General features: G+C 52.2%; 46 protein-coding genes and 1 tRNA gene (2 of these 47 only partly in view). 21 read left to right on the forward strand and 26 right to left on the reverse strand.

Annotation, left to right across the window (positions count from 1 at the left end):
* Window positions 1–938 carry the 3' portion of a YHYH protein gene (locus tag ACJJI3_RS17675; RefSeq protein WP_444940429.1) on the forward strand. The gene continues 76 nt to the left of window position 1, outside the view, so only the last 938 of its 1,014 coding nucleotides appear in the window; its start codon lies beyond the left edge, outside the window; the stop codon is at window positions 936–938.
* A 189-nt stretch (window positions 939–1,127) separates the two neighbouring features.
* On the forward strand, window positions 1,128–2,465 hold the full coding sequence (locus tag ACJJI3_RS17680) for a dicarboxylate/amino acid:cation symporter (RefSeq protein ID WP_444940430.1): 1,338 nt from the start codon (window positions 1,128–1,130) through the stop codon (window positions 2,463–2,465).
* Window positions 2,466–2,502: 37 nt separating this feature from the next.
* On the opposite strand, the gene ACJJI3_RS17685 is transcribed toward ACJJI3_RS17680, so the two are convergent.
* The 12 genes from ACJJI3_RS17685 to ACJJI3_RS17740 form a co-directional block, all read right to left on the reverse strand.
* On the reverse strand, window positions 2,503–2,631 hold the full coding sequence (locus ACJJI3_RS17685; RefSeq protein WP_444940431.1) for a DUF1810 family protein: 129 nt from the start codon (window positions 2,629–2,631) through the stop codon (window positions 2,503–2,505).
* A 172-nt stretch (window positions 2,632–2,803) separates the two neighbouring features.
* Window positions 2,804–3,427, reverse strand: a complete 624-nt coding sequence (locus ACJJI3_RS17690; RefSeq protein WP_444940432.1) for a GDSL-type esterase/lipase family protein — start codon at window positions 3,425–3,427, stop codon at window positions 2,804–2,806.
* 380 nt (window positions 3,428–3,807) lie between these two features.
* Window positions 3,808–4,245 (reverse strand): DUF1810 domain-containing protein, encoded by a 438-nt coding sequence (locus ACJJI3_RS17695; RefSeq protein ID WP_444940433.1) that lies wholly within the window; start codon window positions 4,243–4,245, stop codon window positions 3,808–3,810.
* 101 nt (window positions 4,246–4,346) lie between these two features.
* Window positions 4,347–5,144 carry a hypothetical protein gene (locus ACJJI3_RS17700; RefSeq protein WP_444940434.1) on the reverse strand — a complete coding sequence of 266 codons (798 nt, stop codon included), beginning with the start codon at window positions 5,142–5,144 and terminating at the stop codon, window positions 4,347–4,349.
* A 216-nt stretch (window positions 5,145–5,360) separates the two neighbouring features.
* Window positions 5,361–5,786: a hypothetical protein gene (locus ACJJI3_RS17705; RefSeq protein WP_444940435.1), complete on the reverse strand. Its 426-nt coding sequence runs from the start codon at window positions 5,784–5,786 to the stop codon at window positions 5,361–5,363.
* A 17-nt stretch (window positions 5,787–5,803) separates the two neighbouring features.
* The gene (locus ACJJI3_RS17710; protein WP_444940436.1) at window positions 5,804–6,289 is read right to left on the reverse strand and encodes a hypothetical protein; all 486 of its coding nucleotides are present in this window, start codon (window positions 6,287–6,289) and stop codon (window positions 5,804–5,806) included.
* A gap of 619 nt (window positions 6,290–6,908) precedes the next feature.
* A tRNA-Phe gene (locus ACJJI3_RS17715) sits at window positions 6,909–6,984 on the reverse strand.
* A 126-nt stretch (window positions 6,985–7,110) separates the two neighbouring features.
* Complete coding sequence (locus ACJJI3_RS17720; protein WP_282930759.1) at window positions 7,111–7,386, reverse strand: oxidative damage protection protein; 276 nt, start codon at window positions 7,384–7,386, stop codon at window positions 7,111–7,113.
* A 15-nt stretch (window positions 7,387–7,401) separates the two neighbouring features.
* The gene (gene mutY, locus ACJJI3_RS17725) at window positions 7,402–8,487 is read right to left on the reverse strand and encodes an A/G-specific adenine glycosylase (RefSeq protein ID WP_444942574.1); all 1,086 of its coding nucleotides are present in this window, start codon (window positions 8,485–8,487) and stop codon (window positions 7,402–7,404) included.
* Between the two features lie 79 nt (window positions 8,488–8,566).
* Window positions 8,567–10,726 (reverse strand): AsmA family protein, encoded by a 2,160-nt coding sequence (locus ACJJI3_RS17730; RefSeq protein WP_444940437.1) that lies wholly within the window; start codon window positions 10,724–10,726, stop codon window positions 8,567–8,569.
* A gap of 165 nt (window positions 10,727–10,891) precedes the next feature.
* Window positions 10,892–12,994, reverse strand: coding sequence for a TonB-dependent receptor (locus ACJJI3_RS17735; RefSeq protein ID WP_444940438.1), 2,103 nt, complete (start codon window positions 12,992–12,994; stop codon window positions 10,892–10,894).
* An 83-nt stretch (window positions 12,995–13,077) separates the two neighbouring features.
* On the reverse strand, window positions 13,078–13,368 hold the full coding sequence (locus tag ACJJI3_RS17740; protein ID WP_444940439.1) for a hypothetical protein: 291 nt from the start codon (window positions 13,366–13,368) through the stop codon (window positions 13,078–13,080).
* Window positions 13,369–13,493: 125 nt separating this feature from the next.
* Between ACJJI3_RS17740 and hisB the strand changes: the two genes are divergently transcribed.
* The 4 genes from hisB to hisF are packed head-to-tail and all read left to right on the forward strand — an operon-like array spanning window position 13,494 to window position 16,275.
* Complete coding sequence (hisB, locus tag ACJJI3_RS17745) at window positions 13,494–14,081, forward strand: imidazoleglycerol-phosphate dehydratase HisB (protein WP_282930763.1); 588 nt, start codon at window positions 13,494–13,496, stop codon at window positions 14,079–14,081.
* Window positions 14,081–14,734, forward strand: a complete 654-nt coding sequence (hisH, locus tag ACJJI3_RS17750) for an imidazole glycerol phosphate synthase subunit HisH (RefSeq protein ID WP_444940440.1) — start codon at window positions 14,081–14,083, stop codon at window positions 14,732–14,734. Before hisB ends, hisH begins: the two co-directional genes overlap by 1 nt.
* Before the next feature lie 48 nt (window positions 14,735–14,782).
* Window positions 14,783–15,514, forward strand: coding sequence for a 1-(5-phosphoribosyl)-5-[(5-phosphoribosylamino)methylideneamino]imidazole-4-carboxamide isomerase (gene hisA / locus ACJJI3_RS17755; RefSeq protein ID WP_444940441.1), 732 nt, complete (start codon window positions 14,783–14,785; stop codon window positions 15,512–15,514).
* Window positions 15,514–16,275, forward strand: coding sequence for an imidazole glycerol phosphate synthase subunit HisF (hisF, locus tag ACJJI3_RS17760; protein WP_282930766.1), 762 nt, complete (start codon window positions 15,514–15,516; stop codon window positions 16,273–16,275). Before hisA ends, hisF begins: the two co-directional genes overlap by 1 nt.
* A 47-nt stretch (window positions 16,276–16,322) precedes the next feature.
* On the opposite strand, the gene ACJJI3_RS17765 is transcribed toward hisF, so the two are convergent.
* The 3 genes from ACJJI3_RS17765 to gpmI form a co-directional block, all read right to left on the reverse strand.
* The gene (locus ACJJI3_RS17765; protein WP_444934455.1) at window positions 16,323–17,681 is read right to left on the reverse strand and encodes a S41 family peptidase; all 1,359 of its coding nucleotides are present in this window, start codon (window positions 17,679–17,681) and stop codon (window positions 16,323–16,325) included.
* A 372-nt stretch (window positions 17,682–18,053) separates the two neighbouring features.
* Window positions 18,054–19,181 carry a murein hydrolase activator EnvC family protein gene (locus ACJJI3_RS17770; protein ID WP_444940442.1) on the reverse strand — a complete coding sequence of 376 codons (1,128 nt, stop codon included), beginning with the start codon at window positions 19,179–19,181 and terminating at the stop codon, window positions 18,054–18,056.
* Complete coding sequence (gene gpmI / locus ACJJI3_RS17775; RefSeq protein ID WP_444940443.1) at window positions 19,181–20,728, reverse strand: 2,3-bisphosphoglycerate-independent phosphoglycerate mutase; 1,548 nt, start codon at window positions 20,726–20,728, stop codon at window positions 19,181–19,183. The genes ACJJI3_RS17770 and gpmI overlap by 1 nt, the downstream gene beginning before the upstream one ends.
* A gap of 216 nt (window positions 20,729–20,944) precedes the next feature.
* On the opposite strand from gpmI, the gene ACJJI3_RS17780 reads away from it, so the two are divergent.
* From ACJJI3_RS17780 to smrA, 6 genes are all read left to right on the forward strand, one after another.
* The gene (locus ACJJI3_RS17780; RefSeq protein ID WP_282930770.1) at window positions 20,945–21,361 is read left to right on the forward strand and encodes a rhodanese-like domain-containing protein; all 417 of its coding nucleotides are present in this window, start codon (window positions 20,945–20,947) and stop codon (window positions 21,359–21,361) included.
* A gap of 30 nt (window positions 21,362–21,391) precedes the next feature.
* Window positions 21,392–21,652 (forward strand): glutaredoxin 3, encoded by a 261-nt coding sequence (grxC, locus tag ACJJI3_RS17785; protein WP_444940444.1) that lies wholly within the window; start codon window positions 21,392–21,394, stop codon window positions 21,650–21,652.
* A 160-nt stretch (window positions 21,653–21,812) separates the two neighbouring features.
* Entirely contained in the window at window positions 21,813–22,304 is a 492-nt protein-coding gene (gene secB, locus ACJJI3_RS17790) for a protein-export chaperone SecB (RefSeq protein WP_282930772.1), read from the forward strand.
* 133 nt (window positions 22,305–22,437) lie between these two features.
* Complete coding sequence (locus ACJJI3_RS17795; protein WP_444940445.1) at window positions 22,438–22,890, forward strand: acyl-CoA thioesterase; 453 nt, start codon at window positions 22,438–22,440, stop codon at window positions 22,888–22,890.
* A complete protein-coding gene (locus tag ACJJI3_RS17800) occupies window positions 22,883–23,746 on the forward strand; it encodes an SDR family oxidoreductase (protein WP_282930774.1) in 864 nt (287 codons plus the stop codon). The genes ACJJI3_RS17795 and ACJJI3_RS17800 overlap by 8 nt, the downstream gene beginning before the upstream one ends.
* An 18-nt stretch (window positions 23,747–23,764) precedes the next feature.
* Window positions 23,765–24,352, forward strand: a complete 588-nt coding sequence (smrA, locus tag ACJJI3_RS17805; RefSeq protein WP_444892318.1) for a DNA endonuclease SmrA — start codon at window positions 23,765–23,767, stop codon at window positions 24,350–24,352.
* Window positions 24,353–24,442: 90 nt separating this feature from the next.
* On the opposite strand, the gene ACJJI3_RS17810 is transcribed toward smrA, so the two are convergent.
* Together ACJJI3_RS17810 and ACJJI3_RS17815 are read right to left on the reverse strand one after the other, a co-directional pair.
* Entirely contained in the window at window positions 24,443–25,003 is a 561-nt protein-coding gene (locus tag ACJJI3_RS17810; RefSeq protein WP_282930776.1) for an META domain-containing protein, read from the reverse strand.
* Window positions 25,004–25,067: 64 nt separating this feature from the next.
* A complete protein-coding gene (locus tag ACJJI3_RS17815) occupies window positions 25,068–25,541 on the reverse strand; it encodes an META domain-containing protein (protein WP_413663749.1) in 474 nt (157 codons plus the stop codon).
* Between the two features lie 177 nt (window positions 25,542–25,718).
* On the opposite strand from ACJJI3_RS17815, the gene pyk reads away from it, so the two are divergent.
* Complete coding sequence (gene pyk, locus ACJJI3_RS17820; protein WP_413663748.1) at window positions 25,719–27,155, forward strand: pyruvate kinase; 1,437 nt, start codon at window positions 25,719–25,721, stop codon at window positions 27,153–27,155.
* Between the two features lie 40 nt (window positions 27,156–27,195).
* Here the strand turns inward: pyk and ACJJI3_RS17825 are convergent, their stop codons facing one another.
* The gene (locus tag ACJJI3_RS17825; RefSeq protein ID WP_413663747.1) at window positions 27,196–27,372 is read right to left on the reverse strand and encodes a hypothetical protein; all 177 of its coding nucleotides are present in this window, start codon (window positions 27,370–27,372) and stop codon (window positions 27,196–27,198) included.
* Window positions 27,373–27,591: 219 nt separating this feature from the next.
* On the opposite strand from ACJJI3_RS17825, the gene ACJJI3_RS17830 reads away from it, so the two are divergent.
* Window positions 27,592–28,191 carry a hypothetical protein gene (locus ACJJI3_RS17830; RefSeq protein WP_444940446.1) on the forward strand — a complete coding sequence of 200 codons (600 nt, stop codon included), beginning with the start codon at window positions 27,592–27,594 and terminating at the stop codon, window positions 28,189–28,191.
* An 84-nt stretch (window positions 28,192–28,275) separates the two neighbouring features.
* On the opposite strand, the gene ACJJI3_RS17835 is transcribed toward ACJJI3_RS17830, so the two are convergent.
* The 5 genes from ACJJI3_RS17835 to hutC all read right to left on the reverse strand — a co-directional run bounded on the left by ACJJI3_RS17835 (window position 28,276) and on the right by hutC (window position 33,793).
* Complete coding sequence (locus ACJJI3_RS17835; protein WP_444940447.1) at window positions 28,276–28,791, reverse strand: hypothetical protein; 516 nt, start codon at window positions 28,789–28,791, stop codon at window positions 28,276–28,278.
* Between the two features lie 95 nt (window positions 28,792–28,886).
* The gene (locus ACJJI3_RS17840) at window positions 28,887–29,219 is read right to left on the reverse strand and encodes a hypothetical protein (RefSeq protein WP_444940448.1); all 333 of its coding nucleotides are present in this window, start codon (window positions 29,217–29,219) and stop codon (window positions 28,887–28,889) included.
* 279 nt (window positions 29,220–29,498) lie between these two features.
* A complete protein-coding gene (gene hutH / locus ACJJI3_RS17845) occupies window positions 29,499–31,049 on the reverse strand; it encodes a histidine ammonia-lyase (protein ID WP_444940449.1) in 1,551 nt (516 codons plus the stop codon).
* Between the two features lie 267 nt (window positions 31,050–31,316).
* On the reverse strand, window positions 31,317–32,993 hold the full coding sequence (gene hutU, locus ACJJI3_RS17850; protein WP_444940450.1) for a urocanate hydratase: 1,677 nt from the start codon (window positions 32,991–32,993) through the stop codon (window positions 31,317–31,319).
* Between the two features lie 89 nt (window positions 32,994–33,082).
* Entirely contained in the window at window positions 33,083–33,793 is a 711-nt protein-coding gene (gene hutC, locus ACJJI3_RS17855) for a histidine utilization transcriptional repressor HutC (RefSeq protein WP_282930784.1), read from the reverse strand.
* 187 nt (window positions 33,794–33,980) lie between these two features.
* Between hutC and hutI the strand changes: the two genes are divergently transcribed.
* The 5 genes from hutI to ACJJI3_RS17880 all read left to right on the forward strand — a co-directional run bounded on the left by hutI (window position 33,981) and on the right by ACJJI3_RS17880 (window position 39,580).
* The gene (gene hutI, locus ACJJI3_RS17860) at window positions 33,981–35,210 is read left to right on the forward strand and encodes an imidazolonepropionase (protein ID WP_413663744.1); all 1,230 of its coding nucleotides are present in this window, start codon (window positions 33,981–33,983) and stop codon (window positions 35,208–35,210) included.
* Between the two features lie 481 nt (window positions 35,211–35,691).
* Complete coding sequence (locus tag ACJJI3_RS17865) at window positions 35,692–36,807, forward strand: heparan-alpha-glucosaminide N-acetyltransferase domain-containing protein (protein WP_444940451.1); 1,116 nt, start codon at window positions 35,692–35,694, stop codon at window positions 36,805–36,807.
* Between the two features lie 287 nt (window positions 36,808–37,094).
* Entirely contained in the window at window positions 37,095–38,057 is a 963-nt protein-coding gene (gene hutG / locus ACJJI3_RS17870; RefSeq protein ID WP_444940452.1) for a formimidoylglutamase, read from the forward strand.
* A gap of 130 nt (window positions 38,058–38,187) precedes the next feature.
* Window positions 38,188–39,087 carry a LysR family transcriptional regulator gene (locus ACJJI3_RS17875; protein WP_444940453.1) on the forward strand — a complete coding sequence of 300 codons (900 nt, stop codon included), beginning with the start codon at window positions 38,188–38,190 and terminating at the stop codon, window positions 39,085–39,087.
* 91 nt (window positions 39,088–39,178) lie between these two features.
* Window positions 39,179–39,580, forward strand: a complete 402-nt coding sequence (locus tag ACJJI3_RS17880; protein WP_444940454.1) for a RidA family protein — start codon at window positions 39,179–39,181, stop codon at window positions 39,578–39,580.
* A gap of 43 nt (window positions 39,581–39,623) precedes the next feature.
* Here the strand turns inward: ACJJI3_RS17880 and ACJJI3_RS17885 are convergent, their stop codons facing one another.
* The 3 genes from ACJJI3_RS17885 to ACJJI3_RS17895 form a co-directional block, all read right to left on the reverse strand.
* Window positions 39,624–40,643 carry an alpha/beta hydrolase gene (locus tag ACJJI3_RS17885; protein WP_444940455.1) on the reverse strand — a complete coding sequence of 340 codons (1,020 nt, stop codon included), beginning with the start codon at window positions 40,641–40,643 and terminating at the stop codon, window positions 39,624–39,626.
* Window positions 40,644–40,673: 30 nt separating this feature from the next.
* Window positions 40,674–41,096: an organic hydroperoxide resistance protein gene (locus tag ACJJI3_RS17890; RefSeq protein WP_282930790.1), complete on the reverse strand. Its 423-nt coding sequence runs from the start codon at window positions 41,094–41,096 to the stop codon at window positions 40,674–40,676.
* A gap of 264 nt (window positions 41,097–41,360) precedes the next feature.
* Window positions 41,361–41,804 carry a MarR family winged helix-turn-helix transcriptional regulator gene (locus tag ACJJI3_RS17895; RefSeq protein WP_444940456.1) on the reverse strand — a complete coding sequence of 148 codons (444 nt, stop codon included), beginning with the start codon at window positions 41,802–41,804 and terminating at the stop codon, window positions 41,361–41,363.
* 174 nt (window positions 41,805–41,978) lie between these two features.
* Here ACJJI3_RS17895 and ACJJI3_RS17900 point away from each other — a divergent pair, with 174 nt between their 5' ends.
* Together ACJJI3_RS17900 and ACJJI3_RS17905 are read left to right on the forward strand one after the other, a co-directional pair.
* Entirely contained in the window at window positions 41,979–42,482 is a 504-nt protein-coding gene (locus tag ACJJI3_RS17900; protein ID WP_444940457.1) for an RNA polymerase sigma factor, read from the forward strand.
* A protein-coding gene (locus ACJJI3_RS17905; protein WP_444940458.1) for a hypothetical protein crosses the window boundary here: on the forward strand, window positions 42,479–42,772 show its 5' portion. Its footprint extends 294 nt past the window's final position; the window shows 294 of its 588 coding nt (coding positions 1–294); its start codon is at window positions 42,479–42,481; its stop codon lies off the right edge, out of view. The genes ACJJI3_RS17900 and ACJJI3_RS17905 overlap by 4 nt, the downstream gene beginning before the upstream one ends.

Raw genomic sequence — 42,772 nt, forward strand, 5'->3', positions numbered from 1 at the left:
TTTACGCTCATACCGATTTTACCGAGCAAATGGGTATCCCCCACTTATTTGCCAAAGACGCACTGGTTGAGGAAATTAAAAAAGTGGATTGCACCCTCTCTGAGGGGCGCAAGACCCAATGCTGGATGATTGTGGTAAAGGCTGAACCCAAACATAAAATAGGGCCCTGGTGCCCACGCAATGTTGTCGATCCAATTACGTCTGGCGGCATGATGTTTATCAAACAGCAGATAGAGCCGATTGATGGACCTTTCGTTAAAAATGCTGCGACCTTTTTCTCTGATCCAAAATGGAGCCTATATGATCCTAAAACCGGGGCGATAAAGGTTACCGATTCGAAGAAGGCCTGCGAGATGGCCGCGCGGCCTGATGTAGCACCGGAGTACAACAATTACTGCGTGGAATGCCTGGCCAGCTATATGGGCCCGGATTTTCATACCCGCTACCTGATCCCGGTACAGCCTGAGAAGGCCAAGTCAAAGCAGAATCCCGATGGTTTTTCCGGTTATGGGGTTGCTTTTAATGGGGTTAAATTTGATATCGCCGCGCCCATCGGCGCAATTTTGGGTGCACACACCTTAGCGCCAGTGGATGCCTGCGGTGGTCATGTAAATCCCCACGTGGGCTATCACTACCATGCTGCCCTGGGTTGCAGCCAAGCCTACCCGTCTGCCGCAAGCCATGCAGCGATAGTCGGTGTCGCCATAGATGGCTACCTGATCTATGCGCGGGAGAATGCCGATGGTCGCGAGCCCGATGACCTGGACGAATGCCGTGGCCACGAGTTTGCCGGCCTGGGCTACCACTACCACGCCAACCTCGCTGCAGAAAACGATATCCTGCATTGCCTAAAAGGGGAGAGAGGTTGTGCCCTGGCCGGCAATCAAAGCCAGTGCGATTTCTCCCACCGGGGACCTCCCGGACCACCCAGGCGTTAACTCAGGCCCAATTGTTGCTTCAAATAGTGAAAGACAAAGAGAGTCTCAGCGCTCTTTTTGGTATTGATATCAATAAATGGCGTTGAATAACTGTCTTATAAGCCCAGGACTTGATCTGACCGTCAGGTTTCCTTAATGGCCCTGGGACATAATGCCTCTAACTATTTCAGGTAATCCGGAATACCAACAATGAGCAATGGTACAAATTTCTATCTGATCCGAATGGTGGAATCCCTCGGTGTGCTGGTGCGCACTCGCCTGTGGATGCAGATAGTGGTCGCCATGATCCTGGGGCTAACTGTCGGCCTGCTGCTATCTCCTGAAGGGGCTGCGCTGGTGAGCCAGGATCTCAGTACGGCATTGGCCAGCTGGTTTAAGCTGCCGGGCTCCATCTTTCTGAATATGATCCAGATGGTGGTGATACCGCTGATTATGTCCTCAATCATCCTGGGGCTCAGTGGCAGCGGGAACGTCAGTCAGCTTAAACGTGTCGGACTGCGCATTGCTCCCTACTTTGTCGGCACTACCACTGTTGCGGTGATTATCGGCATTATCTTGGTCCAGTTGATCCAACCCGGCGACTATATCGATGAGTCCCTGCTCAGCGCCGCTACCGAGTTGCAAGTTGCGAGCGCCCCCCAGGTGATGGAGAGCAAACCGCTTCCCGAGCGTATTGCTGAATTGATTCCCGCCAACCTCAACGAAAGTATCGCCATGCGCAATATGTTGCAGCTGGTGGTCTACGCGATTTTTATTGGTGTTGCAGTGATGCTGTTGCCGCAAAAGCAGCGGGAAACCGCAGTATACGCTTTTGGCATTATTCAGGAGGTCGCACTTAAAGTGGTTGGCTGGGCCATGCTGTTTGCGCCCCTGGCCGTATTTGGCCTCCTGGCAGATATTGCTATTCGCGTGGGTCTCACTGCAATTCTGGGAATGTCTGTGTATGTGGGCACCGTGATTCTGGGACTACTTATTCTTCTCAGTTTTTACCTGATAATTGTTTCCCTGGTGACCTCCGTCGGCCCGATCACATTTTTGCAGAGAATTAGCGGAGTGCAGCTGCTGGCATTCTCCACATCCAGCTCTGCTGCGGTAATGCCGCTGTCAATGAAAGTTGCAGAAAGTCCCCTGGGAGTAAAGCCATCCATCGCCAAATTTATTGTGCCCCTGGGCGCTACTGTGAATATGGATGGCACAGCGCTGTATCAGGTGATTGCTGCGGTGTTCCTAACCCAGGTATATGGCATTGACCTGACAACCGCGCAGCTAGTGGGGCTGACCGTAACTACCGTTGGCGCTTCAATTGGCTCTCCCAGTACGCCGGGCGTCGGTATCGTAATCCTGGCGACAATTCTGGCCGGTATTGGTGTCCCGCCGGAAGGTATTGCGCTGATTCTGGGGGTGGATCGGATTCTCGATATGTGCCGTACAGCAGTCAATGTGACCGGGGATCTGACAGCCTGTCTGGTGATGGACCGCTTGTTGGGCAGCGACAACCTGGAGGAGGAAGCCGCCCAAATGGCCTGACTGTTAAAGTGATGGCTTAAATGAGGGGTCCCGGTTTCTATTGCGGCATAACTAGAATTTCCAGAGTACGAGGGTCTTTTTGACCTTCGTAGTATTTCTCCAGGAGTGCATCAAATAAAGTTCTGCCCTCTTCTACCAATGCGGATAAGGCCATAGAAGATTTCATCTTAAAATCTTAATTACTTCTAGTGTATCTAAAGGAAGCTTGAAATAGAAAAAAGTGGCATATGTAAAGTATGGGTGATCTTTATAATATGAAAAAACAAATATAAACTATTTAATATCGTTCCAGTCTTTATATTTTTATAATTTATCTGATTGAAAAATATGTAGAAATACTAAAAGTAATTTTTAGAGATAAAATCCCAAGTCTGTTCATACAGTAATTGATGTCCCTTGGGATTTGCATGGAGGCCATCCTCTGAGAGAAGGGTAATAAATTCCTGATCTCGCCATAAACTGTCAAACTCCAGTATGGGGATCATTTCGGCAGTGGCAGATTCTCTCATAGCTTGGTTATAAAGGTCAGCATCAGCCTGATAGAAATAGCTATCACTATTCCGAAAGGGAGTAGTTCGTTGCTCATCGAACGGAATACCTGTCATTAGGAAGGACGGCGCGATGGTTTTAGACGTTTGTAACAGCTGTCGCACTGTTTGACGGAAAGAGTCCAGCGCTACAGAGTTCTCAGCCTTTGGTCCCCCGATACGGCAAATATCATTGAAACCAGGATATATCCCGATTAAGTGTGGCCTTCTTGGAGGCAGTTCTCGGGAAAGTCTTATGGCTAAAGAGTTCGCGTTCTCTCCGAATATTCCCAGAGCGTAAACTATATTATGGGGATCTAAAGTTTCGAACCGAAACCGGAATCTTTGAACAAATCCGCCTAGTTCTGTATCACCTTTTCCATAGATGGAACTGGAGCCAATAAAGACAATTTTTTTGGGGACTCTTCGTGCCATAGAAAGTCACTAATTTGACTGAACTTTGGATTTTATTTGCCGTTACCATTATAGACATCTACCAGGTCCAGGTTGTATGAATTAGTATCAAATCGTGATTTCGAAAAATTGAGAGTCCAAGGCTGGGGTAGGAATAGCCTTGTTAAAAAACAAATAGAAATTGAATGGAGAGAGTTCTAAGTTGGGCAGCAGATTTATAGTTTCTTTGGGGGAAAGAGGTGCTGATCGGTTTGGCTTAAAATGATGAGGAAAATTTAATACGGGTAGAGTAGTAGATTCTGTGAGTATGGATACTACAGCTTGTACGCCAATATAGTGGTTCAGATAATGATTGCCATCCAGCCTTTCGATCATAAAAAAAGCCCCATCCTTGCGGGCAACTAATGTTGGACAGGAACTTTCAGTATCTCGAAAGTACGAAGGTCCTTCTGTCCTTCATAGTATTTTTCCAGCACCTTTTCAAATAGCTTGTCTTTGGGATCGGCGATAGAAAATAGCGTCATGGATGACTTAAGTTTTACATCATCCGGTGAGCCGAATATCTGGTAAGCGGAGTAATTATTCAGTTGCAATAACTCCTTGCAGCACTCTTTGAGCCTGGGGCCGAGCACAGGGTGCTCCAGGTATGCCCGAGCTTCATCCAGGTTTTTAATTGCAAAATGCTCGGATGTCGCGCTGTGCCCCAGGCCGGAGATCTGGGGGAATATATACCACATCCAGTGGGAGCGCTTATGGCCGCTATGTAACTCACTCAGGGCACTTTCATAAGAGCTTTCTTGCGCCGTCACAAAACGCTCAAGGTGAAATGGTTGGGCCATGCTTTGATTCCCTTTATTCTTATTCCTTTGCAGGCCCAAGGTTAGCAGCAATAAGGATGAATGCGAGAGGATGAACTGCCTGACGGCTGAACTTCCACCAATTAATTGATATTCATCATGATCTCAGCAAGGGCGGGCTCCTTGGCTCCCACAGGAGAATCTCCCAATAGGTTCTTCATATCGACATAGGAAAGTTGAATTAGCCGATGTATGTCATTGGAAGTGTCAGCAGTACAAGGAAAACTACCGCTGACAAAGACGGAAATTGAATTTGTTCGCTGAGTATTAAAAATACGAATTTCCCGCCTGAAAAAATCATTGCCGCGACAGGATGCCGCTCTTCCTGATGGAATACTATTGCCTGCGGGAACGCTTAGCAGTACATCTTTGGATCTTTCTTCAAAGGGGCCACGTCTATAGATCAACATTTCTCGTAGTCCTTTAGACACTGGATGGTTAAACTCCAGACCGCTAATTGCGTCGATAACCTGCAAGCTTTCAACATCGTAGTAGCTGTGAGCTTGTCGATCGAAGGGGCCCTTTAACCCATAGAGAAGCTCCCGCAAACGTCGGGAGACTTGCGACTTGACGGGCTGCTTTTCAATCTCTCCAATAAGTTCAGGATCGGTCGGCAAATAGAAATTACCAAATTCCTTTAATAGGGCCTTGGATTCACGACTTGCTTCCTCATTTTGGAACAGCTTATCGAGTAAGGCTCGAATTGAAACTGATTGGTTGTTATCATCAATTTGTAGTTCCAGCTCATTGTTTCCTATTTTTACCCGTAGGGAACCATTACTTTCACTTTTATAGAGTAAAAAACAAAAGCTCAAAACAATAAGAGCAATGATACTTCCATAAATAAAATGAACACTCTTATTCGGCTTCCCTGCTGGCATATATACCTCTGAAACTTAGCTATAACTTTTTTGTGGTTCACTGCTTAGGTGCAAAAAGCCGCGCATTCTACAGTAGGTAGGGTGTTGGTCCAATTAAATATCTATCTCACGATTGATATTTTTGATTGAAATGGTATTGGCCGAAAAGTTACAGGCTGAGATGATTAGGAAAGGGAAGTGAAATGGTTCAAAATACTGTTAAGCTGATATTTATCTTTAAAAAATACAATTAACATCAGGGTGCCTTCTTATTGCAGAAAGTTTAACTTCGTTGAATGTTACAGCGTAATGGCGCGATTTTTCTGGGGTGTATTTTAATTGTTGAATTTTTTCAAGTTCTGTAAGATTAGGCTCAAAGTCAGCATTGTCTTTATAAAATTTCAAGCTTACTAAAGTGGATAAGCAGTTTAGATATTTTTCTTCATCTAAACCTGGGATATTCGCTATTTTGCTTCCCATGTAGCTTTCTGCCATCAAGGTTAAATTGTTATTTTTTAATTCATTGGTTGCATGTTCTTGAGCTAGTGCTCGGGCTTCATTGAGGATGTTGTCATTGCCTTCTTTTCCGTATAGAAAGCCGTAAATTGATGAGAATAAAATAAGCATTAATGAGGCTGTGCCAACTAGTATATAGTTCTTCATGTTGTATTCTTTTGTGGTTACAATTCTCTTGGTAAAAGACCAACGGATGTATGCATATATTCTGGCTTGCCAAGAAATCTGATAGATTCTTCGGCCTCTTTAAGAGGGATTAGTATTGGGTTTTTATTTTTCTCAAAGATAGCTACATATCTTGAGTTTGCTTCTATTTTTTCCGGTTTCCCACAGCTTGATCCTTGCCGGTGAACGCTAATGAATTTAGGCTGTGGATCTCCCCATCCATATAAAACTATAAAGCCAGTTTGTGCGTCGTATGGATGGTTGGTGTAATGATGATCAACATGGATTTCAACAATAGCGATATTACTAGAATTTTCAATTTTCTGAATAAAATAATCTTTTTCAGGTTTTGGGTATACGTATGTAAATTCTTTATCTGGAGACAGTGGGGGAATAGCGATCTTCTTTTGAATGATTGGCGCACATGCAGTAGATAAAGAGGGGGAAGTGACAAATATAAGGAGAGATATTTCTTTGAGTGTCATTGTTCTGATCCATCCCGTCTAATTGTTGAAATATAGAGGTTGGTATAAAGGCTAAGTTACTATTCTTCAGATATTTTTCTAGTTGAAAATTGATTCATTGATAATGGTCAAAATAGGTAATATTTTCTTACAGTTTCTATTTTCAAGAGCGGAGATAATTAAACATTAATTTGCCCAGATAATACTTATTATAGGTGCTCCTTAAGTTAGATGTCACTTAGCGCTAAGGCGTGGTAGGGCCTTACTAGCAAAAGTAATTGTCAGAATAGATGAAAAAGGGAGGGTTTCCATCAAGCATAATCCAATAATTAATGAGGTCGAGAAGAAATAAAGCAATCTCTTAAAAAGCCGCACTTTGAAGTAGAAGGGGTGAAAGGACTCATGAAGAGAGTGGAGGAAATTGGTCGAGGGGTAAGCTTTCCAGTCCTAATGAGTTAAAAGCAAAAAGAATTTTTAAGGTGAAATGGGGATTGGTGGGGTTAACAGGGCTGGATGAAAAGCAGGCAAGCGTAGCAGAAGGGTGGGCGATTAATAAGTATGCCCTAGATTTGAAAGCTGGAGTTTCATTGTGAATCAAGCATAAAAAAAGCCCCATCCTTGAGGATGAGGCTTTTGGAGATGGTGCCCGGAGGCGGAATCGAACCACCGACACGGGGATTTTCAATCCCCTGCTCTACCGACTGAGCTATCCGGGCTTTGCGATCTTGCTGGGCTTCCCCTGCGTCGCGAGGCGCGTATTAAAGCCCTTCCCCGGGTCAGAGTCAACCCCTTGATTATAAAAAAGTTTTTTTTCTTTGCCGGGGAAGCTTCGGGGCCTTGTGTTACTGCTGTTCCGGCGGAACGTAACCGTCGGCTGCGTCGTATTCCTCGCCGCTTAAGAACTTCATCATCTGCTCGCTCAAGTAGGCGCGGCTTGAGGGTTCCATCATGTTCAGGTGCTTTTCGTTAATCAGCATGGTCTGGTGGGACATCCACTCCAGCCAGGCTTTTTTGGAAACGTTCTCGAAGATATCCATGCCTTTGGGGCCGGGAAAGGGCGGTGCATCCAGACCTTCCAATTCCTCTTGGTACTTGCGGCAGAATACGGTTCTGGACATGGACTCCTCCTGGTTTTAGTCGGCAGTGGTCGGCGTGAGCAGGGGAGCCTGCAGCGCCAGTAGTTGTTTTGCCAGCTTGACGATAGGGGCGGGTAGCCCCAGTTCCTGGGCCGCACGAGGGCGGTTTAAACGCCGCAGTTTATACCAGCCAGCGCCGCTCTCCGCCACCTGTGCTGGGACTTTGCTCAGTTGTACCCACACCGGGGAAATATCCAGGTGAAAGTGAGTGAAGGTGTGTCGCAGGGTCGGCAGGGTTTGGACGTCACTGGCACGCCAGCGCTTTGCCTTGAGCCAGTCGCTGCTATTGTCGGCTTCAGGCGGGCTCCAGAGTCCGCCCCAGATGCCGCTGGGCGGGCGCTGTTCCAGGTAGATCTCACCTTTGTGTTCAAGCAAGAGCAGGGTGGCGCTGCGCACCGGCTTTTCCTTGCGCGGTTTCTTGCCGGGGAAATCCTGTGGATTGCCCTGGGCGTGAGCCACACAGGATTTTTTCACCGGGCACTCCTCGCAGCGTGGTTTCGAGCGGGTGCACAGGGTGGCACCCAGGTCCATCATCACCTGGGTGTAGTCGTTAACGCGTTGGTTTGGGGTGTAGGTCTCGGCCAGTTGCCACAGTTGATTGGCAACCGCTGTCTGTCCGGGCCAGCCCTCCACGGCGTGAAAACGGGCCAGCACCCGTTTGACGTTGCCATCTAGGATCGGCGCCCTGAGCCCCATACTGATACTGGCAATAGCACCAGCAGTGGAGCGGCCTATGCCGCTCAATTCGGTCAGTTCCTCTACGTCCTGGGGAAACTCCCCACCGTATTCCTCCAGCACCGTCTGGGCGCATTTGTGCAGGTTGCGGGCGCGGGCGTAGTAGCCGAGGCCGCTCCAGTGAGCCAGGACTTTGTCCTGGGGAGCGCGGGCGAGACTTTCCAGAGTGGGGAAGCTCTGCATAAAGCGCTCAAAGTAGGGAATAACCGTGGTGACCTGGGTCTGTTGCAGCATGATTTCGGACACCCAAACCCGATAGGGGTTGATGTCTTGCTGCCAGGGCAGGTCTTTGCGCCCGTGTTTGTCGAACCATTTCAGGACGGCATTTTGGAACTGCTTTGGGGTCATGGGGATACTGCGGGCTGGAATCTGTGGTTGAACGCTGGAGTTGTGCACCGGGCGGGCCCCGGTGCACTTTAGCGGGGCCTTAGCGGCCGAAGAGATTTTTCAATTTTTCTTTCAGTTCGTCGACCTTTTCTTCAACTTTATCGCCATATTTCTTTTCGGCTTTGTGCTTCAGTTCTTCCCGCAGCAAGTCGTCGAGGCGGCGGCTGTCGGGTTTACAAGTGCTGATGTTCACATCGTCGAAGTCGCCCTTGCAGCGCAGCGGCAGCGGGCGGTTGCGCCAGCGCTTGTTGCGCACGGTACAGCCGTCGGCGGAGGTGCTCTCGCCCACCAGGGCCAGGCCGAGCTTGAAGTCGAAGTCCTGTTTCTTCAGGTCCACCTCTCCGTCACCGGTCAGGGCGATATTTTCGATACCGGCGAGAATTTCGCTCACATCCACCTGGTCGCCTTTCACCGCGATGGTGGCGCGAAGGTCCTGCAGTCCGGTGCTGTTGGGCCAGTCCCGGGTGGGCATTTCGGTATTTTCCGCGTAGCTGAACAGCTGGCACATGTTTTTCTCCAGATTGAATGGAGAAATCGACATTTCCTTGCTGGAAACCTCAACGGAGGCGCGCAGGTTTTTCTCTAAAGCTGTGGATGTTTTACCTTTGGTGCTGGCACTCCAGTTAACGCTGGCTTCCCCAGCCAGCTGGACTTCTTCACTGGGGAAGAGGGCAGCTTGGACCTTGCCGATATCCACATTGGTGAGACCGCCGCGCATCTGCGCCTCGGCGGACTGGGCGCGAGCGTTGAGCTGGCCATTCGTGTTCAGCTGGCCACCATAGATATCGGCGCTCAATTTTTGCAGTCGGTAGAGGCCGTTATCCACAGTGAGTTGGATTTCTGGGCTGTCCATTTGCAGGTCAGCGGCTTGCAGTTGGTCCAGTGCCAGGTTGATATTGGCGTTGAAGCCGCGCAGGTCGCTCAGTGGCAGGGGTTCTGCTGCGGGCGGTTTGGCAGCTACTGTTCTCTTTGGTTTTTCTGCGGTTTCAGTTTGATCGCTCTGTGCCGCCTGCTCTCCCTGCTTTTTGCTTTCAGCGGCGGGAGCCTGCGCACTCTGTGCTTCCACTCCCTCGGTTTGTTCCGCCGAAGCGGCTCCAGCCTCATCTTCGTTCGAAGGGGGCAGGTAGTTATCCAGGTTAAAGGCGCCGCCGCGCAGGTTCAGGTCCAGCCCGGGCATTTCTGCGTTGCGCAACTGGGCGTTGCCGCTAAAGGTGACGTCGTCCAGTTTCAATTGCAGTGGTGTCAGGTCGAGTTTTTGCTCGGTACCTTCCACGCTCGCTTCGATACTCAGCTTTTGCAGTGCCGCTTTATCGCGGGTATCGATTTCCGTGCCCGTCAGTTCAAACCAGGGGCGCAGAGGGTCGGCATTGGCGTTAACGTTTAGTTGTATACGCCAGGGTTGGGTGTTGCTGTCCCTGCGCAGGTAGCCGCGCATATGCAGGCTGGCCTTGGCGCTGTTCTCAGAGGTGAGGTCTACTTGTAGCGGTTGCAGGCGCAGCCCATTGAGGCCCTCATCCAGGGCGAGGGTGCTATCAATTTTAAGCTTCAGCGGGTGTTTGAGGTCGCTGCCGGTAAGGTCTGCTGCGGCAGTGAGTTTGCCCGGCTCGCCACCCGGTACCAGGTTAATAACGCTTACCTGCAGGTCTTGGACTTTGTACTCTTTGTTAGTCTGGGCATCGCTGTAGAGCACCACGCCCTTCTCGATACGCAGCTTTTGCAGGCTCAGGTCGACCTGTTGTTGTGATGGCTCTTCCTGTTCCTTGGGGATAGAGAGTTTGGGAGGTTGCTTGCTCTGAGCTTCCAGGGCCTCGCTAATCAGCTCCCAGTTGCCGCGCCCTTCTTTGTCGACGGTGAGCTCAATTTGCGGAGCTACCAGGACTATCTCCTCAGCCTCTACTTTGCGTTGCAGTAGTGGCTTGAGGGCCACGCCAATGGCAATTTTTTCTGCTTTCACCAGAGTTTGTTTTGGCAGCTTTAATGGTGCCAGCTGTACATCTTCAAGTTGCAGGCCGAGCTTGGGCCACAGCTGCCAGCCGATATCACCTTCCAGTTGCAGGGAGATGCCCTGTTTGGCAGCGAGTTTTTCTAACTGGGGTTTGTATTGGTTGATGTCGAGTCCTGCTAACAGCCAGGCGACGGCGCCAGCGAGTAGCAGGAAAACGATTAAAAGTGCGATAAAAGTGCGCTTTATCCAGGCCATGGAGAGCATTGTCCCTGTGTATTTGTCGTGTGGTGTCACGCATATGACGCCGCAGCGCGGCTCGATGTTCCCGCGCACTTCTACAAATAGGTTATGCCGGAATTGTAGGAGATGCAGCCCCGCGAGGCTGGGAAAGCACTGCGGGGCCATTGAAGCAGGTGTTTATTAGAAAATAAACCGCACACCGGCTTCGACGCTGCGACCAGCTTCAGGAGCGTAGTCGCGCAGTAGTGAGGTGGAGTTGCGAATTTCTTCGTCGAGCAGGTTGCGGGCGCTGGCGAAGATCACCGCGTCGCTGCTGCCGATGTTGAAGTTGTAGTGGGCACTCAGGTCCATACGGGTATAGCCGTCGGTTTCTTCTTCGTAGGCGCCGGCGCGATCCTGGTCCGCAGCTTCGACTGTGCGCCATTCCCAACCCCACTGGTCGTACTCTGCTCCCAGGGCGAGACCCAGGCGCAGGGGAGGCATGCGCGGCACATCGGAACTCTCACCGGCGATATCTTCGTCGAAGCTCGCGCGCACAACATCGCCAAACAGAGTCAGGTAGAAGTTGCTGCGCAGGGGAAATTTCACCGAGGCTTCAGCACCGTAGAAGGTGGCATCGCGGTTGCCATAGGCGTAGATGGGCAGCTCTTCTTCAAACAACTCATTGGTGTTTTGCGCGTAGATGTAATCGCCGATGCGGTTGTAGAAGACGCTGGCTTCAATCTGCGCTGCATGCCAGCCACTGGCCGCTTCGTTGTGGTGGTGATAGCCCAACTCCAGATTAATGGATCGCTCTTTGTCCAGTTCACTGTTGCCAATTAAGTATGTGCCCTCGGCTAGGTGCTCGCCGTCGGCAAACAGCTCTTCGGCTACCGGGGCGCGTTCGGAGCGGGTGGCACCGACGCTGATATGCTGGTGCTCTTGCAGGAAGTACTGCAGGGTAGCGCTGGTGCTGAATAGGTTGAAGTCACGGTCTTCTTCGTACTCAGGATCGACATCGACACGCTCAATACGCGCGCCCAGGTCCAGGTGCCAGTTGCCCCATTCGCGTTCCTTCATGGTGAAGAGGCCGGCGCTGCGGGTGCGGGAGGGCTGGATAAATGCCCCTTCGTCAGAGGTAAAGTCTTTATCGGATAACTGCAGGCCATAGGCGCCACGCCACTCGCTACCGCTGTCGTGGGTGATTTCCAAGCGCCCTTCCCAGGCTTCGTTGGCATAGCGGGTACCGGCTGCGTCCTCTTCCAACTCTACGTGCTCGTAGTCGTTATAGCCGATACGCAGGCGTAACTTGTCCCAATAGTTGCTGTTGAAGCGGTGCTCGCCTTTGAGGTCGTAGCGAGTCTGCGCCATATCGATACGCACAGCTTCGACTTCGCTCTCCTCCTCATGCTCTTCGTGTTCCTCGTGATCGTCCTCGTCGTGCTCCTCATCATCGTGGTGGTGCTCGTGAGTGCCGAGAGGAATGCCGTAGTTGTTCTCAAGCTTGTTTACTGACAGACCGATATAGCCACTTTCAGTAATCCAGGAAACTCCACCGCTGTAGCTGTGGGCGCGGGCGTTGGTGTTGCCGACGTAGCCGTCGGTGTTGAATTCTTCCTCGTGCTCGCCTTCGTCCTCGTCGTGTTCTTCGTGTTCCTCGTGCTCGACAATAGCGAGGCCGGGAATTTCCGTGTCGTCATTTTCGCGGTAGACACCGTCGAAGTACCAGGCCAGCTGCCCGGCACCGCCGGTAAAGCGGAATACCGAGGCATCCTGGTTGTTGGCAGTGTCGTGGCGCATCTCAACCGCGCCTTCAACTTTCTCGGGTACGTCAGTGGGGATGCGACCGTCGATAATATTTACCACCCCACCGATAGCGCCGCTGCCGTAGCGTAGTGCCGCCGGTCCGCGCAGTATCTCGATGCGCTCCGCCAGTAGAGGTTCGATACTGGCGGCGTGATCGGCGCTGGTGTTGGAGGCGTCAGAGACATCCAGATTGTCGTTCAGGATCTTCACCCGGTTGGCGCTCTGGCCGCGAATAACCGGTAGGCCCACGCCACTGCCAAAGGAGGCGTTGGCCACTCCCGGCTGGTTCTTCAGGGTTTCGCCCAGGGTGGCGGAAGCGGCTTTGCGCAGGGTCTCGCCGGAGAGCACCGATACCGGGGCAGCTACTGCGTCGGCGGGCTTATCCAGGGGAGAAACGGTGACGTTAACTTCTTCCAGTTTGTTGCTGTCTTCTGCGGCGCAAATAGCGGGCACGGCCAAGCTGGCAATAGCCAGGGCTAAAGTATTGAACTTAGTCATTGTTTTTTATTCCTGTCACAGGCGGACAATGCCATACGCGCTCCAGCGCGGGCATTCATTAAAAAAATATCGGTTTTTGGGTGTTAGCTGAGTGACAGGAAGAAGGGAGGGGCGCGCGCACTCTGGCGCTCTGGCTGGCAATCGCGCGCGGTTGGCGCAGAGGGCCGTTCATAGTGACTTTGGGGCTCAGCCTGTACGAGCAATGGCTCGCTGCCGAGTGCTGCAGGTGAATGCATGCAACACAGGTCACACATCTCTACCTGGGTATTGCCCAGGTGAAAGTGCTCCGCCCACAGCGGCTGAGCTGCTACTACGGCGAGTAACAGGAACAGGCTGGCCCAGTAATGGGATTTTCGGCGCTTTAGAGTAACCATGCGGAGCATGATAGGGCTAAACAATTACGAATCAAGTTTCATCTGACACTAGAGAGCCACAGGGGATGTCATTCATCCTATAATTTGCGCCCTCTGTCTTATCGTGCAAATAAGGATCGCTTTCGATGCGTACAGCTAGCGTCACCCGTGACACCCTGGAAACCAAGATTCAAGTCAGCGTTAACCTGGACGGCCAAGGTCATGGCAAGTTCGCGACTGGGGTTCCTTTCCTGGAGCATATGCTCGATCAAATTGCCCGCCACGGCATGATCGACATGGACATTAGCTGCGATGGCGATATTCATATCGATGACCATCATACGGTGGAAGATATCGGCATTACCCTGGGCAAAGCCATTACCGAAGCGCTGGGGGATAAAAAGGGGATGACCCGTTACGGCCACAGCTATGTCCCATTGGATGAGGCGCTTTCCCGGGTCGTAATCGACTTCTCCGGGCGGCCCGGCCTGGTTATGGATGTGCCTTTCACCCAGAAGCGGATCGGCAATTTTGATACCGAACTGTTTTTTGAGTTCTTCCAGGGCTTCGTCAATCACGCGCTGGTAACAGTACATATTGACTGCCTGCGTGGCCACAACGCTCACCATCAGGTGGAAACTGTATTTAAAGCCTTTGGCCGCGCCCTGCGTATGGCGTTGACCCCGGACCCCCGTATGGCCGGCACCATGCCCTCCACCAAAGGAGTCTTGTGATGGGTAAGATTGCGGTACTCGATTACGGTATGGGCAACCTGCACTCGGTGGCCAGCGCCCTGAACAAGGTGGCGCCGGAGGCCGAGGTGGTGCTGGCGCAGACGCCGGAGCAGGCTGCGGGCGCAGAGCGCTTGGTGGTGCCCGGTGTGGGTGCCATTCGGGATTGTATGGCAGGGTTTGTCGAAGCGGGTTTTTCGCCGCTGCTTCGAGAGGCCATCAGTACGGGCACCCCGGTGCTGGGTATCTGTGTGGGTATGCAGATTATGATGCACCACAGCGAGGAGAATAATGGCGTTGATTGCCTGGCGATTTTCCCGGAGCCGGTGAAATTCTTCGGCGACAACATTCCCTCGGCGCAGAGTGCTGAACGGCTCAAGGTGCCCCATATGGGTTGGAACAGCGTTCAGCAGCGGCAGCCGCATCCCCTGTGGGCCGATATTGCCGATGGCAGCCGTTTCTACTTTGTCCACAGCTACTATGTGCCGGCTGCTGAAAACCCGGATATTGCCGGGCAAACTGAATACGGTGTCCCTCTGGCTGCCGCAGTTGCCAGGGAGAATATCTTTGCCACCCAGTTCCACCCAGAGAAGAGTGCTGAGGCTGGCTTGCAGCTACTAAAGAATTTTGTCCACTGGAACGGCCGGGCCCAATAAACCCAGCTCACCGATCACACTGAAATTACTGCCGACGTAAGAAAAGACATGATTGTAATTCCCGCGATTGATTTAAAAGACGGCCAATGCGTGCGCCTGCGCCAGGGCGAGATGGATGACGCCACTGTATTTTCCGATGATCCCCTGGCGACAGCACAGCACTGGGTGAACGAGGGAGCCAAGCGCCTGCACCTGGTGGACCTGAATGGTGCCTTCGCCGGCAATCCGGTGAACGGTGAAGCGGTAACTGCTATCGCCAAACAGTTTCCCGATTTACCGGTGCAAATTGGCGGAGGCATTCGCGATTTGCACACTATCGAGCGCTATCTGGATGCCGGTGTGCAGTGGGGGATTATCGGCACTGCGGCGGTAAAAAATCCCAAGCTGGTGGAAGAGGCGTGTCGCGAGTTCGAGGGCCATATTATTGTCGGGCTCGATGCTAAAGATGGTTTGGTGGCTACCGAGGGCTGGGCTGAGGTCTCCGAACTGAAGGCGACAGAATTGGCCAAGCGCTTTGCCGATTGTGGCGTCAGCTCTATTGTTTATACAGATATAGCCCGCGACGGCATGATGCAAGGCGTCAATATTGAGGCGACCCTGGAAATGGCCCGAGCAGTGCAGGTGCCTATTATTGCCTCTGGCGGTGTTAGCAGCATTGAGGATATCGAACAGCTGCTGGATGTCGGTGAAATCTACGGTGCGATTACCGGCAGGGCGATCTATGAAGACAAGTTGAACCTGCGCGAAGCGCAGCAGCTTTGCGACCAACGGAACAAGTAATGGCTCTGGCAAAACGTATTATTCCCTGTCTGGATGTAGACAACGGCCGCGTGGTGAAGGGCGTTAACTTTGTCGATATCCGCGATGCCGGCGATCCGGTGGAAATTGCCCGCCGCTACAACGAAGCCGGCGCGGATGAAGTCACTTTCCTCGATATCACCGCCACCCACGAACAGCGCGATACCATCCTGCACACCGTAGAGAAAATGGCCCACGAGGTGTTTATCCCCCTCACTGTCGGCGGCGGTGTGCGCACCTTGCAAGATATCCGCAATCTGTTGAATGCCGGTGCGGACAAGACTGCAATCAATTCTGCGGCGGTGAAAAATCCCGAGTTTGTACGCGAGGCCGCCGAGCGCTTTGGCAGCCAGTGTATTGTGGTGGCCATTGATGCCAAACAGGTAGGAGAGGGCCGCTGGGAGATCTTCACTCATGGCGGGCGCCAGCCCACTGGCATTGATGCAGTGGCTTGGGCTCGGCAGATGGCCGAATACGGTGCCGGCGAAATCCTGCTGACCAGTATGGATCGCGACGGCACCAAGAACGGTTTTGACCTGGCCCTGACCCGGGCGGTTACTGAGGCGGTTCAAGTGCCAGTCATTGCTTCCGGTGGTGTGGGAGATCTACAGCACCTGGCGGATGGCGTATTGCACGGCGGTGCGGATGCGGTATTGGCGGCGAGTATTTTTCACTTCGGCGAATACACCATTGCCGAAGCGAAAGCGTTTATGCACAGCGCAGGGATTGAAATGCGCTTGTAGGTAGGTGTAGGTCTTGCACGGCGGGCCCTGGGCCCGCCGTACTTTGCTTACTGCTGTTCGTCTGCGCGGGCAAGGCGCTCGCGCAAACCCCTGTCCCTGTGAGCGTAGAGATTGAGGCCCTTGAGTACATTGAGGGCTTCGAAGATTTGGTTGTCGCGATCCATCCAGTCTTCCCGTTCTTCCTGTTCTCTCGAGCGGTCTTCAGAAGTCCGGTCGGCACCACCGTTACCGTTGTCCAGATGCCCGGCCAAATCCGCTTCAGTGGGTCTGGGAGAGTCGTCCAAGCGGGTGACTTTCACCCGCTCTACCACGATATCCGGTGTGATGCCCTGGGCCTGGATTGAGCGGCCATTGGGGGTGAAGTAGAGCGCAGTTGTCAGCTTGATGGCGCGCTCATTATTGATAGGGATCACCGTTTGGACCGAGCCCTTGCCGAAGCTGTCGGTGCCCATCACCACTGCGCGGCGGTGGTCCTGTAGGGCGCCGGCGACAATTTCCGCTGCAGAGGCGGAGCCCGCGTTGATTAATACAACCAGCGGAGCGCCTTCGGTTAAATCGCCCGGCTCGGCGGAATAGCTCAGGTTGGCGGCTTCATTGCGACCTTCGGTGTAGACCACCAGGCCCTCTTCCAAAAATGCATCCGCTACTTCCACCGAGGATTGCAGCACGCCACCGGGGTTGTTGCGCAGGTCGATAACTAGCCCTTTCAGTGCGCCTTTCTTCTGCAACTTGATCAGCTCGTCGGCCACATCGGCGCCGGTGTCCAGCTGGAACTGGCTGATGCGCAGATAACCGTAGCCATCATCGAGGACTTTGCTGCGCACACTGCGCACGCGCACGGTGTCCCGCTTGAGAGTGACATCGAAAGGTTCTTTAAAACCTTTGCGAGCGATGGTCAAGGTGACACTGCTTCCTTTGGGCCCGCGCATCCACTCCACCGCTTCATCCAGGCTCACGCCCTTCATGGATTTGCCCGACAGGCGCAGTATGACATCGCCGGCCTTGAGGCCAGCGCGGGAGGCGGGGGTGTCGTCCATGGGGGTGACGACGGTGATATGGTCGTTTTCGATGCCCACCTCGATCCCGAGGCCGGCAAACTCGCCGGTGGTGTTGGCTTGCAAATCGTCAAAGGAGCGGCGATCAAGGTAGGAGGAGTGGGGGTCCAGGCCCTGCAGCATGCCTTTGATGGCATATTCCAGCAGGGTGCGGTCGTCCACTTCCTCGATATAGCCCTGGCGAATTTGCTCGAAAACTTTGGCAAAGCTGCGCAGATCTTCCAGCGGCAGGCGGGCTTCAGTGTCTGCAGCCACCTGGGGATGGCTGTCGCCGTCGGTTAAACCCATTAAAGGCAGGGCTGTCAGAGCGGCTGCGCCGATCAAGGTTGTCAGCGCCTTGGGGATAAACATGTTGTTGTGACCTCTGCCTTATTTCTTCGCTGCTTTGCGAAAGTGTAGACCGCAGAGATTGGCAGGGATTCTAAGCGGACGCCAAATTCTACAGTGTCACGATCTTAGTCGTCATAAGCCCAGGGGTCTTACACCTGGGTTGGCTCCCGCTCTTATTCTCTTTTGGCGATAAAAAAGCCGCTACGCCGCAGCTTTTCGTCGTGGTGCTTTCTCATTTAATTAGCACAGCGGCGGGAGTCGTGAGATGAAGTGGGGAGCATTAGGCGGGTGTGTAATCCCGATCGCTGTGATTTGCGAGGGGGCTCTATAACGGGTGCGTGGAAAATGCCCGGGATTTTGCGCCTCCTATTATGCCCTCTGTGCCAGCTCCGATCAGGAGCGGCACCAAACTGTAGGGTCCTGCGCTTTACCCCGATGGCGAATTTCGAAGTAAACACCGCTATGGCTGAGTCCGCCGCTATTGCCAACCCGAGCGATGGTGTCACCACTTTCCACCCACTCGCCAATATTGCGGGTGAGGGACTGGTTGTGGGCGTAGAGACTCATGTATTCCTCTCCATGATCCAGGATAACCAGCATGCCGTGGCCGCGCAGGTAATCGGAGAAAACCACGCGGCCGCGGTGGATCGCCCGCACCGGCTCCCCTTCATTGGCGCGCAAGGTGACACCTTTCCAAGTGATGCCATTGGCGCGGCGCTGTCCATAGGCATTGGCGCGGCGGCCATCAACAGGCCACTGCATCTTGCCCCGCTGGCGCGCAAAGGGTTTTTGCTCGCTGGGGTTTACCAGTGAGGCGATGGCGCGGCCTACTTCGTCGATCAATTTTTGCAGGCGTGTGCGATCCCCTTGGAGCTGCTTGAGTTCACCGCCGCCATCGGAGAGCCGCGCCGCCAGTTTATCCAGCGTGTCCTTGCGATTCTGCTGGGCGACGCGCAGTTTGCTCTGGCGTTTCTGCAGCTGCTCTCGCTCGGCTTTCAAGGTTTCGCGCTCGCGCTCAATGGAGGCGGATACGGTTTCCAGTGAGGTGAGGGTTTCCAGGTAAGTGTCTATGATGCGGCTGCGTTCTTGGAGGAAGTAATCGTGGTAGCGGAGATGGCGGGCGACGTTCTGTGGGTCTTGCTGGTTGAGCAGGAGCTTGATCTGCTCCTGTCGGCCTAGTCGGTATGCGGCGGCGATCTCCTGCTCGACCCGCCGCTGCATACTTCGTCGCGACTCTTGCAGTTGCTGTTGTTCTTGCTGGAGTTCTCGCAGCTTGTCCGAGCGGCTGCGCATATCCTGTTTGATCTTGTCTATGCGCTGGTGCAGCCCGGAAATATCTTTCTCGTTCTCTTCCAAATCCTTGAGCAATTGGTCGCGCTGGCCCCGCACCTGGTTGAGTTCCTGTTGCAGGGACTCAATGCGTTGCTTGATTTGCGCCAGGCGCGCCTGCTCATCTCCCTCTGCCTGGCTCCAGGCGGGTAGGGAAATCAGTGTGATCAGGAAGAGTACGAGAGTTTTCATCAGTCCATTTTTACCAAACTTTGGCCGGTCATTTCCGCGGGCTGTGGCAGATCCATCAACGCTAACATGGTTGGCGCTACATCCGCCAGACTACCTCCGTCACACATTTGCACATTGCGCTCGCCGATATAAACAAAAGGCACCGGCAGAGTGGAGTGCTGGGTGCTGACTTGGCCGGAGTTGGCGTCGAACATCTCTTCCACATTGCCGTGGTCGGCAGTAATCAGCACCTCGCCGCCGGCAGCCAGAGCGGCGTTTACGACGCGCTCTACACACTGGTCCAGGGCTTCGACGGCTTTTACTGCCGCCTCGAAAACACCGGTATGGCCGACCATATCGCCGTTGGCGTAGTTGCAGATAATGGCGTCGTACTCGCCGCTCTCAATCGCCGCTACCAGTTTGTCAGTGACAATTGGTGCATTCATTTCCGGTTGCAGATCGTAGGTAGCCACATCCGGTGACTTGATCAGTTCGCGGGTTTCGCCGTTGTAGGGCTCTTCGCGGCCGCCGCTGAAGAAGAAGGTAACGTGGGCGTACTTCTCTGTCTCGGCGATGCGCAGCTGGGTTTTGCCCTCTGCAGACAAGTACTCGCCGAGGGAGTTGACCAGGTTTTCTGGCGGGAAGGCACAGCTGGCGTGGATATCGGCAGCGTATTCGGTCGTCATGACGAAGTCCGCCAGCTGCGGTTTGGCTTTGCGCTCGAAGCCGCTGAAGTCCTGCTCGGTAAAAGCGCGGGTTAACTGGCGCGCGCGATCCGGGCGGAAATTCATAAAGATAAGGGCATCGCCGTCCTGGATCGGAGCGGGCTCGCCAATCACCGTTGGCGCGACAAACTCATCATTTTCACCGCGCTCATAGGCCGAGGCCAGTCCTGCCAGGGCGTCACTGGCACTGTGCTCTGCTGTACCCAGGGTCAGCATGTCGTAAACGGACTCGGTGCGCTCCCAGCGCTGGTCGCGATCCATGGCGAAGTAGCGCCCGGCCAGGGTAGCCATATGGGCATTGCCGACGGAGTCACACACCTGCATCAGGCGCGCCAGGGAGGGTTCGGCACTGCGCGGTGGGGTGTCGCGGCCATCGAGAAATGCGTGTACATAAATAGCGCGGGCGCCGCGCTGTGCCGCCAGGGTTATCATGGCAACAATATGATCTTCGTGGCTGTGTACGCCGCCTTCGGACAGGAGTCCCATAATATGGACGGCGCCGTTGTTGGCGATAGCCTTATCGACCGCAGTGGTGTAAGCGGTATTGCGGAAGAAGTCGCCGTCCTGGATGGCTTTGTTGATCCGGGTAAAGTTCTGGTAGACCACTCGACCAGCACCCAGTGTCATATGGCCGACTTCCGAGTTGCCCATTTGTCCATCGGGCAGGCCCACCGCCATCCCGGATGTCTGGATCAGGGTTTTTGGGCGGGTCGCCCAGATATTGTCCCAAACCGGAGACTTGGCTGCGTGAATCGCATTGTGCTCGGGATTGTCGCTGTGGCCGAAGCCGTCCAGAATCAGCAGGACCAGGGGGCGTTTTTGCGGGGCTTGCGTAGCGGCCATAGCGACAGTATTCCTCTTCCAAGGGTTAAATTGCGGACGCGGATTTTAACCTGTGGGGCTGGTATTTCACCATGTTATTTAGCTTAAGCCGGATTACAAAGAGGCTGGGGCGGAGGGATTTGGTTGATTAGAATTTCGCCATGATCGTGTATACTCCCGCCGGCATTGGGCGCCGTAGCGCCCTATTGATTACCACTTGAGGATTTTGGGGGCGAAGTGGATTTTCTCGACTTTTTAGCTGAGCAGTGGCTGTTGGTCGGCCTGCTTGTGGCATTGCTTTACGCATTTGTTTTGACTGAGCGATTCAAGTCTGGCGAGCCGGCATCACTTCATGAAGTGACCAAGCTGATCAATAGCGACGGGGCCAAGGTGCTGGATATTCGCGATCGCAGCGAGTTCACTGCCGGTCATATTGTCGACTCCCTGCATATTCCCCACGGGGATGTGGCTGAGCGCATTGCCGAGCTGGAACCGTTTAAAGACAAGACCATTATTGTCGCTGACAAGATGGGGCAGCACGCAGGTCCGGTGGGGCGCATGCTGAAACAGAAAGGTTTCCAAGTGCGTCGCCTGCAGGGCGGAATGAGCGAGTGGGCTAACCAGAACCTGCCTGTCGTTAAAGGCAAAGGTTAACCTGAAGTATCAGTTTGACGGAGTTTTGTCATGCAGAATGTTGTCATTTATTCCACCCGTTTCTGCCCCTACTGTATTCGCGCCAAGCAGCTACTGGATAGCAAGGGTGTCGCTTATCGCGAAATCCCTGTGGACAATAATCCCGGCTTGCGCGCAGAAATGGCTGACAAGGCGGGGCGCCGCTCGGTGCCGCAGATTTGGATTGGCGATAAGCATGTAGGTGGTTGCGACGACCTGATGGCGTTGGAGCGCGGTGGCCGACTCGACAAATTGCTGAAAGCAGCGGGATAAGCGGAAAACTGACGCGGCCGCCAACATGCGGTCCCCAATTTTTGCTATTTATCCGGTCTGGGCCTTGAAACGTTTTATCGAGGCCCCAACTGTTGAGTTATTACCGGAGTCTTTCTCACGGAAGGCATCAATAAACTTTTTATAATGAACAGGCTGTAACATGGCTGAAGAATTAAATGGCGCAGCGGCAAACGCAGAGGCTCCACAAGTACAATTTGCGATGCAACGCATCTACCTGAAAGACCTCTCCTTCGAAACCCCGATGGGTGCCGAGGTCTTCAAAAAGCAGTGGAAGCCCCAGGTTAATCAGGAGCTGAACACCAAGACCGCGAAGATCGAAGACGATCTGTACGAAGTGGCTCTGACCCTGACTATCACCGTAAAGCTGGAAGAAGACACCGCTTTCCTGGTGGAAGTAAAACAAGCTGGCCTGTTCGGTATCAAAGGTCTGGAAGGTCAACAGCTGGCCCAGGCCCTGAATACTGCCTGCCCGCAAATTCTGTTCCCCTACGCTCGCGAAGTGATCGATAACGCTGTAGTTAAAGGTTCTTTCCCGGCACTGATGTTGCCGCCGGTGAACTTCGACGCTCTGTTCGCTGCTGCCCTCGATAAGGCACAGAAAGAAGCAGAGGGCGCTCAAGCGAACGCTTAATTCGCTTTAGCCCAGCTGGCACGATAAAAAGGTCCCTTAGCGGGGCCTTTTTTTATATCTGTAATCTCTCCGGGGATAGCGTCCATTTTACTGACTATCCCTCCGCAACCGCAGCACAAACCTGGAGCCGCTTATGCAGTGGGATCTGCCAAACCCATTTATCACCACAGTGACGGTTGGCGCCAAACATGTGGATGGTCTGAGTCATGCCAACAATGCGGAATATGTGCGCTGGTGTGAGGCTACCGCCTGGGCGCACAGCGCAGCCCTGGGTCTGGATGTCACGAATTATCAGCAGCTTGACCGGGGAATGGCAATTCGTCATAGCGAGTATGACTATATACTGGCGGCCAGAGAGGGGGAGGAATTGCTGTTTGGCACCTGGCTCACTGAGGTGGACGGGCGTCTGAATATGACTCGCCGCTTTCAGGTGTTTCGCGCCGCCGATAAGGCATTGGTATTGCGGGCCGAATGGCGGATGGTGTGCATTGAGCTTTCCACTGGCAAGCCAAAACGTATGCCGGCGATCTTCAAGGAAATTTACAGTCCGGCAGTGACTGCCCCGGAGGCTGAAAAAAATGAGTGAAGAGTTTGTATCCCTGACCAACAATTCAGGGGCGCTTAAGGACAAGACCATCTTTATCACTGGTGCCAGTCGCGGCATCGGCCGGGCGATTGCCCTCAAATGCGCGGCGGATGGTGCCAATATCGTGATTGCCGCTAAGTCAGCAGAACCACATCCCAAGCTTCCGGGAACCATCTTCTCGGTGGCGGAGGAAGTGGAGAAAGCCGGCGGTAATGCCCTGGCCCTGCAGGTGGATGTGCGCGATGAGCAGCGAGTAGAGCAGGCTATGTCGGAGGCTGCCGAAAAATTTGGCGGCATCGACGCTGTGATTAATAATGCGGGCGCGATCAACCTGACCAATGTTGAGTCGACACCACCCAAGCGCTACGACCTGATGCAGAGTATCAATAGTCGCGCGGTGTATCTCACCGCCCACTTGGCGACTCCCTATCTGAAAAAAGCTGACAACGCTCATATTCTCAGCCTGTGCCCACCGCTGAATATCCAGCCCAAGTGGTTGGGGCCCTTCGCTCCTTACGCCCTGTCAAAATTTGGTATGACCATTCTCAGCCTGGGTTTGGCAGAAGAGCTGCGTGAGGCGGGGATCAGCGTGAACACCTTGTGGCCGCGCACACTGGTGGCCACCGCCGCGATTGAATTTGCGGTGGGTAGTCGTGATATGTTTGAGCAGAGCCGCAAGCCCTCGATTATGGCCGATGCGGCCTACGAGATACTGACGACTAAAGATGTTGCCTTGAGCGGTCGCCAGCTAATCGATGAAGAGCTGTTGGCAGAGCGCGGTGTGAAGGATTTCACCGGTTATGCCCACAATCCAGCCAATGCAGACAATTTAACCAAGGATTTATTTCTCGACTGACGCTGGCAGGGGGTATTTGTGAGCAGCGACAGCAAATTATTTAAAGACGCTCTCGGTGAAATGGGAGACGTTAAACCGCTGGCGCAGGAGCGCCGCGTCAATTTGCGCAAGGAGCCGAAGCAATCTGAGTCTATGTTGCGGGAGCGCCGCGCCGCTGCCACGCGCCTGACAGAGCGGGAAATGAACCCCCTGTCCGGTGAATATATTGATCTGGTAGAGCCATGGGATCCGTTGGAATTCAAGCGCGATGGTGTGCAAAACGGGGTCTATCGCAATTTGCGCCTGGGCAAATACAGCATAGATGCGCGCCTGGATTTACATCGCCACTCTGTGGAGATGGCGCGCAGGGCCGTGATGGAATTTATCCGTGATTGTGTTGAAGCGGATGTGCGCTGTGCCCTGATTACCCACGGTAAGGGTGAGGGGCGTAAGCAGCCGGCGTTATTGAAAAGCTGTATCAATCACTGGTTACCGCAGCTGCATGAAGTACTGGCTTTTCACAGTGCGCAACCCCAACACGGGGGCTTGGGAGCGACTTATCTGCTGCTGAGAAAGAGTGAACGCAAGCGGCAGGAGAATCTGGAGATACATCAAAAACGCCGTTAAGGTTCTTTTGTAACTTTTCTGTCACTTATGCAAATTAAGATGCGCCGCTGAGGCTTTCCCCTCAAGAGTGCTTTTTTAGACTCCTAAAGCTCATCTTTTTGATTCTTCTTGATTGTCATTCTGGCGACCCAATGGGTCGCCTTTTTTATAGGGTTGGGCCTGGCGGTAGCTGCGGTCTACTTGTTCAAACTCAATATAGGCACTGCCATCGGTATTGCTGATCATCATCTTGTTACCCACGATAACAATCAAATCAGACTTTCTCAGGGCATTGAGGTAATCGATCTCCAGTTCATCGCTGGGGTGTGCTCCCCCCATGCGCGCAATAGCGGGAATCCGCTCCCAGGTGAAAGCACCGCTGCTAGTGAGAGAAAAGCGCCCCAGGTATGGGTTGGTGCCACTGTTGCCCCTAACGTAACCAAATTGATCGCATTTGAAAAAGGGTCTATCCCGCCAAAACCTGCTCCAGCTCAGGGTTGAATCATAAGTGCGCCCGGAGTAGTACAAGCTCGATAGCACCCACTCGTGTTCACAGGCAGACCAAGCCGATCGTTGGAGTTGGGGAATAGGGGGATTGGGGGTGCTGCAGCCTGCAAGCACCAGGTTGCATACGATAATACTCAGTAGTAAGTAAAAAGCACGACGTGGCATGATGTCGTTCTCATTGATTTTGCGACATTTAACCTAAAAATTTACAGGTCTTCTGTGGCGGCGTTCAAGGTCCGGCCTTTACGTATTCTATATAGATATCACCGGAGGGGTCACGAAGTATCAAACGATTCCCGCGCGATTTGGTAAATGCCTGGCGAGTGGCGGCGAGGGCACCGAGGTAGGCATGTTCTTGCCGCAGCAAGGGTTCGGGGCCGCCCATCTTGGTAGAGACAAAGCTGGAGGTATCCCAAAGTAACTGCCCGTTATCGGTTACCTGCACCTCTCCCCGATAGGTGTTTATGCCACTCCTCCCCATGACATTGCCTTGGAGATTGCACACAAAGGTAAAGTCCGCAGGCCTCTGGATGTCGACCACCCCACCATTGACGCGCAAGCGTACCAGCTGCCACTTCTTACCACAGACCGCTCCCATACTGCCTGAAGATTGAACAACTTGGGCTTCTTCTATTCGGTTTGTTAGACATCCGCCGACAACTAATAGGGCTCCCAGAAGCCATATTTGTACCAACCTACTCATCGACGAATAACTCCCAAACACAAACCCTTCTCCAGCCCACACCCAAGCCAGCCACTTTTCGGCTTTCACAAAAGCTTAGTTGTTGGCTGCCGTGACGAGACGACAGCAGTGACAAGCTATGCTTGCACTGATGTAAAAAAATAGTATTTGGCCATCGATTAAAGGACGGTCGTCGATATGATCAGGCGCACCAAAATTGTTGCCACCCTGGGTCCAGCTACCGATAAAGAAGAAACACTTCGGCAATTAATCAAGGCCGGTGTGGATATGGTTCGCCTTAACTTCTCTCATGGAAAAATTGATGATCACCGGCGCCGGGCAAAATTTGTCCGTGAAGAAGCCGAGCGTCAGTGCAGACATATTGCCCTGCTGGGAGATTTACAGGGGCCCAAAATTCGTGTCGGAAAATTCACTGATGGGCGTATATATCTGCGCAAAGGTGAAGAATTTATTTTGGACCCTGATTGGGATAAAGAAAGTGGCAGTCCTGAAGGTGTTTGGGTTGATTATGAAGCACTCGCAGAAGACTGTAATGAGGGAGACTGCCTGTTACTGGATGACGGCCGATTGAGTTTGCGCATCAAAAAAATTATTGGTCTGTCATTAAAAACCGAGGTTGAAAATGGTGGCTGGTTATCTGATAGAAAGGGAATAAATAAGCAGGGAGGTGGCCTGACTGCGCCGGCACTGACAGAAAAAGACCATCGGGATATCAAAGTTGCCGCCGAGTTACAGGTAGATTATTTAGCCGTTTCTTTCCCTCGCGATGCTCGCGATATTCACAAAGCGAGAAAGTTACTCAGAGAGGCGGGTGGCACCGCACATATTATTGCCAAAATCGAAAGGGCTGAGGCGGTATCCAATGATGCTCGCCTTGAGAAGCTCATCTTGGCCAGTGATGCCATTATGGTAGCGCGCGGTGATCTCGCCGTGGAGATTGGTGATGCAGAATTAATGGGAGTACAAAAACATTTAATCAGCTATGCCCGCTATCTCAATCGGGTCGTTATTACTGCGACACAAATGATGGAGTCGATGATTTCGAGTCCGGTACCTACTCGAGCAGAAGTCTGCGATGTGGCTAATGCAGTACTGGATGGTACTGATGCGGTAATGTTATCTGCTGAGACAGCGGCAGGTGAATATCCTATTGAAACCGTTAAGCATATGGCTGAAGTGATTCTTGGGGCAGAAAAACACCGTAAAATTTATTCCACGCCGGAAAGCCTTCGCGGCGATTACCCTGCGGGTGATGCGTGTATCGCCATGGCCGCCATGATCATAGCGAATCATTGCCGTGAAATTAAAGCCATTATTTGCCAGACCGAAACTGGAAATACTGCGTTATTGATGTCGAGAGTATGTGCATTAATTCCTATTTACGCTTTTTGTCGGCACCAAAAGTGCTGTAATCGTGTAGCCCTCTACAGCGGCGTTGACCCTGTATTAATGGATGTTTCTAATATGGACGGCCCGCTGCGAGATCAAAAAGCAATTTCTTATTTGCTGGATCAGGAACTGCTAATTTCAGGGGACTTCGTTTTGATATCCCGGGGCTATCAACAGGATATTGGTGGTCACACCGATACCCTGCGTATTGTCCGCGTGCCCTGATACAAACGATTAAATTACAAATTCTCACAGTGCAAATAACTTACCCCGCACGAACACATCTAACCAGTACCTTGGTCTCCAATTCCTGCTCAACACAGCGAAACTTCTGACCGTCAAGGGTTAATGACTTTGGGCTTCCCTGGGGCGCGGTTGTCGAACAACCGGCAACTCCTGTTGCCAGGGCCACGGCAAGCAGAATAAGTAGTATTTTCTGCACCGCAGGTCACCTCTGAGTATAAAAATTACAAACTTCATATTTGTATATGCTCTCTCAGAGTAGTGGAGATATCTGCCAGTGTGATGAATTCAGTGCCAACTTGTAAAATATGGCGACATGGAGGTGTAATTCATGGCGAGGTGCTATGGCATACTTATCTTGTAGCAGTATGTCGTTGCAGTTGAAGAAATGAGTATTAGACGTGAAAGGATTCTTGGTATGTATATAAGTAAGTATTTTAATGTTGCCCTGTTGATTTTATCTTTATGTAATTATGCAAAAGCTACAGATCTTGATAACAAAGAAGTATTTGAAGCATATAAAAAAGATCAGGAATGGCGGAATGAACTGTCTAGAAGTCTTGATAAAAATAAAAGTAATACCGTAAAAAATAATCTCTTCTCGTTTGCAGATGAATACAAAAATAGAAAGAGTGTTATGCAGGCACTTGCTAATGGTGAACTTCGCACGGCCAATGATTTTATGAGAGCATTTGTGATTCTGCATCACACCTCGAGGAAGCCTGGAGGAGGGAGTTTTAGCCAGGAGAATCACTATATTGCATTTCTTCTTGCAAAACGGGCCTATGAACTGGGGCATGAGGATGGAGTGTGGGCTCTAACAACTTCATACAATCGATATTTGCTGGGGACTGAATGTAAGGATCATGAGAAATATGGCTATCATCGTTCACAAGATGGCACTCGTATTATTTCGAATGATAAAAGTGTTAGCTCTGATGAGCGCTTGTCTTTTAAGTGTGGAATGTTTGATCCAGAACCAGTTTACTTCCAGCTCGGTTTGTTAGAGAAAGGGTAATTTCTACACTTTTGATTCCGTTTTTGCTAAATAAAAACCCCTATCAGATTCTATTTCTGATAGGGGTTTTTTACTGGTTAGATATTAGCGTCTACCGCGATGATGCCCTCCACGATGGTGTCCACCGCGAACACGATAGTGGCCTCTATGGCCCCGGTAGCCGCGATAACCGCCGCGGTGATAACTTCTATAGCCTCGGTGATGGGCCCGGTAGCGGGCGTGGGGTGACCGAGGATAATAGAAACGGTTGTAGTAGGGCATTCCGCGATAGTAGTAGCGAGCCCGGTAGCGAGGGTGGCCGCGGAATGATGCGGATCGGTAACTGGCGTAGCCGCCGCGGTAGTAGTAGGTATTCACCGGCGTGAAACCAACGGTTTGGTAAACCGGTGTCCTGTAGGAAGTTAAATAGACATTACTCGAAGCGTAATAGTTGGGCGTGGCATAGGGATAAGCGTAGGAGGAGGTGTAAGCGACTTGCCCTCCACTTGGGCCACCGTAACTGGTGTAGGTGGTGTAGTAACCATCGGTGGCACAGGCACCCAGGGCTAGGGCTGTGCACACCGTGGCGGTGAGAATCACCGTTTTTACAGCTCTATTCATAGTGCTTTCTCCGGTAAGTGGAATTTCCCCCCGGAGAGGCCCGGCAGGGGCCAAGCCCCTAGGCGCGCCAACTAGGCGAGCACAGAATCTCAGGTTTAGTAAGGTCTTGCGCGCGGCGGTGGATCGACAATTTGATACTGGGTATTTACAACCGCAGGCGGTCTCAGGCGATAAAAGTTGCCGTCCCAGTAGAAGTTACAGTGCTGCATATTGTGACAGGTGCCATCCGGGTGGCAGTGGGCATAGCGGCCACGCAGGTTGTAATACGTCTTGTTGTAATAAGGGCTGTATCCGTAATAACTGGCGGAACAATCGTTGCCTCCGCAGGGATAGCCGGATGTTCCATTACAGGCCGGTAGAGCCAGTCCTGCTGCGATGGCGAGCGCACAACCTGAGCCTCGCAGCAATCTAGTGGGCAGCGGTTTCATCAAGACCTCCACACCTATTGGCGGGTAACACTTCTACATTCAGCCTAGCATTTTTGGCGCGTGAATCATCATGGGGCAGAGTAAATGTTCTAGCAAAGCTGAATACCGAGGCAGGTCTGTATTGGTTGATGGAAACTCTTCAGTTTCGATTTGATAGACCCACTTGTTCGGAGTCAAAAAAGGTAAGGTCGGCAGGCGGGTGAAACCACTAAAAATTCGCACATTGTGAGAAAAATGGTTCTCTCGCAATGCGCGAATCAAGCATGAAGGTTTTTTAACCTAGTGACTGCTGGGCAGGAGATTTGGGTTTATTGACTCTAAGTACGCGCCGCTGCTCAGCAACTGCTTTGCCTCTTCAATATCCGGGGCAAAGTAGCGGTCCTTGTCATAGAAAGGTACTCGGGTGCGAAGTTTTGCCTTGGCGGCCTCCAGTTTTTCCGTGGATTTTAACGGCGCGCGGAAATCCAGTCCCTGACAGGCAGCGAGTAGCTCCACCGCCAGGATGCCACAGGTATTGTCGGCCATATCCCGCAGGCGACGGCCGGCAAAGGTGGCCATGGATACATGGTCTTCCTGGTTGGCGGAGGTGGGCAGTGAGTCCACGCAGGCTGGGTGCGCCATGGATTTGTTCTCACTGGCAAGCGCCGCTGAGGTGACCTGGGCGATCATAAAGCCGGAGTTCACCCCGCCATTTTCCACCAGGAAGGGAGGCAGGCCGGATAGGTTGCTGTCGATCAACAGCGCCATACGACGCTCGGACAGGGAGCCGATTTCTGCCAATGCCAGCGCCAGGTTGTCGGCGACCATAGCAACAGGCTCCGCGTGGAAGTTACCGCCGGAAATAATGTCGGAGTTATCCGGATTTTCCTCGTCGGTAAATACCAGCGGGTTATCGGAAACACCATTTGACTCGGCCAACAATACTTCGGCAGCGAAGCGCATCTGCTGCAGACAGGCACCCATTACCTGGGGCTGACAGCGCAGGGAGTAGGGGTCCTGCACTTTTTCGCAGAACTGGTGGGAATCACCGATCTGGCTGGTTTCACCGAGCAGGTCCCGATAAATTGCTGCTACGTCGCGCTGAGCCTGTTGGCCGCGGGCGTTGTGAATACGATCATCGAAAGGGCGGCGTGAGCCCTTGGCGGCTTCCAGAGTAATGGCACCGGTTACCAGGGCGCCGGCGAACAGGTCTTCACTGGCGAACAGGCCGAGCAGGGCAAAGGCGGTAGAAGCCTGGGTGCCATTTAGCAGGGCGAGCCCCTCTTTGGGAGCCAGGGTAATGGGCTCTAGCCCCGCAGCTTTGAGGCCTTCGTGAGCACTCTTGCGCTCGCCCTTGATAAATACTTCCCCTTCACCGAGAAGTACCACGCTCATATGAGCCAGCGGCGCCAAATCGCCAGAAGCGCCGACAGAGCCTTTCTCAGGGATGGCGGGGTAGACACCGGCATTGACCAGTTGCATTAAAGCTTCGATAACCTGTGGGCGCACACCGGAGAAGCCGCGCGCGAGCGAGTTGATTTTCAACACCATCAGCAGACGCACGGTGGCTTCACTCATAAAGTTGCCGGTACCGGCGGCATGGCTCAGTACAATAGCGCGCTGCAGGTTTTCCAGGTCGTGCTTTTCAATGCGGGTGTTGGCCAATAAACCAAAACCGGTATTAATTCCGTAAACCGTGCGCCCCTCGGTAATAACCTGGGCAACAGTGTGGGCAGAGGCTTCAATAGCGGGGTAGGCGCTTTTCGCCAGGGACAGTTGCACCGACTCGCGGGCTACGCGGCGCAGTTGCGCAAGGCTCAATTGACCGGGATCGATTTCCAATTGATACATAAATTCATTCACCAAAAAATATTTACTGCTTAGCAGGCTGTTGATAAACAGCCTGCGCGGGCGGTGCGAAAGCGCCTGCCGCAAAATCAAGCACTGCAAATGCTTGATTTGAGTGCCCACCCTTGTGGACATGTGCCGCAAAGATGGCTTGAAAAAGTCGCTTGCTGGCTTTTTCAACACCCTGTTAGGCGCCGGCGGTGCAGCCCGATAAAAATTATTCGAGCTGTAAAAAATTTCCGTCGGCGGTATTTTTATTGCGGTAAAAAATCAGTCGTTCAGCATAGGCAGGTCTAGGCCCTGCTCTTTTGCGCACTTTTTTGCGATCTCGTAACCGGCATCGGCGTGGCGCATTACGCCGGTGGCGGGATCATTCCAGAGAACCCGCTCAATACGTTTGCGCGCAGCTTCGGTGCCGTCACAGACAATGACCACACCAGAGTGCTGGGAGAAGCCCATGCCTACGCCACCACCGTGATGCAGGGATACCCAGGTAGCGCCGGAGGCAGTGTTCAGCAGGGCATTCATCAGCGGCCAGTCGGAGACAGCGTCGGAACCATCCATCATGGCTTCAGTTTCGCGGTTGGGGCTCGCTACAGAGCCGCTGTCGAGGTGGTCGCGGCCGATCACTACTGGTGCTTCCAATTCACCGTTGGCTACCATCTCGTTAAATGCCAGTGCCAGGCGCGCGCGATCTTTCAGACCTACCCAGCAGATACGTGCGGGCAGTCCCTGGAAGTGAATCCGCTCGCGGGCCATATCGAGCCAGTTGTGCAGCTGCGGATTATCGGGAATCAGTTCTTTAACCTTGGCATCGGTCTTGTAGATATCTTCCGGGTCGCCGGACAAGGCCGCCCAGCGGAAAGGACCGACACCTTCGCAGAACAGCGGGCGAATATAAGCGGGTACAAAGCCGGGGAAATCAAAGGCATTTTCCACACCTTCCTCGAGAGCCATCTGACGAATATTGTTGCCGTAGTCGAGGGTTGCGGCGCCGCGCTTTTGCAGCTCCAGCATGGCTTCAACCTGAACCGCCATAGACTGTTTGGCTGCCTTTACTACTGCAGCTTCATCTTTCTTGCGCATCTCCGCTGCGTATTCCATGGTCCAGCCCTGGGGCAGGTAGCCATTTAAAGGATCGTGAGCGGAAGTCTGGTCGGTAACCGAATCTGGCAGAATATTGCGCTTTACAATTTCCGGGAAAATATCTGCTGCGTTGCCCAGCAGGCCAACGGAAATGGCTTCGCCTTTTTCCATTGCGGCTTCAATCATTTGCAGGGCTTCGTCGAGGCTGGTGGCTTTTTTGTCTACATAGCCAGTGCGCAGACGGAAATCGATACGGGTTTCGTCGCACTCTACTGCGATCATGCTGAATCCGGCCATGGTCGCCGCCAGTGGCTGAGCGCCACCCATGCCGCCGAGGCCACCGGTAAGAATCCATTTGCCTTTCGCTTCGCCATTAAAGTGTTTGCGTGCGACGGCGGCAAAGGTTTCATAGGTACCCTGGACGATGCCTTGGGAGCCGATATAAATCCAAGAGCCGGCAGTCATCTGGCCGTACATGGCCAGGCCTTTTTTATCCAGCTCGTTAAAGTGTTCCCAGTTGGCCCAGTGGGGTACCAAGTTGGAGTTGGCAATTAATACCCGGGGTGCATCGGCGTGGGTTTTAAAGACTCCGACAGGCTTGCCGGACTGCACCAGCAGGGTTTCGTCGTCTTCCAGGCGCTTCAGCACCTCGACAATCTTGTCGTAGCACTCCCAATCCCGCGCGGCGCGGCCGATACCACCGTACACCACCAGGTCCTCCGGGCGTTCAGCTACCTCGGCGTCCAGGTTGTTCATCAACATGCGCAGGGGAGCTTCGGTGAGCCAGCTTTTGGCATTGAGCTCACTGCCGCGAGGCGCGCGGATTTTGCGGCTGGGATCGTGGCGTTTGTCGGTAGACATAGCTTCCTCGTCAATTTTTCTCGTAAAAAAATTCACACGTCCCGGATTTGATTGTTTCTTTTCCCAGGGCGCGCGGGATAAATCAATAACTAGAATCTCAGTTGTGCACCGAGGCGGTATCGATTGCCTGGGTGAACCAGGCGCGCGAAGCTCACGGTGCCGGCACTGCATTTAGTGCGCCGCCAAACCTGGAGGCACGCATCTCCGGGGGCAATTTCCAGAGCGTGGGCGATAGCGGCTTCCGCAGCTATGGCCTCGACGGTTGTATCGGCCTCGGTCAGCGGTGCGACTTTGGAAAGATAGGCGTTGGGGGTGGTGTGGGCGAAGTCCTGGTCCAGGTAATCTGGAGCCAAGGCTGGATTGGTAAACCGCTCTTCCCACTGCACCGGCAAGCCGTTGTCACAGTGCACAATAATGGAGTGAAACACTTTTGCCTGTTCGGGCACTTCCAATGCCAGGGCTACATCGGCGCTGGCGACACAGGGCTGAGCTAACAGAATGCGGTTGCTGTAACTGTGCCCCCGGGCCGAGATCTCGTCGGCGATATTGCGCACTTCCAACAGTGAGCTGGCGGGCACCGGCTCGGCGACAAAAGTACCCAGCCCCTGGGAGCGCATCAGAACGCGCTCATCGGTTAACTCGGTGAGTGCCCGCCTTGCGGTCATCCGGCTCACACTGAATTGCTGTGCCAGTTGGTTCTCCGAGGGCACCTGGGAGTGAATTGGCCACTCGCCAGACTCAATTTGTTGGCGGATATGGCGCTTGATGGCCGCGTATCGGGGTTCACTTGCAGTATTCATAGACTCAGGTACAGTGCTTCCGTGGCTTGTATATTGTTGTATATACAAGAATAGTTGCGGCTACTATGGTTTCCCTGCTGCGGGCTGTCAAGTCGAAGAGGGGAGCTGTATCCTGCCCGTTACTGGTTTGTCGGTCATCGGGCCGAGCATCTATGGTTTAAAAGGAAAAGCGTGCCGCTAAAAGCTTATGTCAGAACGCTGTGATTTGCTGATTACCAATTTGAATGCCGCCACAATGGACCCATCCATTGCCGGTGGTTACGGTGTTATCGAGGATGCTGCAATTGCGGTAACCAAAGGTCGGATCGTTTGGATTGGTCCCCGCCGGGATCTGCCCGAGTGCACCCCAGACCGCATTGTTGATGGCGAAGGTCAATGGGCAACTCCGGGCCTGATCGATTGCCACACGCATCTCGTATATGGAGGCCATCGCGCAGGGGAGTTTGCCCGTCGCCTGGGGGGAGAGAGTTACGAAGAAGTGGCTCGTTCTGGCGGGGGTATTATTTCTACCGTGCGGGCGACACGGGGTGCCAGTGCCGAGAACCTGTATAAATTGGCTGAGCCCCGTCTGCACGCCCTGATGGCCGAAGGCGTTACAACCGTGGAAATTAAATCCGGTTATGGCCTGGACCTGGATACTGAACTAAAGCAACTGCGCACCGCGAGACGCCTGGCGCAACACAACTCAGTGGAAATAGTAACGACCTGTCTGGCAGCTCACGCTCTGCCACCGGAATACGACGGTCGTGCCGATGAATATATCGACCTTATCTGCGAGCAGATATTGCCCGCTGTAGCCCGCGAGCAACTGGCCGATGCCGTGGATATGTTTTGCGAGACGATTGGATTTACTGTCGATCAGTGCCAGAGAGTTATCGATGCAGCGAAAAAACTGGACCTGCCAGTAAAAGTGCACGCCGAGCAGTTGGCGCGTACAGGGGCTACTGAAATGGCGGCAAAGTCCGGGGCATTATCGGTAGATCATATTGAATACATCAGCGATGCGGATGTCCGGGCCATGGCGGAAAGCGGCACCGTGGCCGTCCTCCTGCCGGGTGCTTTCTATACGCTGCACGAAACCCAGGTTCCGCCCATTGAAAAATTACGCGAGGCGGGGGTTTGTATGGCATTGGCTACAGACCTTAATCCCGGGAGTTGTCCAATCGCTTCCCTACGTTTGATGATGAATATGGGTTGTCAGCTGTTTGGCTTAACTCCGGCAGAAGCTCTCGCAGGTGTTACCCGTGCAGCCGCTCGGGCATTGGGTTTGTGCTGTTCTCGCGGTGTACTGCGCGAGGGGCTGCGAGCAGATATTGTTCTTTGGCCGATGGATACCCCGGATCAGCTCGCTTATGAAGTTGGCGCTTTAAAGCCTGCAAGAATTTTCCTGGAGGGGCGCGATGTTACAGCTTGCTGATATGCAACTGAGAATCGGGTAAGTTGATTCTTAGGGTGGATGTACATCGGAAATAAGGATAAGTTGGTGCTAAATGAGCAACAATATTATCAACAATTTTTATAAGGTTTTTGCGCCCATTATTATCTGAGAATTGGAATGTTGATCTCTATTTAGTATCTATCGAGGGCTTTATTTTTAGTTCATGAGTGCCGCTTTGTATTTACAATGGGCGACACTTTTTGATACTGCTAGCCAATGTCACAGCGTTGGCTGATAAATAGGGCATACTTATAAACTGTAAGCCTCTTTAGATTTACAATCGGAATAAATAAACGGTCCCCTCTTAACATTAATGATCAGGGGGCTGTAACCGATAAATAAGTAATAAGGATTTTTGTATACCTTACATTTTCACAGGAAGTGCATCTTGCCTTTGCAATATCTCTATATCAGTTAATGCACACTAAATTCATTACTCTAAAGCTAGGAGCTCTTGAAAATGAGTAATTCCAGTCTTTCAGGAGCAGTGGTGCTCCCGCAAGAAAATCCTCGTATTTTGGCCTTTGATCTGACCCGAGGCATTGCCGTACTGTTTATGATTGCTATTCACGTCTTATATCATTATGGACGAACAGACGTGGCAGACAGTGCTATTGGTGTTGCTATCCAGGTATCTGCGGGAACTCCGGCAGCTTCAGCATTTATGCTGATTATGGGTATTTTCATTGGCTATAGTTCGAAGCCGAGTCTGAAACAGGATTTGTTTCGTGCTGCTGGTCTTTTTGCAATAGGGTATTTACTTAATTTCGCCCGTGGCACAGTGCCTATGTGGCTTTCTTTACAGTTTGGCCTTGTCACACAAGAGCAACTGGGAGAATACACACCGCTGAGTGAATTTCTTATGGTAGATATTTTCCAGTTTGCTGGCCTTGCGCTCGCTATTTGTGCACTAGTCAGGCACTTCTTGCCTCATCCTATATACTGGCTCGCTGCGGCAGCTATCGTAGCATTCGGCTCCTCACTCGTCTGGGATATCGGCAGTAACTCCGTTGTTATTGACGAAATTTTACAGTTGTTTTTTGGCAATAAGCGCGAAGGGGTAATGTTCCCGTTATTTTCCTGGCTTGCCTATCCCCTCGCAGGCATGGCAGTTGGCTACTGGTTTAAAAATACAAAAAATATAGATGCATTGTTCTCACGCAGCATATGGATTGGCTTAGCCCTAATGAGCATAGGTGGCCTTCTAATCATGTTGAATACGCAATACTTTTTTGCCGAAAACATGAGAGGTGGCCCAGGTCTAATTATTCTGCTTATTGGCTATACTTTCCTTTGGCTTTGGATTAGTAATTTCCTTTTAAACAAAGTACAGAACAGAAAGCTCATTGACGTAATGGTGTTTTGGGGTAAAAACATAACTCCGTTCTATATCGCTCAGTGGTTGATAATTGGATGGGGATTAATGTTAGTTGGTTCCCAGCAGCTTGGTATGGCCAGTACGTTAACAGCAATGTTTATCGTACTCCTGCTTTCTCATTTTGGGACTCGAGCTTGGGTTAATTTCCGTTCCCATAAAGGGAAAGCTATGGAGCAGCCTGCAGCGTCTGCGGTATAGTACCGATATGCAACACGTGCTGTTGAAAAATGCGGCACGTTAGTGTTGTAGAAGCGCAACTTAAATGCTTCTTTTTCGTGACATATTTTAAGGTACTCGCAGAGGGCATTGCTTGATCGTCTACTTCCAAAAGTATCGGCAGCTCTCGCGTTGGGGCTTTACAGTTCCCACAGCCCACTGTGCGAAGGTTTGCGCGCGCATATTGCGCACGGCCAATGGATATTCCGGTTCAACTTGCCTACAAAGTGGGGGCTTGAAGCCAATAAAGATCTTCCTCGGAGGTATTGATGTTACAACTTGCTGATATGCAGTTATGGAGTGGTCGCACCGACTCTGAGGATGGACGTGCAGGTGAGCGCTGGCACCAGCGGATTTCTCCTTTGCAATTGGATGACCCTCCCGGCCTGACTGTTCTCGGCTTCGCTTCTGATGAGGGTGTGCGTCGAAATAAAGGGCGAATTGGCGCGGCCAAGGGACCGAGAATATTGCGTTTGGCCATGGCTAACCTGCCGGCCACTTTCGATGCGCCCTTATACGATGCGGGCAATGTCAGAGTAGAGCGGGAAGACTTGGAGTCTGCCCAATCGCTATTGGGTGCCCGTATCAATGAGTTGCTCGGTGCCGGTCACTTTCCACTGGTATTGGGAGGCGGCCATGAAATGGCTTTTGGCAGTTATCAGGGGATTGCCCGCTGGATGCGCGAGCATCACCGCGAGAGCAGCCTGGGTATTATCAATTTTGATGCGCATTTGGATTTACGCACACCTGCGCCAAAGGGGTCATCGGGTACGCCATTTTTCCAGATTGCAGAGCAGTGCAGGATAAATGGTCGCGAATTTAATTATCTCTGTGTGGGTGCGGCGGATAACGCCAACACACCTGCTCTCTACCAGAGAGCTGATGAGCTGGGTGCCCAGGTTATTCGGGATCGTGAAATCAGTAGCTGGAATCTGAATACGGTTCAGGCGCGAATCCACGACTTTATTGAGAAGGTGGATTTTGTCTATCTGACGGTATGTCTGGATGTATTGCCGGCAGCAGTTATGCCTGCGGTGAGTGCCCCCTCTGGCAGGGGGGTTTCCATGGAGTTTCTGGAAGTCTTGCTGGATACCGTTTTGGAATCCAATAAAGTTTGTTTGGCGGATATCGCTGAATTTAATCCCTATTTTGATATTGAGGATCATGGTGCGCGTACCGCGGCCCGCCTGGGATTTCAAATTGCAAATCGTGCGGCCAGAAAAATCCCCTGAGTATTTTTAATAATACAGCGCGGCCACTATGGCTTTGGAGGTCGCGTTAACTTCAGTATTAGAAACCACTATTTTAATCTTTATCTACAGCCGTAAGTGACTGGCAGAAAGCTCCGCTTTTGTAGTTGATATGATCAAAGATCTTGAAATTAATCACTTAAAAACCCTGGAAATACTATTCAGGGTTGAAAGTATCTCCCTTGCCGCAGAGCATCTGCAGGTTTCGCAGCAAGCTGTCAGTTTGCAGCTGAAGAAGATTAGAAAAATAGTTGGGGATGATCTATTTGTGCGCACTGGGCATGGGATGGCTCCCACCAGTTATGCAAAATTTATAGAGCCACAGATTCGACAGGTGCTGATGTTACTCAGTGAAATTCCCGCTCCGGGTTCTCTTGATTCAAGCCAGACTTCCCGGACCCTGGTGATCTCTGCTACAGATTACGCGCAAAAAGTGGTTGTTGCCGAGTTGATCCAAAGGGTCAGGCAATATGCGCCGAAAGTGAAATTTATTGTCACTAATATTGAAAGCGTCTCGCTCACCCAGAAAATGCATCAGGGAGAAATTGACTTAGCTTTCACATCAACGGGGTATGTGCCTGATGGAATTAATACACAGGTGCTCTTTAATGAGCGTTATGTCTGTGTATCGGCTAATCCTATGTATAGTTTAGATGAGTTGGTCCCTATTGATCAGTTGATGCAATCTGATTTTGTGATTACATCGCCAGGGGTTGGAGGCTTGCGCGGTTCAGCCGATCGTTGGCTAGAGGGGCAAGGTCTAAAAAGAGAGATTGTTGTTTCGGCGCCCTCTTTTTATATAGCCCAGGAGTTCTTGAAAAGGACGAATACCCTGGCCTTTATTCCCTCTAGGTTGATGCCTTGTGAGGGCTTGGTGGAAATTACCTTGGACAAGTATCCACCTGGCTACGAAGTTGTAGCCGCTTTTCATCCCCGAGTGGAAAATGATCCATTGGTAAGTTGGATTCTCAATGATCTGCACCAACGGTTTTCTAAGTCAATGGCTTCCTGATTGTATCCGTAACAAGCTTTACTCCATAGCTTTGGCAAAGCTGCCTTTCTACTATGATTTTTTCAAAAGCTAGAAAGCGTACAGGTCTGTTATGAGTATTCTGAATATTAATCCTTCTTCACTTTATGATGGCAGTTCTTCCTGCCTATCCCACGCCCGAGTCGATACTAAAACAGGCTTGGTATTTGTATCGGGTCAGGTGGATTGGGATAGTAATTGTGAAGTTAAAAACATAGGGGTTGGTGCTCAGGCGGAAAGCGCCATGCAAAAGTTATTGACAGTATTGGATGAGGCCGGATCGTCGGTAGAGAATCTTTTGCAGTTACGTATCTATGTGCGTGGAGAAGTTAGTGAGCATCTGGGGGAAATAGTCCCCGTGCTATCTAAATATTTGGGTACTACTCGCCCGGCAATCACGGGAGTGGGAGTCACATCCCTGGCGTCGCCAGAGACATTGATAGAAATTGAGGCAGTGGCTAAAACGCTGCTTTAAGTACCTGAATAAAAAAAGCCCCGCATTGCAGGGCTTTTAAGTTTTACTTGAGGTGTTCCCTAAGCTCGGAGCCTGCTTGATCAAGAGCATCCTGCACCGCGGGCACGTCACTCAGGGCATTTAGTAGGCCGTAGTCGTGAATCATGCCGTTATAGCGAACAGCGGTTACGGTCACACCAGCTTCGTTAAGTTTGCGGGCGTAAGCTTCCCCTTCATCTCTCAGCACATCCATCTCAGCAGTCTGCACCAGAGCGGGAGGCAAGCCGACCAACTGGGATTTGCTTGCGCGCAGAGGTGAAGCATAGATCTCGTTGCGCTGTTTGGGGTCGGTAGTGTAGTTATCCCAGAACCACTTCATCATATCCCGTGTCAGGAAGTGATCCTGGGCGAACTGCTTATAAGAAGCGTTGTTGAAGTTGGCATCGGTAACCGGCCAGAGCAGCAGTTGGAATTGCAGATCCGGTGTTCCTTTCTCTTTCGACATCAAGGCAACCACGGCTGCCATATTGCCACCGACACTGTTACCGGCCACGGCAAGACGGGAGCCGTCGACACCGATCTTTTCGCCATTCTCCGCGACCCACTGGGTAGCCGCATAAGCCTGGTTAATTGCAGTCGGGTACTTGGCCTCTGGAGATGGGGTGTAATCCACATACACCGCAGCGGCGCCGGAGCGTTGAACCAGATCGCGGATCAAGCGTTCGTGGGTTGGGTAGTCACCCAAGACCCAGCCTCCGCCGTGGAAATACATAAAGGCGGGAATCTGGCCCCGGGTGTTTTTCGGTTTAACGATAGTCAGTTCCAGCTTTTCGCCATTAACCGTAATGGTTTTCTTGCTGACTTCAGCGGGCGGCAATTGCGCACCCTCTTGGGCTACGACCAGGACGGCGCGGGCATCTTTTGGTGATAGTTGCTCAATGGGTTTGCCGCCACCTTGCGCCAGTGCTTGAAGGAACCCCTGGGTATTTTTCTCCACACCAGGGGAAATAGAAGCAGACGCAGAAGCCATACCAAGAGCAAAGAAAAGGGGTAGTGCCAGCTTGGAAATTTTTAAGCCATTCATAACGGATACCTTCAACTCTCTACCGGTTGCTTAAGCGGATATGTGCAGGCGCACATCAACATTGCCTCGGGTTGCATTGGAATAAGGGCAAACTTCTTCGTGAGCGGTGTTGGCAATTTTTTCTGCCGTCGCCTGATCCAGGCCAGGAAGATCGATGTAGAGGTCAATATCCAGACCGAACCCCTTACCCTGGGGACCGATTCCAACTTCAGCGCGCACAGTGGTTTCTTCCGGGACTTTTACTTTCTCTTTACCGGCGACAAACTTAAGAGCGCCAATAAAGCAGGCAGAGTAACCCGCAGCAAACAGTTGCTCTGGGTTGGTGCCATCGCCACCGGGGCCGCCAAGCTCTTTGGGAATACTGAGCTTTACGCTTAACTTTCCATCTGATGATTGAGCTTCGCCATCACGGCCGCCATTTGCGGTTGCTACTGCGGTGTAAACTGTTTGCATTACCTGTCCTCATTGATGTGTGTTTGTCTGTCAGAAGCCGCCTGGAATGGAGTCCAGTCCTTTTCCCGCTGGATTTATTGAGCTGGGGGTAGTAGTCCGGATTTCTAAGTCAGCTTCTAAACAGCGCGTCAGCTTGGACGCCAGATAAAGTTATTGCGATAACTATTATTGCGATAATTAAATGTTGCTATAAGGACGATAGCTATAACAAATGGAGCCAAAGCGGGGGCCCCGCTAATGGCGGGGCGATAAAAGAGGGGAAGATTAAGGGTTCGCTAAATATTGGCGAAGCGTCTCTATTTGCGTCTTTAGCGCCTGTGCAGACTGAGGATTCAAGCCACAGGCATTCAGCACCTGAGTGGGAATTGAAGAAGCCTCTTTTTGCATCGACCTACCGGCATCAGTCAGCTCGATAATGACTCGACGCTCGTCCTCCGGGTCTCGGTGGCGGTTGATCAGCTTTTGATTCTCCAGTCGTTTGATAACTGGCGTTAGGGCACCCTTATCCTGGCCGAGCCGCAGACTCAGCTCCGTAGCGGTGATTCCGTCGTCTTCCCAGAGCACCAGCATCATCAAGTACTGGGGGTAGGTTATTCCCAGTGTCTCCAATAGAGGCTTGTACATCTTGCTCATTGCCAGGGAGGCAGAATACAGGCTGAAGCAAAGTTGGTTATCGAGTTTTTGGTCTTCGTTTATGGACTTGGCCATAGGCACACCCTACTTACCGGTGGCAGTTTTGCGCCAGTGTAGCGCAAGTATGGACTTACCACGCTTCTTCATTGTTCCAGAACCGACACATACTGCCAATCGAGAGCAGCAAAACTATTTGTAAGGTTTTTTTTAAAGCCGGTACAGTAATTTGCATAGACGATGGAGTGGCCGGTGGATTTACGGGATCAATTATTTCAACAAGCGACTACGGAATATGCTGAAGGGGTTTCCCGGCTGGTGCATAGCTATGTGCGATCAAAAGCTGAGCATGATGACCTGTTACAGGAAATCTGGCTGGGACTCTGGCGGGCTCTGCCGACATTTCGCGGTGATGCCAGTTTAAAAACCTTTGTATATCGTATCGCACATAACCGCTGTGTGACCGAGCTGACCCGTAGAAAACCTTATCATGGGAGTGATGATGAATTACTGGAGCTTGAGGACCACCAGCCGGGCCCCGCAGAGCGATTGGTAGCCGAACGCAAGTCTGAACAGCTGGTTCGTGCAGTGCAGAAATTACCCTTAGGACTCCGGCAGACATTGACTCTTCGCCTGGAAGGCCTGAGCTATGCGGAAATCTCTGAAGTTCTGGGTATTACCGAGTCCAATATTGCAGTGCGGCTCAACCGGGCAAAAGAGCGTCTCAATATCTGCCTTTTGGGAAGTGAAAAATGAATGAATCAGACACAGAAAAACAGTGGCTAGAGCTGGAAAGTATCTGGAAGGGGCAACAGACCAGCGCAGAAATCCCAATTACAGCGCTGAATTGGGTGCGTCGCCAGGAGCGACGAATGCGATTGGTGGTCGCTTTTGAATATCTTTTTGCAATAGCTGGGGTAATCTATTTGCTAGGAGTAATTCTTGCGAAGAACTACCCAGATACCATGTACCGAGTAGCTTTTGTTATTGCGACGCTCGTTTCGGCAATAGTATTTTCGACAGTTAATCGGCGAGGTCTTTGGGCC

Source organism: Microbulbifer maximicatervae (SeqCode) (assembly GCF_052466985.1).

What these genes read in the sequence shown, in the direction of transcription:
- ACJJI3_RS17830 (WP_444940446.1), top strand. Translation starts at nt 27,592, where the DNA reads ATGTATATAAGTAAGTATTTTAATGTTGCCCTGTTGATTTTATCTTTA.
- ACJJI3_RS17720 (WP_282930759.1), bottom strand. Translation starts at nt 7,386, where the DNA reads ATGTCCAGAACCGTATTCTGCCGCAAGTACCAAGAGGAATTGGAAGGT.
- ACJJI3_RS17735 (WP_444940438.1), bottom strand. Translation starts at nt 12,994, where the DNA reads ATGACTAAGTTCAATACTTTAGCCCTGGCTATTGCCAGCTTGGCCGTG.
- ACJJI3_RS17800 (WP_282930774.1), top strand. Translation starts at nt 22,883, where the DNA reads ATGAGTGAAGAGTTTGTATCCCTGACCAACAATTCAGGGGCGCTTAAG.
- hisA (WP_444940441.1), top strand. Translation starts at nt 14,783, where the DNA reads ATGATTGTAATTCCCGCGATTGATTTAAAAGACGGCCAATGCGTGCGC.
- ACJJI3_RS17815 (WP_413663749.1), bottom strand. Translation starts at nt 25,541, where the DNA reads ATGAGTAGGTTGGTACAAATATGGCTTCTGGGAGCCCTATTAGTTGTC.
- hutU (WP_444940450.1), bottom strand. Translation starts at nt 32,993, where the DNA reads ATGTCTACCGACAAACGCCACGATCCCAGCCGCAAAATCCGCGCGCCT.
- hisB (WP_282930763.1), top strand. Translation starts at nt 13,494, where the DNA reads ATGCGTACAGCTAGCGTCACCCGTGACACCCTGGAAACCAAGATTCAA.
- ACJJI3_RS17875 (WP_444940453.1), top strand. Translation starts at nt 38,188, where the DNA reads ATGATCAAAGATCTTGAAATTAATCACTTAAAAACCCTGGAAATACTA.
- grxC (WP_444940444.1), top strand. Translation starts at nt 21,392, where the DNA reads ATGCAGAATGTTGTCATTTATTCCACCCGTTTCTGCCCCTACTGTATT.
- gpmI (WP_444940443.1), bottom strand. Translation starts at nt 20,728, where the DNA reads ATGGCCGCTACGCAAGCCCCGCAAAAACGCCCCCTGGTCCTGCTGATT.
- mutY (WP_444942574.1), bottom strand. Translation starts at nt 8,487, where the DNA reads ATGACCCCAAAGCAGTTCCAAAATGCCGTCCTGAAATGGTTCGACAAA.
- hutI (WP_413663744.1), top strand. Translation starts at nt 33,981, where the DNA reads ATGTCAGAACGCTGTGATTTGCTGATTACCAATTTGAATGCCGCCACA.
- ACJJI3_RS17880 (WP_444940454.1), top strand. Translation starts at nt 39,179, where the DNA reads ATGAGTATTCTGAATATTAATCCTTCTTCACTTTATGATGGCAGTTCT.
- ACJJI3_RS17730 (WP_444940437.1), bottom strand. Translation starts at nt 10,726, where the DNA reads ATGGCCTGGATAAAGCGCACTTTTATCGCACTTTTAATCGTTTTCCTG.
- ACJJI3_RS17700 (WP_444940434.1), bottom strand. Translation starts at nt 5,144, where the DNA reads ATGCCAGCAGGGAAGCCGAATAAGAGTGTTCATTTTATTTATGGAAGT.
- hisF (WP_282930766.1), top strand. Translation starts at nt 15,514, where the DNA reads ATGGCTCTGGCAAAACGTATTATTCCCTGTCTGGATGTAGACAACGGC.
- ACJJI3_RS17885 (WP_444940455.1), bottom strand. Translation starts at nt 40,643, where the DNA reads ATGAATGGCTTAAAAATTTCCAAGCTGGCACTACCCCTTTTCTTTGCT.
- pyk (WP_413663748.1), top strand. Translation starts at nt 25,719, where the DNA reads ATGATCAGGCGCACCAAAATTGTTGCCACCCTGGGTCCAGCTACCGAT.
- ACJJI3_RS17685 (WP_444940431.1), bottom strand. Translation starts at nt 2,631, where the DNA reads ATGAAATCTTCTATGGCCTTATCCGCATTGGTAGAAGAGGGCAGAACT.
- hutH (WP_444940449.1), bottom strand. Translation starts at nt 31,049, where the DNA reads ATGTATCAATTGGAAATCGATCCCGGTCAATTGAGCCTTGCGCAACTG.
- ACJJI3_RS17795 (WP_444940445.1), top strand. Translation starts at nt 22,438, where the DNA reads ATGCAGTGGGATCTGCCAAACCCATTTATCACCACAGTGACGGTTGGC.
- ACJJI3_RS17865 (WP_444940451.1), top strand. Translation starts at nt 35,692, where the DNA reads ATGAGTAATTCCAGTCTTTCAGGAGCAGTGGTGCTCCCGCAAGAAAAT.
- ACJJI3_RS17695 (WP_444940433.1), bottom strand. Translation starts at nt 4,245, where the DNA reads ATGGCCCAACCATTTCACCTTGAGCGTTTTGTGACGGCGCAAGAAAGC.
- ACJJI3_RS17810 (WP_282930776.1), bottom strand. Translation starts at nt 25,003, where the DNA reads ATGCCACGTCGTGCTTTTTACTTACTACTGAGTATTATCGTATGCAAC.
- ACJJI3_RS17835 (WP_444940447.1), bottom strand. Translation starts at nt 28,791, where the DNA reads ATGAATAGAGCTGTAAAAACGGTGATTCTCACCGCCACGGTGTGCACA.
- hisH (WP_444940440.1), top strand. Translation starts at nt 14,081, where the DNA reads ATGGGTAAGATTGCGGTACTCGATTACGGTATGGGCAACCTGCACTCG.
- ACJJI3_RS17770 (WP_444940442.1), bottom strand. Translation starts at nt 19,181, where the DNA reads ATGAAAACTCTCGTACTCTTCCTGATCACACTGATTTCCCTACCCGCC.
- ACJJI3_RS17705 (WP_444940435.1), bottom strand. Translation starts at nt 5,786, where the DNA reads ATGAAGAACTATATACTAGTTGGCACAGCCTCATTAATGCTTATTTTA.
- ACJJI3_RS17890 (WP_282930790.1), bottom strand. Translation starts at nt 41,096, where the DNA reads ATGCAAACAGTTTACACCGCAGTAGCAACCGCAAATGGCGGCCGTGAT.
- ACJJI3_RS17690 (WP_444940432.1), bottom strand. Translation starts at nt 3,427, where the DNA reads ATGGCACGAAGAGTCCCCAAAAAAATTGTCTTTATTGGCTCCAGTTCC.
- ACJJI3_RS17765 (WP_444934455.1), bottom strand. Translation starts at nt 17,681, where the DNA reads ATGTTTATCCCCAAGGCGCTGACAACCTTGATCGGCGCAGCCGCTCTG.
- ACJJI3_RS17895 (WP_444940456.1), bottom strand. Translation starts at nt 41,804, where the DNA reads ATGGCCAAGTCCATAAACGAAGACCAAAAACTCGATAACCAACTTTGC.
- hutG (WP_444940452.1), top strand. Translation starts at nt 37,095, where the DNA reads ATGTTACAACTTGCTGATATGCAGTTATGGAGTGGTCGCACCGACTCT.
- secB (WP_282930772.1), top strand. Translation starts at nt 21,813, where the DNA reads ATGGCTGAAGAATTAAATGGCGCAGCGGCAAACGCAGAGGCTCCACAA.
- ACJJI3_RS17740 (WP_444940439.1), bottom strand. Translation starts at nt 13,368, where the DNA reads ATGGTTACTCTAAAGCGCCGAAAATCCCATTACTGGGCCAGCCTGTTC.
- ACJJI3_RS17710 (WP_444940436.1), bottom strand. Translation starts at nt 6,289, where the DNA reads ATGACACTCAAAGAAATATCTCTCCTTATATTTGTCACTTCCCCCTCT.
- hutC (WP_282930784.1), bottom strand. Translation starts at nt 33,793, where the DNA reads ATGAATACTGCAAGTGAACCCCGATACGCGGCCATCAAGCGCCATATC.
- ACJJI3_RS17840 (WP_444940448.1), bottom strand. Translation starts at nt 29,219, where the DNA reads ATGAAACCGCTGCCCACTAGATTGCTGCGAGGCTCAGGTTGTGCGCTC.
- ACJJI3_RS17680 (WP_444940430.1), top strand. Translation starts at nt 1,128, where the DNA reads ATGAGCAATGGTACAAATTTCTATCTGATCCGAATGGTGGAATCCCTC.